Raw genomic sequence first — 57,671 nt, 5'->3', positions numbered from 1 at the left:
ACTATAAATTCCTGACGCGCTCAACAATTCAAACGAAAGATAGTGTCGAGTTTGAAGGGAAAACCTATCCGCTCGTTAAGATTGAAGTTAGTTCGCAGTCGCACCCTTTCTATACCGGAAAGAACGTGCTGCTCGATACGGCTGGTCGTGTGGACAAGTTCCGCAAACGGTACGGCACCAAGTAATTATAAACCAATCTGGTTTTAGTAAAAGCTCCTCTGTTGCGAACCTCGTAGCAGAGGAGCTTTTCATTTCGTTTTGCGTACGAAATTTCGATAGATTACTCTCGTTACACCATGAAAAATATCCTGATTATTGAAGATGACCGGCGCATTGCCCAGAATATTAGTCGGGGCCTTCAGGAAGAAGGTTATGCTACGCAGGTCGTCTATGAAGGACTAAACGGGAGGCAGATGGCTTTGCAACCGGGGATCGACCTGATCATTCTGGATATTAACCTGCCCGGTCTGAGTGGTTTTGAAGTATGCCGGAGTGTTCGGGCGGAAAAACCTCAGTTGCCCATTATCATACTGACGGCGCTGGGTGAAGTTGAAGATAAAGTAGAAGGGTTGGCATTGGGGGCCGATGATTATCTGGTGAAACCATTCGATTTCAGGGAGTTGCTTGCCCGCGTGTCTACCTGTTTTCGTCGGGCGGCACTTAGCGCCAACCCATCAACGCAGGAGATTTGGCAGGTCGCTAATTTGACGATTAATTTAACGACCAAAGATGTTCGACGAGGCACAACGCCCATTGAACTGACGGCCCGCGAATTTTCATTGCTTGACTATTTCGTACGAAATCGAGGCCGTGTACTGTCAAAAGCCGATATTGCAGAAGCTGTCTGGAGTCTTAATTTCGACCCGGGAACGAATGTCGTTGAAGTATACGTCAATTACCTTCGTAAGAAAATAGATCGCGATTTCGAGCCAAAATTGATTCATACCCGTCCGGGGCTCGGCTATGTGTTAAAAGAGGAATAAAGGGAAGAGGGGGAATAAAGGGGGGAGAGGGAGAAAAAAGGAGGAGAAGAGTTAACTCCCGTTCGTCCCTCTGCTCCCCTTCCTCCCTTTATTCCCTCCTCCCTTTATTCCCCCTCCTCCCTTTTGTATGACCATCCGCTATCGTATCGCCTTTCAGTTTTCGCTAATCGTAGCGTCGATTCTGGTTTTCTTTTCCATTCTGATCTATTGGGTATCGGCCACCTATCGGCAGGAGGAATTTTACGAGCGGCTGAAGAACAAAGCACGGACGACCGTTCGGTTTCTGATTGAGGTAAAAGAGGTTGATCGGGAGTTATTAAAAATTATTGACCGGAATACGCTAACAGCCCTTTTTGATGAGAAGGTTCTGATTTTCGATGGCCAAAACCACCTGATTTATTCCAGTGTCGACGATCAGGTTATCTATTACCGATCCACGTTTCTGGATGAGGTCCGGCAAAAAAAAGAAATTGAAACGCATAGCGGGCCTAACGAATTAGTAGGACTATTGTACCAGCAGAATGGGCGTGATCTGGTGGTGTTAGCCTCGGCCTACGATCAGTTTGGTAAGAGTAAACTCGAAAATCTTAAGCTCACGTTAGGCTGGGGCCTGCTGGTCGGGCTTAGTGTCACTGTGGGCCTGGGGATTTTCTTCGCCGGGCAGTCGCTTCAGCCCATCAGTCAGATTAATGAGCAGATTTCCACCATCACAGCCCGTAATCTTCAGCAACGGCTGGATGAAGGGAATCGTAAGGATGAAATTGCGCGGCTGGCTATGAATTTCAACGACGTGCTGTATCGGCTTGAGCAGGCTTTCGAGCAACAACGAAGTTTTGTATCGCACGCATCCCATGAGCTGCGAACCCCGTTGGCGGCTCTTAAATCAGAGATTCAGTTGGGGCTGCGTCGACCTCTGACCGTGGCCGAACATACGGATATTCTGACCAATCTGCTCTCGGATACGGATCGCCTGATTGGCTTAACCAACGGGCTGCTCTTTCTGGCTCGTGCTCTGGAAACCAGCAATCAGGTAACCCGGAAACCCATTCGAATCGACGAGGTGGTCTTTTTGGCGAAGGATGAACTGTTAGGTGCTAAGCCTCATTATCAGGTTGTTGTTGATTACGAGAATATACCAGAAAGCGAAACCGAAACCTTGATTGAAGGAAATGAAGATCTTCTGAAACTGGTTTTTGTAAACCTGTTTGACAACGCCTGTAAGTACTCCGCCAATCAAACGGCTCAAGTCCGTATTGGCACCGATACCCGTTTTTGTCGGGTAGTTGTTCGGGATACCGGAATCGGTATTTCGGAGGAGGAGATAACCCGGATCTTCGAGCCTTTTTATCGGGCCACCAATGCGTTTGATTATCAGGGGTTTGGTATTGGGTTGTCGATCTGCGCCAAATTAGTTGAACTGCACCAGGGTACGTTGGCAGTCGAGAGTAAAGTAGGTGAGGGGAGTACCTTTACCATTTCCCTTCCGCATTTGTAATCCGATCTGTATCGGGCCAGGCTATCGAGCCACAGGTAGCCTATTCTATGGATTAAGGTATTAAACAAACAGATTAAGTTAGTTAAAACTAATTTTAATGTTGCCCAGGCAAACGGGTGTGCCCATGTTTTAAATCTATATCTGTTTTAATAGTTTGATTTTCAGGTAATATTCTTAGGGAATAAGGCTCTATTCGTAAGTATAAATAACTATATACGGCTGGGTTCTAATGTTTTTCTAATCTCTTTTTAAAGCTGCTCTAATCTTTATTTAATCCTATATTAATCTGGATTAAAGACCTTTGTAGCCCAAGTTCAGGCAATGTATGCGGCTACTGACAGTTATTTCTTTTTTAGTATTTTTTTCTGCGGAATTTACTCAGGCACAAACGAGTGCAGCCGCTCAGCCCCGTCGGGATTCGCTGACGATAAGTCTTCGGCAGGCAGATAGCCTGTTTTTGAAAAACAATTTGCTATTGCTGGCCGAACGTTTTCGGATCGATGCCAGCCAGGCGCAGGTGTTACAGGCCAGTTTATACGATAATCCGAACGTAACCCTTGAGCTTAGTGCCTACAATAACGAAGCCCGTCGGGTATTGGATGTGGGGCGTCAGGGGGAGAAAATTATCTCGATTCAGCAATTGCTATATACGGCCGGAAAGCGTAACAAACGAATTGCGCTGGCATCGGAAGCCGCTCGATTGACGGAGTTTGAATTGCTTGATTTGCTGCGTGGGTTGCGTTTCGACCTCCGAAGCCGGTTCTTCTCGATTTACTTTCAGGAACAGACCCTGGCACGTTTTGATCAGCAGATGGCCACACTTCAGACGACGGTATCGGCCTATGAACAACAGTACCAACGGAACAATATATCGCTTCGTGAACTGCTGCGGCTGAAAGCCCTTCTTTTTCAACTCAACAATGACCGGACTGAAATCGTGTTTCAGTTGGCCGATGACCAGCGGGCGCTGAGAACCCTGTTATCCGTCGATCAGCCAATCCGGCCACGTGTGTTTAATGAGACATTGCCCCGTTATCACCTGCCCAATCAGTCGGAAGATACTCTTCAGCAAATGGCGCTCCGTAACCGCCCCGACCTGAAAGCTGCCGAATCATTGACCCGTCAGGCTGAATTGAATTATAACCTGCAACGTGCCCTGGCAACTCCCGACCTGCGGGTAGGGGGCACCTACGACCAGGCCGGAAGTTACATTCAGAATTACGTCGGGTTGTCGGTTTCGGCCGATGTGCCTGTTTTTAACCGCAATCAGGGGGCCATTCGGGCGGCCCGGAGCCAGATCAGCTATCAGAAACAACTGCATCAGCAGAAAGCCGTTCAGGTGAGTAACGATGTGGCTACTGCGTTGCAGAAAGTGCAGGAAGTAGAACGTCGCGTGCAGTCCGTTGAAGGGCAGTTTACCAATCAGTTTGATGAGTTGAACCGGGGTGTGATCACCAGTTTTCAAAAAGGTAACCTGTCGTTGATTGAATTCGTCGACCTGATTGAAGCCTATAACGATAGTATTCGCCAGCTTAACCGGCTGAAGGCCGACCGAATCAGCGCGTACGAAGAGTTGAATTATCTGGTCGGAACAGATTTGTTTCGATAATAAGGTTTCCGGTATTCCGTAAGCCTGGTACAACAAAACCACAAATTATCTATGAATCGCTTTGTTTGTCCTAGTCTCCTGCTGATTAGCGGGTTAGCAGCTTTGGTAGGTTGCGCTCCCAAGCCTGCGCAGGAAGAGCAGAAAGCCTTTATGCTGTCGGATACGATGATGCACCGGATTCGTCTGGATAGTACGGTGATGCAGCCTGTACGAAGCGAACTGACGCTGGTTGGGAAGGTGGTCGCCGATGAAAACCGGGTGATTAAAGTGTTTCCACTGGTGGGCGGCAATGTCGAGGATGTGAAGGTAGAGCTTGGAGATTATGTACATAAGGGACAGACCCTGGCATCGATCCGGTCAGGTGAAGTAGCCGATATTGAGCGGCAGAGCATTCAGGCCCAGTCGGATTTACTGCTGGCGGAGAAAAATCTGCGGGTAGCGCAGGATATGTTCGAAACCAAACTGGTCTCACAGCGTGAAGTGGTGGCAGCTCAGAAAGAGGTGGAGAAAGCACAGGCAGAGGCCAATCGGGTAAAAGAAGTGGCTCATATTTATGGGCTTGGCAAAACGTCGATCTATACCGTAAAAGCGCCCCTGGATGGCTATGTGATCGAAAAGAATGTGAACCGGGGCATGCAGCTTCGCTCCGATAATGCCGATAATCTGTTCACGATTGGGCAAATATCTGAAGTATGGGTGCTGGCCAACGTCAATGAAAGTGATATTGGTCGGGTACGGATTGGTATGGACGCTTCCATCCAGACCCTGAGCTACCCCGATCAATTGTTTAAAGGCCAGGTCGATAAAATTTACACCGTACTGGACCCAGGTACCAAAGCCATGACGGTTCGGATTCGGCTGAATAATACCGGGCTGAAACTTCGCCCCGAGATGCACGCAACGGTTACCTTACGCTACGAGGATGGCGGGCAGCTGGCTACTGTACCGGCAGGATCGGTCATTTTCGATCAGTCGAAACACTTTGTGATGGTGTTCAAGAGTCGCTCCGACATCGAAACCCGTGAAGTGAATGTGCTGAAGACCATTGGGGATATCGCCTATATCAAAACCGGCCTGAAACCCGGCGAACGGGTCATTTCTCAAAATCAGCTTCTGGTCTACGACGCGATAAATGATTAAAACGCATGGAGCAGAGGGTATGGGGCAAAGGGGCTGTTTCGCTGCTGCTTTTCCCCTTCGCCCTATGCCCTTTCCCCTTTGCTCATGAACAAATTCATCCGCAATATTGTCGGTTTTTCACTCAAGAACCGCTTCTTTATCTTTTTCATGACCTTTGGGCTGGTCGTGGCGGGTATCGCCAGCTATCTGAACACACCCATTGAGGCTTTCCCGGATGTTACGAATACCCAGATTATCGTCGTGACGGAGTGGAAAGGGCGCTCTGCGGAGGAAATCGAACGGTTTGTAACGGTGCCTATCGAAGTATCGATGAACTCGGTACAACGTAAAACCAATGTGCGCTCCATCACCATGTTTGGGCTGAGCATCATCAAGATCATTTTTGAGGATGATGTGGAAGACTTTTTTGCCCGGCAGCAGGTCAACAACCAACTCCGTACGGTATCGCTTCCCGATGGCGTCGAACCTGAAGTCCAGCCCCCTTACGGACCAACGGGCGAGATTTTCCGGTTTACCCTTAAATCGCCTACCCGCGACAGTCGTGAACTACTCACGCTCCACAACTGGGTCATTGACCGGCAGCTCCGTTCAGTATCGGGCGTGGCCGATGTAGTGGCTTTTGGCGGACGGGATAAGAGCTACGAAATCCGGGTCAACCCCACGCAGCTGGCTAAGTACGATATTACCCCACTGGAAGTGTATCAGGCCGTTACGCGCAGTAATATTAATGTGGGGGGGGATGTGATCGAGCGAAACGGACAGGCGTATGTGGTGCGGGGAATCGGTTTGCTGACGTCTATTCAGGATATCGAAAACCTGATCGTAGAAGATCTGGATGGTAATCCGGTACTGGTGAAAAACGTGGCCGAAGTGGCCGAATCGAATTTCCCGCGCGTAGGTCAGGTTGGATTGAATGACGATGATGATGTGGTCGAAGGCATTGTGGTGATGCGGAAAAACGAAAATCCGAGCGAGGTGCTGGCGCGGGTCAAGGCCAAAATCGACGAACTGAATACCCGCATCCTGCCGTCGGATGTGAAGATGGTTACGTTCTACGACCGCGATAACCTGATTAGTTTTTGTACGAAAACCGTTTTGCACAACCTTACGGAAGGGATTATTCTGGTTACGGTGATTGTGTTCCTGTTTATGGCCGACTGGCGAACTACGGTGATTGTGTCGATCATTATCCCGCTGGCCTTGCTCTTCGCGTTTATGTGTTTGCGAATGCGGGGTATGTCGGCCAATTTGCTATCGATGGGAGCGGTCGATTTTGGGATCATCATCGACGGAGCGGTGGTCATGGTCGAAGGCATTTTTGTGGCGCTCGATCACCTGGCTCATCAGACGGGTATGGCCCGGTTCAATCGGATGAGTAAACTAGGACTTATCAAGAAAACGGGGGGCGAGTTAGGGAAGGCTGTTTTCTTCTCCAAGCTCATCATTATCACCGCTTTGTTGCCCATTTTCTCGTTCCAGAAAGTAGAAGGCAAGATGTTTTCTCCGCTGGCCTGGACGCTTGGTTTCGCGTTGTTGGGCGCTCTGTTGTTTACCCTGACGCTGGTCCCGCTCCTTTGTTCCATCCTGCTGAAGAAAAACGTGCGGGAGAAAAACAACCCGCTGGTAAATTTCTTTAACCGGATTGTGATGGCGGGCTTCTCCAAATGCTACGCCAATCGTCGGTTAAGTCTGCTGGCGGCTATCGCGTTTATGATCGCTACCTTTTTCTCGGCCACCTTTCTCGGAACCGAATTCCTGCCGACACTAAACGAAGGGGCGTTGTGGGTTGAGGCCAAATTGCCCATGAGTAGTTCGCTCAACCAAACGGTAGGCATGGTGCGAATACTGCGGAAGAAACTGATGGAGTTTCCGGAAGTGAATGGGGTTTTGTCGCAGACGGGACGTTCCAACGATGGTACCGATCCTTCCGGCTTTTACTACGTGCAGATGCAGGTAAACCTGAAGCCGATAGACGAGTGGACGCGGAAAATTACGACCGATGAACTGATTGAGGAAATGGATGCGAAACTGAAACAGTTTCAGGGCATCAACTACAACTATTCGCAGCCGATCATCGACAACGTAGCCGAAGCTGTGGCCGGGATGAATGCCAGCAATGCCGTAAAAATCTTTGGCGATGATCTGAATGAACTGAACAAATTGGCGAACACCGTTCTGGCGGCTATCCACGACGTGCCCGGTGTAAAAGATGTCGGGATTCTGCGCAACATTGGTCAGCCCGAAATCAGCGTATTATTTCACGACCAGAAAATGGCTTTATACGGTGTTTCGACAGCCGATGCCCAGGCGGTGATCGAAATGGCGATTGGCGGTAAAACCGCGTCGATTTTGTATGAAGGAGAACGTAAATTCGATATTCGGGTGCGGTATGGCGAAAGCTATCGGAAAACCGAAGATGATATTATGCGGCTTATGGTGCCCACCTTGCGAGGCAACAAAATCCCATTACGCGAAATTGCAACCATCCGCGAAGTTACCGGCCCGGCTTTTGTGTATCGGGATAACAACAAACGATTTATTGGGGTCAAATTCTCGGTCCGTGAGCGCGATCTGGGCAGTACCATTGCCGATGCACAACGCCGGGTGAATGCGGCTCTAAAAAGTCTGCCTAAAGGGTATTCGATCAACTGGACGGGCGAGTTCGAGAATCAGGTTCGGGCTACCAAGCGACTGGGGCAGGTAGTGCCGTTGAGTCTGGCGGCTATTTTTGTCATTTTGTTTATTCTGTTTGGCAATGCGAAAGATGCCGGACTGGTGTTGCTCAACGTTCCCTTTGCCCTCATTGGTGGGATTCTGGCCCTGCACGTAACAGGCATGAACTTCGGCATATCGGCAGGGGTGGGCTTCATTGCCCTGTTTGGTATCTGTGTCCAGAATGGGGTTATCCTGATTTCGGTATTCAACAACAATCGGCTGCAGAAAATGCCACTCGATACAGCGATACGAGAAGGGGTACAGACGCGCATTCGCCCGGTGGTGATGACGGCTCTGATGGCGGCCATTGGCCTGCTCCCAGCGGCCATTTCGACCGGAATCGGTTCCGAAACGCAGAAACCTCTGGCTATTGTTGTGATCGGTGGGCTGATAACCGCAACTGTTCTGACGCTGTTGATCTTCCCAATTATCTACCGACTATTTTATCGCCAGAATACTACACACAAGCCCAGGGAGTTAGCGACGGCATAGCGGTTATTTGTATGAAAAAAGGTTCATAATCAGTGGTATACGGAATATTCTGAACTAGTTGTGTTCGCTTCTGAAAGGACTGACTATTTTTTTACTCACTAAAGCACAGGAGGTTTCCTATTTATTCACTTACTTTGGGTAAATAATTCACTAAACTTCTCTTTTTTTGACCAATCATGAAAAAGCTTTTTGCTCTACTTTGCTTAAGCGTAACGCTCCTTTGGGGATGTAAAAAAGATGATACACCGGCCGCGAAAACGAAAACGGATCTGATCGTACGTAACTGGCAGTTCCAGACAGCGTCGGTTACCCTCGGAACCATACCCGTAACAGCCTATACAAAAGGGGGCGGTGCTGGTAACCTGGTTGATTTTTCGTCGTCGTATATGAACTTCAAAGCTGATAAGTCATTTTCGCAGGTAATTCTGCCCGGTACGACAACGACGGGAACCTGGAAGTTCAATGCCGATGAAACGGCATTTATTATTACCAGTACTTCGGGATCGGTCGATACCTGGGCTATTGATAACCTGACCGAAACAAACCTGAACTTCAGCCGCCAAATTGCCGGTAACTCTACCGATCCAAGCGATCAGAGCTGGTTAGCCCTGATCAAATCGTATGGATTCTCAACGGCCAGTGGTGCCAAAATTGAAGTAAAAGCAATTCCAAATCCGTAAAATTGGGAGTTGAGTCATAAAAAAGGGCGTTGAGATCAATCTCAACGCCCTTTTTTATGACTCAACTCCTGCTCAGGCCTTTATTTCGATCAATGCCCCTGCTTTGATCTCTTCCACTACATTGGGGTCGAGTAAGGTGGAGGTATCGCCCAGATTCGAGACATCGCCTTCGGCAATTTTGCGCAGAATTCGACGCATGATCTTGCCCGAACGGGTTTTGGGTAAACCACTGACAAACTGAATTTTGTCGGGCTTGGCAATCGGGCCAATGATCCGGCTTACCGTGGCCAGAATATCCCGGCGCATCAGATCGGCGCTATGATCAGGGTCATTTTCAGTAATCACATAGGCATAAATGCCCTGCCCTTTGATGTCGTGCGGATAACCCACTACCGCACTTTCGACCACACCCGTGTGCATGTTGATGGCATTTTCGACTTCGGCAGTCCCAATCCGGTGGCCCGATACGTTCAACACATCATCGACCCGGCCCGTGATGCGGTAATAGCCCTCTTCGTCGCGCAGGCAGCCGTCGCCCGTAAAGTATAAACCCGGATAGGTAGCAAAATAGTTGGTGCGGCATCGCTCATGGTCGCCCCAGGTGGTGCGTAGAATACCCGGCCAGGGGAATTTCATGCAGAGATTGCCACTCACGCCATTGCCTTCGATTTCCTTGCCGTTCTCATCGACCAGGATCGGTTGCACACCGGGTAAGGGTAGCGTGGCATAGGTGGGTTTGGTTTTGGTGATACCGGCCAGTGGCGAGATCAGGATACCCCCTGTTTCGGTCTGCCACCAGGTATCAACGATGGGGCAGCGGCCTTTGCCGATGTGTTCGTCGTACCAATGCCAGGCTTCTTCGTTGATGGGCTCACCAACCGAGCCCAGTACCCGTAACGAACTCAAATCTTTGCCTTCCAGTGGTTCCAGGCCGAAACCCATCAGCGATCGGATAGCCGTTGGGGCTGTATACAGAATATTGACGCGGTGACGGTCGACAATATCCCAGAACCGTCCGGCATTAGGCCAGGTGGGTACGCCCTCAAACAGGAGCGAGGTAGCACCGTTGAGCAACGGCCCGTACACAATGTAGCTATGCCCCGTAATCCAGCCAATATCGGCAGTACAGAAATGAACATCGCCGGGTTCGTACTGAAATACATTCTGGAACGTATAGGCAGCGTACACCATATACCCTCCACAGGTATGCACCACGCCTTTCGGTTTTCCGGTCGATCCAGACGTGTAGAGAATAAACAGAGGGTCTTCGGCGTCCATCACTTCGGCGGGGCAGTCGGAGGTAACCTGTTTCATTTCCTGCTCCCACCACGCATCCCGGCCTTTCAGCATCGAAACAGCGGTACGGGTATGCGTGAGTACGATAACCCGTTTCACCGAAGGGCAGCCGATCAACGCATCATCGACCGTATCTTTCATCGGGATGGCTTTGTTGCCGCGTAGTGCCCCATCCGAAGTGATCACCACCGAACACTGCGCGTCGTTGATGCGGTCGGCAATAGACTGGGCCGAGAAGCCGCCAAACACCACCGAATGAATGGCTCCGATGCGAGCACAGGCCAATACCGCCACGGCCAGTTCGGGTACCATTGGCATATAGATACAGACCCGATCGCCTTTTTGTACGCCATTGCGCTTGAGTACGTTGGCAAAACGGCAGACGTACTCATGCAGCATTTTGTAGGTAAACGTAACACTCGGTTCGGCAGGGTCGTTCGGTTCCCAGATGATGGCCGGATAGTTCGGCTTTTCGTGGGCATGACGATCCAGGCAGTTTTCGGTAATGTTGAGTTTACCGCCTAAAAACCATTTTACGTCGGGCTGCTCGAAATTCCATTGCAGTACTTTTTTCCAGGGTTTACGCCATTGAAATTCCTGGGCGATTTCGGCCCAAAAACCTTCCGGGTCTTCCACACTGTGGTTGTATGCCGACTGATATTCGTCAAAGGTTCTGATACGCATGGGTACAAAAGGGTTTATGCTGGCTGAGCATCATCACTACGGATACCGTCCAGCCGACTAAATTAAGGACTGGTAAAAGTAGGAAGATACAGCCAAAGGGTTGGAGATTTTGAAGTCGAAAATTGCTAAATTGCTATAGATTTAAGCGCTTTGATAGAATACGTCATAAACTTGATAGAAAGCGTCCGTCAAAACGCCTTATCCAATGAACCTGTTTAAACATTTAGAAAATTGCTGCCCGATAGGTGTGTTTTTTTCATTCCTAGTTCCTCGGGATGACAAAAGCGTTAATGCGGCATACGTTTAAACAGGTTCAATGATTACAAACCCGCAAAGGCAAAGGCGTTGCCGATACCTCGCTCCAATAATCGGTTCCGGATTTCGTCCAGAATGGTCGGGTCGTCGATGGTCGAGGGTGTTGTGAACGCTTCGCCATCGGCAATCTGACGAATCGTTTTCCGAAGGATTTTACCGGATCGGGTTTTGGGTAATCGTTTTACGACGGCTGCCTGCCGGAAATAAGCCACGGCTCCAATGGTATCCCGAATCATCGTTACTAGCTCCGTCTCCAGTGTCGCTTCTTCGGTCGAAACGCCGTCTTTCAGCACAACCAGGCCAATCGGTCGCTGTCCACGCAGTTCGTCAGCAATACCTACTACAGCACATTCGGCAATGGCCGGGTGGCCGCCCACAATTTCCTCCATCTCGCCGGTCGATAGTCGGTGTCCGGCTACATTAATCACATCATCAACCCGGCCCATGATAAACACATACCCATCGGTATCGACGTAGCCGCCATCGCCCGTGAGGTAATAGCCCGGAAACCGACTCAGGTACGACTGCCGGAAGCGAGGAGTATCGTTCCAGAGGGTTGGCAGGCAACCGGGCGGTAAGGGAAGCTTCAGGCAAACGTACCCTTCTTCGTTGGGACCAAGTTGCTGACCGTTTTCGCCCAGAATCTGTAAGTCGAAACCCGCTACCGGGCGGGTCGATGAACCCGCTTTGACAGGAACCGGCTCTATACCCATTTGATTGGCAACCATCGGCCAGCCTGATTCCGTTTGCCACCAATGGTCGATGACCGGAACCCCTACCGTTTGCTCCAGCCAATGCAGTGTAGGCGGATCGCAGCGCTCACCCGCTACGAACAGGTATTTCAGCGATGATAAGTCGTATTGCTGTCGGAGTAAGCCTTCCGGGTCTTCCTTTTTAATTGCCCGAAACGCCGTTGGTGCTGTAAAAAAAGCCTTGACCCCATGTTGCTGAATCACTCGCCAGAACGTGCCCGCGTCGGGCGTGCGAACGGGCTTGCCTTCAAACAAAACGGTGGTACAGCCATGCAGCAAGGGGCCATACACGATATAACTGTGCCCAACGGCCCAGCCCAGATCGGATGCCGCCCAGAATGTATCGCCGGGTTGCACATCGTACACCACCCGCATGCTGTATTTCAACGCCACCGCATGCCCTCCATTGTCGCGGATAATCCCTTTCGGCTTGCCTGTTGTACCGGACGTATAGAGAATATACAGTGGGTCAGTTGCATTGACCGGAACTACACTGGCTTTGAGCGATTGCTGAACCGCCGTTGTCCAGTCCAGATCACGGCTGGGTGTCAATTCAGCTTCCAGCATGGGCCGTTGTAAGATTAGGCAGTGGTTCGGCGAAAAAGAGGCCAGTCTCAGGGCTTCATCCAGCAGCGGTTTGTAAGGTATAATCCGGTCGAACTCGATACCGCAGGAGGCCGACAGAACGACTTTCGGATGAGCATCGTCGATACGCAGCGCCAGTTCATGCGGAGCAAACCCACCAAACACCACCGAATGAATGGCCCCGATCCGGGCGCAGGCCAGCATGGCAAACACCGCTTCGGGCACCATTGGCATATAAATGACCACTGTATCGCCTTTCTGGACGCCCAATCGCTTTAGAGTCCCGGCCAGTTGAGCCACTTCGTCGCGGAGTTCGGTATAGGTATATCGACGGATGGTATTGGTAACGGGCGAGTCATAGATCAGCGCGGTTTGGTCGGCCCGGCCGTTTTCGACGTGGTAATCGACGGCGGCATAACAGGTGTTGAGCTTCCCCCCGGCAAACCAGCGGGTCAGACCAGCCGAGTCGGTCGATAAAATCCGGCCTGGCTTACGAAACCAGGGAATTTCACCGGCTTGTTCGGCCCAGAAGGCGGCTGGTTCATCCAGGCTTCGGCGGTACTCCTCGGTATAGGAAAGCGTTTGCGTTTCCATGGTGATTAGGGTTTAGTTCCTGAAAGCTACCCCATCTGACGCCACGAAAGCAGACGTACTTGGCCAGGGTCAGGCCGACAGGAGTTGATTTACTTTGACAACCAGGTCGCGGGTCGAAAAGGGCTTGGCCACGTAGAGGTCGGCTCCCGATTCGTATCCACGCTGTATATCGGCTTCTTTTCCTTTGGCACTCAGAATAATGATTTTACTATGCTGAAACCCGTCTGTGCTTTTAACGTATCGGCAAAGCTCAAGTCCGTTCATGCGGGGCATCATGATGTCCAGCATCAGCAGGTCGGGCTTATGATGCTGAAGTAGTTCATACGCTTCGCCACCATCGCGGGCAATGAATACCTTATGTCCTTCTTTTTTCATCAAAAACTCCAGCGACAGCAGAATATTCGGCTCGTCGTCGGCGATCAGTACATTAGCCATAACGCTCGATTTACGGTTGCCTTCGGTAGTCAGGAACAGGGCGGTAATCCGCTGGCTGATACCGAAAACCGTACAGGCTACCCTGTGGATAACGGCAATTGAAAGGTAAACACCGAACCGTGTCCGGGCTGGCTGTCTACATCGATACTACCGTTATGCAATTCTATGATTTTTTTCGTGATCGCCAATCCCAGTCCGCTGCCTTTTGGTTTTCGATGGTCGCCCTGCACCTGGTAAAACTTCTCGAAAATGAGTTCATGAAGGGCGGGGTCGATGCCCGCGCCATTGTCGCAGACACTGACGTTGCAGGTAGTTCCTTCCACCACCAACCGGACGATAATCCTACCTTTTTCAGGTTCACAGAATTTGATGGCGTTCGAGAGCAGATTGATCAGCACCTGCATGAGCCGGTCACGGTCGGCCACAACGGGCGTGGGCGGGCAATCGGCCAGGAACTGTACATCTACGTATTTCTCCGAAGCCAGTTGGCCAGTCGCTTCAACCGCATCTTTGATGACGTCGCGTAGGAGAAGTGGTTCCAGATGCAGCCGCATCCGGCCAGACTCAAACCGTTCGAGGTCCAGCACCTGGTTGATCAGCCGGGTCAGTCGTTCCGATTCTTTGATAACGGTTCCGAGAAATTGCTGCCGGGTGGCCGTATCTACATCATCGTTGTCGTGCAAAATTTCGGTCAAGGCCCGGATCGACGTGATCGGGGTACGAATCTCGTGTGTGATCGTCGATAGAAACTCGTCTTTCTGCTGGTCCATCTGTTTCAGCCGTTCGTTGGTTTCGCTGAGCTGCCGGGTTAGTTGCTGCAACTCGTTCGATTTGCGTTCCAGCTCTTTATTGACGGTCATCAGTTCCTGCGAGGTTTTCAGAATTCGGATGATTTCATCGACTGTAATCGGATCTTCTTTAGCGATAGACGATACCAGAATCCGGGCCGAAGCGGTACCAATGGCCCCGGCCAGCATTTTTTCGGTGAAGGTAACCAACCCCGGATCGGCGTAGGACTGACGGTCCATCAGCCGGTTGCGTCGGGCGAATCGTTCCAGCGTTTTCTGGCTTTGTTCGGGGCCAAAAAATGTAATCAGCAGTTTACGTAAGGCATCGACGGAAACTTTCCCTTTCCAGATGGCGGTGTTTTCGGACGGGCGGTTGAACTGAAACACATCGACAAACAGGATGGCCTGATTGTGGTCGAGTGCCGTTTGCGGGCGGTTGATGGAACCCCAGACGTAACAGCCCACATTAAAAAACAACGACCAGAATACCGAATGGGCAATGGGGGTTAGGCTAGTTAGCCCAAACAGGGCTTGTGGTTTCAGAAAACTCAGTCCAAACGGACCATCGTTCAGCAACGATTCGGGCAATAGCACTGGAACGAGCGTGGGCACAATCAACGTGTAAAACCAGATCGCTGTACCAACAATAAGGCCCAACCGTGCCCCGGCCTGAGCGCCATTTTTCCAGCAGATACCACCAATGATGGCCGGGCTGAACTGGGCTACGGCCGCAAAGGAAATCATACCCACCGAGACTAGTGAAAAACGGTCCGATACATCCCGATAGTAGCCGTATGAGATCAGCAACAGAACCAGAATGGCCAGCCGCCGGGTGTACATCACAAACCGACTCGACTGATTGCCCAGCTTCAGTTGCCAGGCCGGGCGGCTAACCAGCCAGGGCATCACGACATTGTTACTAATCATGACACTCAAGGCTGTCGTTTCAACGATGATCATGCTTGTTGCCGCTGATAATCCACCGATGTACGCGAGTAGCGCCAGTCCTTTCTGCCCCGTCAGGAGAGGGAGCGAAAGAACGTAGCCATCCGCATCGAGTCCTGTATTGCCAAACCACAATTTACCGCCAAAGGCTACAGGCAATACAAACAGGGTGATCAGAAACAGATAGAGCGGGAACAGCCACATGGCTTTATTGAGATGGCGTTCCTCCACATTTTCGACAACCGCCACCTGAAACTGCCGGGGCAAAAACAGAATGGCCGGGATGGAGAGTAGCGTGTACCAGAACCAGTCGGCCGACGAGTGCCCCGGACCAAAGGTCAGGCTGGCCTGTAAAGCTGGCTGTTGACTGGCTCGCCCGAAAATATCGCCCGGCCCGTTGAACAGCCCAAACGTGACATATAAGCCTACGGCCAGAAAAGCGATTAGTTTGACCAGCGACTCGAAGGCAATGGCCGTTACCAGTCCTTCGTGCCGTTCGGTGGCTTCCAGTTTGCGCGTACCAAACAAAATGGTGAATGCCCCGAGCAATAACGTCATGTAAAACGCCTGATCGGTGAGAAATGATGGCTTGTGCGTAGCCGACGATTGGCCCGACAGGAGGGCGAAACTGACGGCTGTGGCTTTTAACTGAATGGAGATATAGGGGATAATTCCGGCCACACAGATAACGGTCACCAGAATGCCGAGCCCTCGGTTTTTACCATAGCGAGCTGAAATGAAGTCGGCAATGCTGGTAATGCGATGGACTTTACAGATACGAATGATTTTCCGAAGAACGATCCACCAGAGCGGAGCCGCCAGCGTTGGGCCAATGTAGACCGACAAAAAGTTGATGCCCTGCGTGGCCGCCTGCCCCACACTCCCATAGAACGTCCAGGCTGTACAGTACACGGCCAACGACAGGGCGTAGATGTAGGGATTGTTGAGTAAGCTCTGTTTCTGCCGGGCAACCAGTGTCCGCTCCCGACGTTCGGCCCAGAAGGCAATACCGAACAGCAGCCCCAGATACAGCAGCGAGCAGACGATAATCGTAAGGCTATTCATCGGAGTTGGACGGGTCGTCGGTCGAACGCGAGCGGTGCAATACCAGAGCAATCAAGCCGATCATAACTGCCCAAACGCCCAGTACGTATGCATACAGCATGGGTAGTCCGGCTACCAGAACGGGACGGTTGACAATGGAAATCAGCGGCTCGTTGAACAGCAGTACAAACAGCAGGCTCAGAAAAATAAGGCGGGCACGTTTCACGGTGGGAAGATGAAAAAAGTGGACTCTGTAACGGCTAGTGTTGAAATATCAGAGACCCGTTTTTGAAACCCCTCTCCTGTTTTAGGAGAGGGGCAGGGGTGAGGTTACGCTTCGTCGGCGTACTCGTTTTGCAAGGCATAAAAACCGAAAACGGCTAATCCTCCGACAATAATCGGCATGAGGACAAACAGGATGATGATACCAAAGACAAGGTCTTCCTGCTTGCCGGTAGCCAGCTTGGGAATACCAAACTGAAAGATGCCAAAATAACCCGCCAGCGCAGCGATCGCCAGCCATACAATACCCAGAATTCGTTTTATCGCGTTCATGATGTTAATCGTTATCAGGACTTAAAAATGACTTTGTATAAGTTAAATAGCTGGATCTGTTTTTTTACCGCGAGGGCGCAAAGACGCGAGGAGTAAAACGCATTGATAGTCATTGTCATCAGCGTCCTTACGCTGGGCTAAATAAAAGTGTCCAGCCACTAGGTTGAAAGTCTCCCTCCCCTGAAAGCAGGGGAGGGTTGGGGAGGGGTAAATTTTAATCCGTTACTCGCTTGTCTTTGATATAGAAAACGCCAATCACCAGGCAAACAGCCGTTACGATGATCGGGTACCAAAGTCCTTCCAGGTAGGGAGCGGCATTGGGGATGAGTTCGCCCGCTTTTTCGGCGGCTGTGTTGGCATCTTTGGCTTTGGTGGCCAGATAGGTAGCCACGGCTGGAAGCAATCCGCCAAACACGCCATTGCCAATATGATACGGAAGCGACATCGACGTGTACCGGATTTTGGTCGGGAACATTTCGACCAGGAAGGCCGCGATTGGGCCGTACACCATCGTCACAAAAATAACCTGAACGAATACCAGCCAGATCAGGGTCCAGCGGTCGCTATCGTTGATGGTGATGGTTTTCTTGACCTCTGGTTTGGCGGGTTCGGCAGCAGGTTCGGCCAGGATTTTGGTTTTGGTAACCTCCGTCAGTTTAGTCCCGTCGGTGTATTCTTTCTTGACGGTGAGGGTGCTGATCGATACACCAGCAGCTTTTGGGTCAGGCGCTAAGGTTGTTTCGGAGGTCGTTTTTTCGGTAATCTCCTGCTTGTTTTTGAGGTTGGTGGTCTGGTAAATGTTTTCGTACAGGGTCCGATACGAAAGAATGGCAATCAGCATCCCCGCCAGCATAATGGGTTTACGACCAATCCGGTCCGACAGCCAGCCAAAGACAACAAAGAACGGAGTTCCCATCAGTAGGGCAATCGACATCAGCCCGTCCGACTGCATGGCGTCGACGCTACAAACCGTTTTGATAAAGCTCATGGCATAAAACTGCCCCGTATACCAAACCACGCCCTGGCCCATCGTTGCCCCGAACAGTGCCAGCAACACAAATTTGAAGTTGTATTTATTCCCAAAACTTTCTTTCAGAGGATTAGCCGACGTTTTTCCTTCGGCTTTGGCCTTGGCAAACAGGGGCGACTCGTGCATGTTCTGGCGGATGATGTACGAAACCGCTACCATAATAATCGACACCCAGAACGGGACGCGCCATCCCCAATCATCGAACGCTTCTTTCGACAGCGAAACGCGGGTAGCCATAATGACCAGTAGCGAAATGAACAACCCAGCCGTGGCCGTTGTCTGAATCCAGGAGGTCCAGTACCCCCGTTTTTCAACGGGCGAATGTTCGGCTACGTAGGTGGCGGCTCCACCGTATTCACCGCCCAGGGCCAGCCCCTGCAACAGCCGCAGAATCAGCACCAGGGTCGGCGCCAGAAACCCGATGGTCTCATAGCTGGGTATCAGGCCGATGGCAAAGGTGGCACCACCCATCAGCAGTAGCGTGACCATGAACGTGTACTTACGCCCGATCAGATCGCCCAGACGACCGAAGAACAAGGCACCAAAGGGCCGCACCACGAAACCGGCAGCAAACGTAGCCAGCGTGGATAGGAAAGCGGCCGTTGGGTTGCCTTCGGGAAAGAATTTGGTAGCCAGCACGGTAGCCAGCGAACCGAAGATATAAAAGTCGTACCACTCGATGAGGGTACCAACCGACGACGCGCCAATAATGCTAACCAGCGAGCGGGTACTGGTGGTCGAGGGCTTTCGGGATGCAGGAGATGCAACCATATGAGATTTAGCGTGTTAAGGGGTTAAGGAACGATTCGAATTGGATTTGAAAATGAGGCTGGCTATTGATCAGGCAGTTTCCGTATGCGAATTAGCAAAGCCTTGGGAAAGAGTCAACAATTGCCGGAAATTGTTCTATTTTCATCTATAGATTAGAACGCGAACGTGGTAGTTAGCAGCAGACGCGAGTTGGAAATGGTTTCGACGCTGGTCACGCGAGCGTCGGAGGTAGACGTACCATAACCGGCGGCCGTGTATTCGTACTCGGTGCCCAGTTTGAATTTGCCCGCAATAAACTCAATACGGGGTGCAATCCGCATCAGGTTGTCGATACCCCCACGGCCCGTTATCCCGATTCCCCGGCCGTAGGCGGCAATGGCGTTGGGGTCGTTGCCTGCATTTTTGCAGTAGCCGACGAACAGGCCCGGTACTACTTTTTTGCCGTTGCCGTGGATTTCGGCCCACATCGAGGTTATTTTGACAGGCTTGTACGACGATTCAATACCATTGGTGCCGTAGGCCAGAAACCCACCCAGCATCACATGGTCGGTCAGGTTAGAGCCCGATACAATCTCCGCTTTAAACGTTGTCCGGCTGCTTATCACTTTTAGATAACCCATGATGGCCGTACTGCCGACAGTAGCGTTCAATTCCTGAAGGGTAGTGCCGCTACCTACCGATAGTCGTGGACGAATGACTTTATAATCGAAGGCAATCCCGGCCAGCACTTTTTCGCGTTTCAACTGAAGTTGGGCATGCAGATTCGGTACGGAGGTGTTGCGGAGGTATTCAGACGAACTACCGTTGATACCCGAGTTGGTAAAATCGCGCTGAGCAATGGCTGCTACGATCAGGTGCCAGTCGGCGTTCAGGTGTTTGGTCAGACGAACCTGCGGGCTGCGGTTAAACGGCTGGAAGGGAATACCCGTATTGAAATTCACAACACCAGGGAAACAGTCCGTAACGAACAGCGGATGCCAGAACTGGCCAAACGCTAGTTGGGTCTTGGCCCAGTCCAGCTTAGCCCAGGCGTGGCGCAACCGTACTCCCCCAACGGCTGCGTCCGACGGCCCGAACCATTCCATTTCCAGTAAACCGGATGTTTTAGCGCCCCAGGCATCGGGGCCGTTGAACGTAACGCCCAAGCGGCTGTTGATGCCCAGCATGTTTAAATTGGGTACGGCATTGATGTCGTTGCCGTTCATGTCGAGTTGTTTGTCTTTCGCCCAGAGATCGACAGAGGCTTCGCGCAGGTTTACGGTCTGGCGCGAATCCCAGGATACATCGTTCCGCACAAAGCCAGTAAACTTAACCGAGAAGACGGGTGTTTCGGCAGGTTTGGCTGATGTCGGTGTGCTGGTCGGTGAGGTCGTTGCCGGTACGGTGGCAGAAGGGGTACTGGCTACCGATGATGTCATGGGGATCATCGTCGTGTTGCCAGTGGCTTGTGGCCCTGTATTCGTCTGGGCCTGTGCTGGTTGCATAAGGCTGGCACTTGCTAGTGTAATAGCGCCAGCCCACAGCAAACGGTTAGAAAATGCATTCATTTGGTCAGGAAGAAGTTTAGGTTAAGCGATTCAAAACTGCTTCTGTTTGACCGATGTACGCAAATGAATGGTGTTGATATGCTAAAATTCTATAGAAATGCCTGTAGTTCGTTGAAATCGAAGAAACGATGGTGGATGACCACCATGAGTCGACTTAATCCCGAAAACGTTCCCATTTAATCAGCATGAACTTATCGCCCAATTCGGTAATGATCATACCCGCTCCCTCTACGTTTTCCTTGTTCGTGATGAACTCAGCTAGTTCTTTGTGATTGAGGATTTTATAGGTAGGATGATAGGTGTTTTTTTCGGGTACTTTGATCTGGTATTTCTTGACCCAGTTCATCACCGACACGTGGCTGATACCCAATAATCGCTCAATTTCGCGGAAACTGACGCCTTCGATGTAGAGCTGAAGCGCTTTTATAACATAGTAGGTGCTGATGCCTTTCCCGACTTTATCGACCGTAAAGTTGTAGTTGCACTGCCGACAGCGAAAGCGCTGGCGTTGGTTAATAATGCCGTTGCGAACGGCTTCAGTCGAATTACATTTGGGGCATTTTGGAGCGGCCATACAGGGTATCTATCTCAATTTAGCAAATATATAGTAACTTAGCAGAATAGGATAAGTTTTTCGGAAAATAGTTATAGTTGTGGCCCGTTTATACTGTTGTACCTTTGCAGCATGGCTTTTATCCAAACTGATACCTTTACCCTGCATGGGTATGAGTGCGATGCCTTTGGGCGTATAAGTATCCCGGCGCTGATGAACCAGATGCAGGAGTCGGCGAACCGAAATGCGCTGGATTATGGCATCGGCATTGCCGATCTGGCAAGTCAGGGCCTGGGCTGGATGTTAATGCGGTTCCGGCTAAGGGTTCATCACTATCCACGGTATGGGCAGACCATTCGGCTGATGACCTACCCGACGGCAGTTGAGAAATACTTTATTTACCGTGATTTCCAGGTTCGGGCTGAGGATGATACGCTACTGGCTGATGCCAGCAGTACCTGGCTTGTCTTTAGTACCGAAAAACGGACGATGGTGCCTATGCCCGATTTCATCCGTAGTCTAAATCCGCCTTCAGGGCCTGAACCCCTGCCTAAACTTTTGTCAAAACCAGACTTTCAGACAGCGACATTTACGTCGGACCTGGAAAAACAGGTTGAAGTTGGTTGGTTAAGCATTGATCAGAATCAACATGTGAATAATGTGGCGTATGTAGGCTGGTTGCTCGAATCCGTTACAGATTCCTGGCTTCAGACGCGGGAATTAGCCGAAATTGATTTAGTTTACCGTACCGAAAGCCATTGGCGGGATCAGCTTCGGATCGAACTGGCAACCGAAACTTCCGATACGCTGTTACACCGGATAAGCCAGTATGAATCAGGCAAAGAAGTGTTGCTGGCAAGAAGTCGATGGCGGGATAGTGAATAGATAACCCTGGTACCAGAAAACGTTGGTATCGCTGCACCGAATGGAAAAGAAACGAACAGTTGCTGAACCCGAAACCCATAAGGCGAAATTTATCGCTCTTAGCGAAAGCATCATTGACAAAATAAAACGGGGAGAACTGCAACCGGGCGACCAGATTCCGTCGGAGAACGAACTGATCAAAACGTTCCATATCAGCAATACCACGGCCCGTAAAACCCTGCTCGAAATTGAATCGAAAGGCTGGGCCCGGCGCATTAAAGGCAAGGGAACCTACGTCCTCAATCGCACCGAAGACCATCACCTGCTCCGTACCTTGGGATCGATATACGCTACCCGGCGGGGGTTTCACGATAGCCTGATCGCGGAAGGGTTTACGCCTAAGAATATTGTGCTGGAAAAGACGATTCTACAGGATGGGATTTCGTCGGAAATCAACGGGCGTCATTTTATTATCGATGGGCCCGTTATGAAACTGCACCAACTGCGCTATGCCGACGATCTGTTGATCAAGGATGAGGTAAAATATATTTCGCTGACGTTGTGCCCCAAAATCAATCGGTTACCTACAGAGATTTCGTATTTCAAAGTCTACGAAGATAATTACCGACTCAAAATAGCGGAGGTGCAGCAAACGCTGGGGGTGAAAATTCTGGAACCGAATACCACCAATTTTGACCTGAGCAAGCCGACTCCCGTTTTTGTGCTGGATAGTGCGGTGATCTGTACGGGCGATCAAATCGTCGAGATCGAGCAGTCATATTACCACGGTGATAAGTACAAATTTGCGGTGATCGCCAATCCTGAGCAGCTTCAGCGGCCGTCCAATCCAATCACTTCCTGAACCATTTCAGCAACTCACCCACGATAACCTCATGCCCGGCTTTATTCGGGTGGTTTACGTGCGACATGTAATTTGTTAACTCACCCCGTTTGGCAATCTGCTTAAATGACGTGTACGGATCTGCCAGACCGGTATGGTACTGACCCGCCAATTGGTGGATCAACTGCACATAGGGTTCCAGTAGGTTTTTATCATCGAGTATGTTCAACCGCTGGTCGGGAGAGGGCGTAAGCAGAATAACGGGTATGTGTTGAGCCTGAGTTGATTGAATCATTTTCTCCCAGGCTTCCCGAACCTTACCGATATCGGAAAAGCGGTCGTTGAGGGCGTAGTCGATAAACAGCACATCGGGTTTGTGAACGAGCACATCCGATTCAAATCGGGTTTGGCCTTTAATGGCGTTTTCGCCCCCGATGGCCGTAACAATCACATTGACAACGGCGTATGGATATTGGGCCTTTAGTTTCGCCAGTAATAAATTCGGATACGATTCCAGGGTATGCACTTCGTGGTCGTGCCAGTAGCCAGCGGGTACCGAATGCCCATGAAAGACCAGGTTGATAGTCCGGTTTTTCGGCCAAACCGCGTTTAATTCGGTTTTGACATGGGCTAAATAGGTCGCTGAATCAGCCGGTTGCGCTAAACTGACAATGGATAAACAGAATAAGCTGAGGATGAGAAGGAGTGTTTTCATTGCCTAACAGATTTATAGGAAGCTGATGTAACACGGATGAAAACCCACGATTGGCTGCTACTTATCATGGGTTCCCACCCGTGTTACATCAGTCTCCTATTTCGTATATTTTTCAAACCAGTCGGCCAGTATGTTCAGGTCCGATTCCCAGGTTTCATCCCAGCCGTGTGCCCCGCCCTGATGAATGATCAATTGAGCAGGTACGCCCGTCGCTTTCAATTTGGCGATAAACCGTTCAGATTGTTCGAGCGGCACCAGTGGATCGACGGTCCCGTGCAATATGAGCGTTGGGGCATCGTCGGGACTGATAGCCTTGTATGGCGATAAATCTTCCATGACTTTCAACTTCTCTGCTCTGGATTTACCTTCTACCCCAAACTGCGGCCAGAAACGACGAACTGTATCACATTCGACAAACAGTCGTCCGGTATTGCCATAATTGACCAGATCGGCTGGTGGAAAGAAACAGGCTACGGCTTGTACTCGGCTCGATACTCGGTCAATAGGGTCGTCGGTTCTGACCGTATCTGCTACCTCCTTACGCGCAACACCCGTACCAATTGATACAGATAAATGTCCCCCCGAACTCATACCCGATATGCCCAATCGATTGGGATCGACGCTATACTCTGCCGCATGGTACCGAATAAAGCGTATGGCCCGATGAATATCCTGCACTGCTTCAGCAACCTGAAAGCGGGGCGCCGAACCATGCAGAATCAGAAAGACGGTTTGTCCTCGTTCGGTGAAATAATGAAAGTGCTTAAGCCGCTTCTCAATCATACTGTAGTCGGAATGCCAGCCACCGCTCATTAAAAACACGACGCCAATACCATTCGGTTTGGCCGGTTTCAGCACATCCATCGTAAGGGCCGTACCGAATTTGCGCCCGTATACCACATCGTGAACACGAGTGGGGGTATTTGAGGAAGAAGTCGCGACAGACTGACCACCAGCCGAAAATGCGAGATTACTCAACACAATTAGTATCAGCAGAAGATGCCAGATAGGTTTTGTCATAATTATTCAGTTACGTTCTCAAGAAACTCAAACAGGTAGGCTTCTTTGTAGTCCACTTCAAATTTTTGCAGCATGAGTCGGTATTCGTCGCCAAGCGATCTCCGTCGGTGATGATCCTCCTGTCGATCAATGTAACGAATGACATCGGCGCGTTGTGAACGGCCGTAGGAGAAAGCACCGTACCCTGCTTGCCAGCTAAATGGGAAGCGGGATAGCCGGTTGGTATTGATATGTTTGTTCGAGGAGGTCTTTATTTCTTCCACTAATTTAGGAAGCAGTTGAGCGGGATTATAGCCGATGAAAATGTGAATGTGATCGGGCATGCCATTGATAGCCAGTAGTTTATGATTATGGTTTTGCACGATACTGGTAATGTATCGGTATAATTCTTCCTTCCAGCTTTTCTCAATTAGACTATCGCGCCCTTTTACAGCGAATACTAATTGAATGTCAAGTTGTGTATACGTGTTGGCCATGCTTAAAGGGGTTAAAGTTGTTTATGGCTACTAGTATTGCGCCCCTATGGGGCTTTTAGGTTGGGGCGTACTATCGATAGCTACCGACATTGTGCCCCTCCGGGGCTTAACTTTGTCGTTTAGACTTACAGTTTGTATCAATGACTCGTGAAGAATACAATGTCGACGAAAATAATTGGTATGTTAATTTGCTAAGCGTCAGAGGAGTTTAATGCTGATAGCTGCCATGTTCATCTCTATGTACATGCCCCAGTGGGGCATAATGTCAGTAGCTTTCATGACCATACGCGCCTAACAAGCCCCAGCGGGGCGTAATGTAGGTAGCTTTCATGCACATCCTAATCTAATAAGCCCCAGAGGGGCGCAACAACTTTATGGCACCATCAACACCTTCACTGGCCCTAATAACCCCGACTCAATCAGCGGTAATTCACCCCACGAAACCAGATTTTTGTTGGCTTTCGTAATATTGGTTTTGGTGAATTTCTCACCCGTAATGCCATCACCCGTTAGTCGATTCGACCAGGTATTGCCCACCTCTACTTTCAGTACGTTGGAGCCGGGTTTGATGGCATCTGTAATATCGACACGGTAGGGGGGCGTCCAGGCGATGCCGAGCGGCTTGTTGTTCAGCCAGACTTCCCCAACTTTAGCAATCCGGCCCAGGTCCAGATAAAGTCGCTTTGGTTTACTAGCCAGAGGATTATACTGAAACGTTTGCTGATAGGTCGCTATACCCGAAAAATACCTGATCCCGTTCTGGTCTGACTGGGTCCAGGAAATCAGTTTCGGAAAGGTGGCCGATGCCGGAGCGCCCCATCCTTTTGGGAACGTAAGTTGCCAGGGACCGTCCAGCGCCATGACCGGAACGGCTTTTGACGGGTCTTCCAACCCTGTTGCCACCACTTTCGAATTGGTAGCCGTTGGGTTAAAGACTACGAAATAAGTACCGTATGGGGGCAACGTGATTGGAATTTTGATGCGATGGGTCTCCCGCTGATACGAAGCAATCGCGCTCACTTCACCCGATACGGGGTTCCAAAGTTCGGGAGTTTTGGCCGTTTGCCGGAAATAGCAATCTTTCGAAACCCAGCGGTTCGTTGTATTCCGAATCAGATAAAAATCCAGACCATTGTGCTGGTAATGTATGTGGTCGATGGGTGTATGACGTTGATCGGCTTTCTGCCCGGTATAGCTGAAGTCGGGGCCAATGTTCATAGATTGCAGCGCTTCGAGCGGAGAATTGGTCGCTTCCACCAGTTTGGCCCCTTTGGCCGCCAACTGCTTCAGTTTTGCCCGGACTTCCGGTGGTGTCTTCCCTTCGCTGCCCATATGCATAACCGAATACTGGCCAACGCCCGGCAATACCCATTTTCCATTTTCAACGGTCAGATCGTTCAGCAAAACGTCCGTGTTAATGACCTCGTAATCGTAGCCCGGCCCAACGGCAAAGCGGGTGTTTTTGGGCGGTATCAGATTCGGAATGTTGTCGCCATAATAATGAAGCACGTCGGCTACAAAATGCGTCTTTTGCAGGATGTACGAAATGCGAGCCAGGTAGTCGTTGAACGGTTTGGCTTTGGGCCACCAGCCGTTGCGGTCGTTATAATGCGTACCTGCAAAATACGCAATGCCCGGATAGCCCATGCCCGTTGGATTATGGGTAAACCCGTGAATAACCAGTCGATTCATCCCTTCGCAGAACGCCCGGTCGGCCAGAGGTTTGAGATCGGAGGGACCTTCCTGCCAGTCCCAGTAGCTGGTGAACGACTCTTCTTCGACGATCCCGCGTTTGTAAATGTGCGACGCGGCTGCAATCTCCTTCACCAGGTAAATCATATCGACCAGACTATCCTTATCGGCTTCCATGAAGAACTCCCGGTTGTACCAGTATTCGCCACGCGGTACGTCCAGTGTGCCCAAGGCTTTCAGGGTTTCTACCGGAATGTGATGCAAATGCCCTGGCCCGCCCGATTCCGAAATGATCTGTAAACCAAAGCTATTACAAATCTCTTTCGACTTGCGGTAGTGGTTGTTAATCATCAGTTCCGACAGGGTTTTGTCGAAGTCGAACTGGAATGATTTTACTTGTTCGGGTCGATACGCGTCTTTGTTGAAAATGGCGGGTAGAAACTTGTATAGGTCGTAGCCGTGTAGCTTTCGAAACGCTGCGGGTAGAGTAGGCGTCCAGGTAAATTCTTTGGCTTCGTAGCTGGCAAGGTACAGGTTTTTGAGCGGACTCTTGCTAAAGTCGCCGATGTATGGTTTCAGCTTATTAATAAAATACATGACGTGCATTCGGGTCGCCGTCGAATCGAAATGGTCAATGATTGGTCCAACCGAATGCGGTGTGGGTCGGATCAGTTGCTCGCCCGAGTTGGAGCAGATGTACCGATAGATGTCCCAGTTCCCTGCGGGGGCTTTCCAGCTTAACTGTTCGGTTTTAGGGTCGAAAAAGGCCGATACATTGATGATGTTGGTCGTATCTAACTGGGCATTCTGACCAGCGGGTAGCGCGACTACGGCAATTTCCTCGTAGTAGGCTGGTTTGCCATCGGGCCGATACGCAATAGGCCGTTTCGCCCCCTGTCGATCGGGTGTAATGGTGGGGAAAGGCAGTTTGATAGACACCCCGTCACTTCCTTTGGCTGTCAGTTTGGAGAAGTAGATGGTTTTGGCTGCGTACTGCGGTTTCACCCAACTACCTCCTGCATTCCAGCTACTAGCCAGATTCAGGCCAACCTCCAGCCCCAGCTTGCCCGCTTCGCGGATGGCCATTGCAATGGTTTTAACCGAGGTGTCGCCCATGAAAGCAGGTCCTGCCGGAATCATCCGGTTGGCATCGCTGGCAGGAGGGAGGCCGATCTCAAAAATATCGACACCGCCCATGCCCGCCTTTTTAATGGCCTGGAGTTCTTCTTTCAGCCGAACCGTATCGACATACCCATTGAGCCACCACCAGTATACCTTTGGCCGGGCGTGGATGGGTGGATTTTTGAACCCTTCTTTCAGGGATGCATAGGTAATTGTATCGGCTTTCGGAATGGGCTTCTGAAACAAACCCATAACCGCAAACAACCCTATGACAGGGAGTGTAAAAATGAATTTCATGAAGGTATAAGGATTGTCAGATAGAACACAGGTTCTTATGGGACCTGTTTAGGGATTTTGAAAAAGGGATAAGAGTTGAGTGGTTTTTTTCATCCCGACGCAGGAGGGATCTTCTGTGGCTGGCCATTTTCAGCCTTTCCCAAAGATCCCTCCTGCGTCGGGATGAAAAAAAATCTCTCGAACTGAAAGCCTAAACAGCTTTATGGTTTACGCAGATCATAATAATCTGTCGGTCCGCCGATGCGGTTCTATTGTTATCACCAGAACACCACTAAATCGCCAGTTGCGTTTTCGACGACGTAGTGATTGCCGTACTTCATATCGCCGGGTTTGAGCGGTGCTTGTGGCTTTTTGCCCCACGGATAGCCCGTATTCGCATACACATGAAGGCCTTGCGCGCTCACACCTTCGTCGGGATAAATGCGTACCGTAGCGTTTTTGAGGCCCGACAGTCGTACACAGCGTTTCATGTGCTGAACCCCGGAGGTCATTTCCTGGCAAGAGACGATACCGTCTGGCTGCTCGACGAAAAAGCGGCTTTCCTTATGCCAGGCTTTCGGCAGGTTATAGACCGAGTAGCCGTTTGTCAGTTCAGTTTCATAGCCTGTCAGGAGTGGGGCCCCCTGCGGCATTTTGAAGCGATGCGTGACAGTCGTGTTGGGGCAATAGCCGGAGAAGAAAAAGCCGTTGCTGCTGCGGGAGATGGCCAGAACCGGGCTTTTAACGGATGGATTCTTCTTGTCGATGCGGTAGTCCAGCCCAAACTCGTTCAGAACGTAGCGCATGAGTAGAGGGCCCGTAAACAGTTGTTCGGGATCGTCGGGCGTCAGGAGCTTTCCTCCGGTAAATTTGCTCGAATTGGTGCCCCGTACATACGCCACTTTGCCCCCTTTCCAATCGGATTTTTCGCGTACCCACACCACATCGCGGCTGTTGCTGCCCTGGGTCATTTTTGCCAGGACTTTTGTACCAGCATCAGCTTTGTTCTTCACCTGCGTAGCAATACCACCGCCCGAAAACAAGGCCCGGTGCGTAATCTTGTCAGGAAACGGCTGACTCAGTTTGTCGAAAGTAATAGTTGAACTCACCTGAAAATCACCCTCCAGCGCCGACGTATTTTGCAGATTCAGCAGATTCATAAAAGCGGTACCCGCATGATCGGCGGGGCCATAGACCAGCAGTTTACCCCCATTCTGTACGAAATCGATCAATGACTTTTCGAGCGGAGAATTCGCTTCCGGTACAATCGACACCAATACCGATTCCTTAAAATAAGTCGGTTTTGCCGCCACTACGTTCTGAAACGAGTTGGTCGACAGGACGGTGTTGAGCGGGAAACCGTTGTTGATCGCCTGACGAATCAGCCAGTCGCCGTAATAGATTTCGGGCAGGCGTTTGCCATCTTTATAAGCCCAGGTGTGGTACTCTTCGAACGGATACACCCAGACGAGCGGTCCCGGAGCCGTTGGCGAATCGTAACGGGCCTTCAGAATGTGTGGGGTCACCTCGTCGGGCACCTGAGCAGGCATTTCGCCGTAGGTATTGTCGGCCGTCAGGAAATTCAGGTGCGTCGGTAGCTTAATTTCGCCTTTCGCGTTGATGCGTGCTACGGCCATCGGCAGGTAAATGTCGTGCGGTTCCTGCCCGTAGCGATCCAGCCAGGGGCTGTTGACCCACCAGGGGTCGTGCGTGTAGTAACGAAACAGGTAGCGCTCATCCGGCAACTCAGCCATACGTGACATATAGCCTACCATTTCGAGGCCAAAATCACCGTCGAGCGCGGCCCAGGGTGAATTGGGCGGAGGCAGCATATTGTAATGGCCGCTGTAGATCTGTTTCAGATCAACCCCATCGCGGGCCAGATCGGCTCCCGTAGAGAGGTTGGTACCGCGCGTCTGAATTTGAAAAGCAGGACATTCGTTCCGAAACAGGTTCCAGAAGCCCGCAATCAACGCGCGGGTGTTGGCCAGTTTTTCAGCCGCAAAGGCTTTCCCGTCGAAAATAGCGCCCGTCGATGACCAGCCTTCTACGCCAAAGCCAAATCCGTTGCTGAGCCAGAGATAATCATACCCCAGGTCGGTCAGAAAGTGCTGGCTCTGGCGACCCAGAAACGTACCGAATGGCGTATTGGCCGGAATGCCTTTCGAAAAACCCGCATAGGCCTGCTTGTCGGCGTTCAGGGTAGAGTAGCAACTCACCATCGTTTTATGACCCATCGCGTTGCCGCCCAGAATTTCGGGGTGTTTTTTGTACTTAAACTCCGAATGGGCAAACTCCGGTCCCGGATCGAAGGTAGCGCCAACACGAATAGGTTTGCCCGTAATGCGTTTGCCCGCATCTTTCAGCGACTGGATAATGTATTTCAGATCGCCGTAGGTAAAAGCGGGTGGGTTGTCCATGTACAGGAGTGCCCGCTGGTGGAGCGACAGGTCGGCTGGTCCCGAGCCTACTTCATGCTCTGTGTTCGGGTTGCCCATGTACTTCGCCCATTCCAGCGGCTGATCCAGCTTCCCCGTATAATCCAGAATCTCGGACCCATCGGATGTCCAGAGCATCACTGCTACCGTATCGGTATGCCGCAGCAGCGACGACCATTGCGTAAACAGTTCCGTTGCCACCTGCCCGATGTAGGCTTTGTCATTCTTCTTAAACGGCTTCAGCGATAGTTCCAGCGTGATGGTATTGAACGGCTTACCCTTTAGTGTCGAATTATCCAGATTGGGCGTATCGTAAGTAAAGCCCAGCAGACCGATACAAAGTATAATGACTAGTTGAGTACGCATAAGTTGAAAAGTCTATAGAACACAGATTAGTATGATGCCTATGATTTGCGCAGATCTTTATAAATCATAGGCATCATACTAATCTGTGTTCTATGTGTTTAATACCCCGGATTTTGCTTCAAGGCCGGATTCAGATCTATTTCAGCTTGCGGTATCGGGAACAGCAGCTCAAAATCCTGTACGGAGAAGTTCAGCTTCTGGTTGGCATAATGAGCGTTCAGAACGGTTTGGGCGCGGCCAGTACGGACCAGATCGAACCAGCGGTGGCCTTCAAACAGGAATTCGGTGCGTCGCTCGCGTTCCAGCGCCAGTCGGGTATCGGCCTGTGATAAGCCCGACAGCGCAGGCAATTTAGCCCGTTGGCGCACCTGATTCAGATAAGGCAGCGCATCGGCTGGTTTACCTTGTTCGTTCAGCACTTCGGCATACATCAGCAGCACATCGGCATAGCGGAGAATGGTAAACGAAACCGCTCCGTCTGATAGATCGACCGCTTTGAAGTCAACGAATTTGAGTCCGTAACGACTATACGATTTCTTGCCGCCAATCAGTGTGACGGAATCGTTGACCGAGATCGCTTTGCGTGCATCGCCAGTTTCATAAGCTTTGATGACATCGAGCGTTGGAACGATGCGGCCCGAACCCTGCAAATTATTCGGGAAGATCGCCATGCTGGTGATGGCGGGTGTGAACAACGCCGAGTAGTTGTTGCCCAGCGACTGCCCCGACAGGTAATCTACTTCCAGGATCGTTTCGGCCAGATTAGTATTGCCATTGGTCGACAGGGTTTTATAATCGGCTACCAGCGAGTACTGTTTTGAGTCGATGACTTCCTTCAGTTTCGTACCGGCCAGATCATAGTTCTGCTGGGTCAGGTAAACCTTACCAAGCAACGCTTTCACCGTCATCTGCGAAGCGCGGGTTTTATCGGCGTTGAGCGTGGCGGGTAACAAACTTTCGGCACTGGTCAGGTCGGAAAGAATCTGCTTGTAGACGTCCTCTTTCGGTTTCAGCGTCAGATCGGCCGAGGCTACCTGTGCCGGACTTGTGAAAGTAGTATTCGTAATGGGCACATTGCCAAACAAACGGACCATGTAGAAGTAGCTAAACGCCCGCAGAAACTGCGCTTCGCCTTTGATCCGGTTCTTGGCCGTCTGGTCAAAATTTACGGCGTCGATTCGGTTCAGGATGTTTGAACTCTGCGAGATCGTATACAGGCAGGTACTCCAGACGCCCCGAACAAAGGCGTTGGTCGGAGTAACGGCGTTCTGATCCATCTGCATCTCATCGGCCGAGGGCGACGACCACTGAATTTCGGTGTTGTCGGTTGTTAGCTCGGTCATGTATAGAATGTTACTGGTGCTGTAGAGCCCCCGGAAAGTGCTGTATACACCAACCAGTGCCGTTTCGAAGTCGTTCTGGTTCTGATAAAAGCTCTGATCGCTGATCTGATAGGCGGGCTTAAGATTCAGAAAATCATGGCAGGAAGTTAAGGTGGCCGTCAGGAAGAGTATGGCCAGTAATTTCGTTTTCATGAGATGTAAAGAGTGAAAGAGCGAAAGAGTGAATGAGTGAAAACGGACGGCACGGGCCGCCCTGCACCGAAGCGGAGTGACTAGCGATTTTTCGCTCTTTCACTCATTCACTCTTTCGCTCATTTAAAAGGTCACACGTAGTCCAACAGTATACGTCCGGGGGTTCGGATACGAGAAAAAGTCGACACCGCTTTTCGCCAGATTATCACCACCTGTGCTGCCTTCGGGGTCGTAGCCCGGATATTTGGTGAAAGTGTACAGGTTGGTTACGTCGGCATAAACTGAAAGGGCCTGAAGCTTCAACTTGCCAATCACCGCTGCCGGGAAGGTATACGACAGATTGACATCCCGGATGCGCGTATACGAGCCGTCGAACAGGTATTTGGTCGTTCCGGCGCTGAAACCAAAGGCGTAGTCGTTCCGAATGGCTCTGGTATACAGGCCATCGCCCGGATTTTCTGGTGAACGCCAGCGATTGGCAATGGCTGCCAACTGGTTCTGCACACCCGCATCGTTGAGCGAGACTTCGCCCCCCTGGAAATAAATCTGGTTGCCGTACGAGCCATTCAGGCTGACGCTCAGGTTGAAGTTTTTGAAGCTGAATCGGTTGCCAAAACCCCAGGTAAACTTAGGCCAGGGCGTTCCAACGATGGTTTTGTCCGACGTATTGATTGTGCCATTGCCATCGACATCCTGGTATTTATAGTCGCCGGGTTGAACGCGTGGGTTCTGGATTGGGCTTTTGCTGATTTCTTCCTGCGTCTGGAAAATACCCAGAATATTCAGGAGCCGGAAGCTGGAAATGGCGTAACCCACCTGCGCTACCTGATAGTCGGACGTAACGATTCGGGCGGCATCCGAATTGAGGGCCGTGACTTTATTGCGGTTCCAGCTAATGTTGAAATCGGTGCTCCACTGGAACGGGCCTTTCACAATGTTCTGCGAATTGACGGTCAGTTCCAACCCTTTATTTTCGACCTCGCCAATGTTCTGTACCGAACTGCCAAAGCCCGAAGCCGCTGGCAGCGTGACGTTCAAAAGCAGGTTTTTCTTATAAGCCCGATACGCATCAATGGTAAACGACAGGCGATTCTGGAACAACGAGAGATCCATGCCGAGGTTGGTTTGCACTGACTGCTCCCAGGTCAGTTGATCGTTGGCCAGACTCGTTGGTACAATACCCGACACAATCTGCCCGTTCGAGACGGTTCGCGATACGCCTAACAAACCCTGCGTGGCATAGTTGGGAATCAGGTTGTTACCCGCAATGCCATAACTCGCCCGAAGTTTCAGATCGCTGATGACCGAAATGGGTTTCATAAAGGCCTCGTCCGAAAGCCGGTACGCCAGTGAGAGGGAAGGAAACGTTCCCCAACGGTTTTTGGAACCGAACCGGGAACTGCCGTCGGTTCGAATGGTGGCCGTGAGCAGGTATTTATTAGCAAAGGAATAGTTGACCCGCGCCAGCCACGACATAATGGCCCATTCGCTAACGTAGTTGGTGCCGTTCGATACCGTTCCGGCCGATAGGAAAGGAACATAGTCGGTCGAAAAACCCGTAGCACCCGCCTGTAAAATCTCGTCGGAGCTTTTCTGAATGGTATACCCCGCCAGCGCGTCGATATCATGCTGGCCGAACTTATGGCGGTAGTTGATGGTATTTTCGTTCAGCCAGTTCAGACTTTTGATCTCAGTGGCCCCGGCGGTGGCTGCTCCCGTCCGGCTTGTCGCCAACCCTACCTTCGAGGATTTCCACAGACGGGTCACGTTGTTGGAGTAATTGACCCCAACCGATGTTTTCAGCACCAGACCGGGCATCAGCTCGTATTGCAAATAGTTGTTGGTGAATACGTTGGAGTTGTTTCGTTTGTCGGAGAATTCGGCCGCGATCACCACGGGGTTCTCCACCGGAATACCCGTCGGGCTGGAAAATTCGGAGTAGGGCGTACCGTCGGCATTGTATACGGGAATGGTTGGGTCGCTGGCGAGAGCGGCCGAAATCAATCCCCGGTATTGCAGGTGCCCTTCGGCACGGGCGAAATTCCCATACGAGTGAGCCCCCGAAAACGAAGCGCCGATTTTGAGCTTTTCAGTTAGGTGGGCGTCGATGTTCGTACGTAGGGTAAACTTGTTGAAGTCGGAGCCGATGATGATGCCTTTGTTTGTAAAATAGCCACCTGATACGTAATAGCTCACATCCTTGCCCGTTCCGCTGGCCGAAAGCTGGTAATTCTGAACCATGCCTTTCTGAAAAATAACGTCCTGCCAGTCGGTGCCGTAGCCCTGATCGGCAAATTGGCTGGGGTTGCGGAATTCGGGTTTTACCTGCGTAGCCGTGCTCCGAACGCTGTTGGGGTCCGACGCTTTTCCTCCGGCAAATACCCAGGCATTGTCGCGCCCTTCGGCTACGTATTCCGCGTACTGGCGAGGAGTGAGTAGTTTCAGTTTCTTCGCCAACTCCTGCATCCCCGTCGATTGCTCGAAACTGATGGTTGGTTTGCCGAGCTTCCCCCGTTTGGTGGTAATGATGATGACCCCGTTGGAACCGCGCGAGCCGTAAATTGCCGTTGCCGATGCATCTTTCAGCACCTGAATCGACTCAATATCAGCGGGATTGATAATGCTCAGCGGATTGATCCGGTTAACCGAGCTACTGCTGGCAATCCCGCTGGCCGAGTAGGAATTGGATGCGTAGTTGCTCAAATCCGAACCACCGCCACCCGTACCAATCGCATAGCCATCGACCACATACAAGGGCGAATTACCGCCCGTAATGGAGCTAATGCCCCGGACAATCACGTTAACGTTGCCGCCCGGTGCGCCCGAGGTCTGGGTAATCTGCACACCCGCTACTTTCCCCTGCATCATCTGATCGACGCTGGTGGCAGATGGCACTGGCACCAGATCTTTGCTGGTCAGGTTGACAATAGAACCCGTCAAGTCTTTTTTTCGCTGAGTTCCGTACCCAACCACTACTACGTCCTGCAATTGCTGCTGGTCGGTTTTTAGGGCTACATTGAGCTGCGAACGATTGCCAACAGCGAGTTCCTGAGGAGCATAGCCGATAAAACTGACAACCAGGGTGGCATTGGGAGCAACGTTGATTCGAAAGTTCCCGCTGGCATCGGACGTACTGCCATTGGTGGTTCCTTTTTCGGTTACGGTGGCGCCTACCAGAACGTCGCCATCTTCCAATGCGGTGATTTTACCACTGATTGTCACTTTGGCCGATTGGGCAAACCCAACCGTAACAGCAGCCAATAGACTTAGCATACTGCCAATCACTAAGAGTCGCAGTCGATGGAATAAAAAGTGGTCCATGAGTTAAAAATTAAGGTTTAAGAAGTTTGTAAGGTGGTTTGTGGGAAACCGTCACGCATGGGTCGGCACAATGACCGATTCGACTTTGAGGTAGTCGGCAATTTTCTGGATGGTTTTGGCGTGGTGCCCGACGCCCAGGGCGAAGTGGTGCGTTGGGCCTTCGCTAATCCAGCGTTTCAGGAAAGTGCGCACATCGGGTTTGAAAAAGCCGCGCGTGTTGGTATTGCCCGTTGGAGGAATCGGCCCGGCAATCGACTCGCCTTCGGCAATCACGAATTTCATCTTGCCTTCGTAGGTCGAACTGATGCTGAGCATGGTAATCGGCCCTTCCTTGATCTTGAACTCTACACCCGCTCCAAAACCGGGTTTGCCGTGGTATTTTTTCAGGCTGCGCAACACGGGCTGGCCTTCGGCAATGGCGATGTTATGCGGGCCATCGTGCCCGACGAGAACGAAGTCTTCCTTGAAATCGACCGGGTGAAACTCCGCGAAACTGCCGCCAATACCCAGCCGTTCCATGATGAGCATGGCAATACAGGTTTTCAGATCCGATTCGCCACACATCGGAAAGCCAGCTCCTTGTAACAGCGAGTTGCCGACAATCAGGTTTGACATCACGACGCGGGTGTCGCTTCCCTCCGGGCCATCGTAGTAATAGGCCAGCCCATCCAGTTTTTTGGCTTTGATGAATTTTTCCAGGGCTACGGCCGCCTGGGCGGCAATGTGCAGATCAGAGTCGCGTAGTTTTTCGGAAATGGGGTCTGAAACAGGGTCGGGCGTGTCGAAATACGCCAGAATTCGCTCTTTAATGGCGTCAATTTCGGGCTCTGTGGCTTTCTGGTACTGCGAAACAATTTCATGCGCTTCACATTGTACGATGTGTGCTCCAAAATGAGCCGTGAGCATGGTCGAATCGGAGTGCATATCGAGCATGGCCTCAATTGGGTGACCGATATGACCGATTCGGGCTGTTTTCAGGTCATGCAATACAGCAGCAATGCGGCAGTATTCTTCAATGTCGGCATCGGCAGCCGGATCGTCGTGGAGCGTGCCGATGATCATCTGGGGTACTTTCTTGCCCATTCGAACCGCCACACCGGCAAACTCCGGCAGTGAACAGATGTCGTCGTTGTACAACTGCATGTATGTTGACGCCCGGCTGTAGTCCATCGCCTTATCAGGCTGCAGGGCGACCAGAACAATCGGAACGTCGATACTTTTGATGATGACGCCAAACGTACTCGACGTAGCGTAGGTAAGCATGTCGCAGAAGATAAGGTCCAGATTGGCCGCCTGAAGTTTCGGTACCATCTCATACGCTTTCGCTGCATCATCGACAAGCCCCAGATCAATGACTTCAGCCGTATCAAGTGCTTCAATCTTGCTGATGAACACGGCCTGTTTTTGTAGCATGTCGTCCAGCAAGCCGTCAAATTGGCCCCAGTATTTGAAATAGCCTACGCCGAAAACGCCAATGCGTGGGCGCGTCTTTTTTCGTTTTACCCATTCCGTTTGTTGTACCGCCAAACCATTTGGAGATGAATTTTTCATACTGTTTAGTTTATGTCTTTGTCTAGTTAACTTAGTGCACTAAGTTGATTTTTCGTGTAATAACCCCTGTCCAAACCTACGTGCTCACACTTTAAACCAGTCGCGTTTTTCTGTCATCCCGACGCAGGAGGGATCTTCGGGAAATGTGAAAAAAGAATCATCTCCGAAGATCCCTCCTGCGTCGGGATGACAGAAAAACTGACTTATTTCGATAAAACAGCGCGTTACCTGGACAAATTACCAACCATCCTTGCCCAGGTATATCACGCCGATCACTGAAGAGAAAGAGTTTTATAACGTTTAAAATCAGTGCCTTATCGTTCTATTTCGCTTAGCCTCTTGTTAGAATCCACTCGTGTTGTATTGAGCGACAGGGCTTCAATTTTAGGAATGAGTACCAATAACAGTACAAACGCAAACGGGTATAACAAGCCTGACGCAATCCAAAGCGGTCGATACGAGTACTGCTGGATAACAACCCCCATCAGCGGATTGAGCAGTAACCCCGACACGGCCCCGGCTGTTCCTGACAACCCAACAACCGTAGAGGTTGCCTTCTGGCCGAACATGTCTGAAATGGCCGTGATGTAATTGGTAATCCAGAAGCCATGCGCAAACATGAACACGGCCATCAAGGCAACCGCTATATGGACCGACGATACCCACTCAATAGCCGGTGCTGCCAGCGTCAGAATTGCCGCAATACCCATAACCGTTTTCCGGGCTTTATCGACTGAAAAGTTAAAGGCAATTAGCTGTCCCGAAAACCAGCCTCCGGCTATATTGGCAATACCGAGTGCCAGAAACGGTATCCAGAACAGGCTTCCAATTTGCTCGAAAGGCACATTCCGAACGGAGCTTAGGTATTTCGGAATCCAGAACATCATAAAATAGAAGACCGGATCGAGCAGAAAACGAATCACGATAAACACCCAGGTAGCCTTTTGCCGGAGCAAGGTCAAAAAGGGAATTGTTTCTGTTGTAATTATTTCAGACGGTTCATCGGCAACTAAATTTTCTTTTTTCCAGGGAATAAACAGCCAGATAATCACCCAGGCTATACCGATTAGGCCGGGTATTAAAAATCCGCCCCGCCAGCCGTAATTAGTAGATAGCCAGATGGTTAATGGTGGGGCTACGACGGCTCCGATGGCTGATCCACCAATGGCGATACCGTTGGCTAACGCCCGTTCTTTTTTGTCGAACCAACGATAGACCGTCCAGGCTGCACCCGGAAAACAGCCGCCCTCGCCCATGCCCAGAAAGAACCGGAAGGTCAATAGCTGGGTGAAGGAATTCATTACCGCATGAAGGCTATTCGCCACCGACCAAATGCCAACCGAAAGGGCTAACCCGAGTTTTCCACCTACCCGGTCGATCAGCCAGCCGCCCAGGGTGAACATGATGGCATAGCTAATCAGGAAACTGGTGTTGATCAGACCATATTGTACATCCGTAATCCTGAATTCTTCCTGAATTTTCAGAATGGCAATGGACAACACCTGACGGTCCAGAAAGCTGAGTCCTGTGGCAATGAAAAGCAGGAAAACAATCAACCAGCGCAGGTGCTTTTGCATTTTACTTAACGCACTAAGTTAGTGTATGCAAAGATATAAGTCTGAAAAAGAAAAAATCAACTGTTATGGTATTTTTTTTTAATCAAATAGAAATAATTTCATGGCTATAAAGGGTTGGCACACCGATCTGGTTTTCAGAAGCTGATCGGTTTAATAAACGAGTATATTGAGCCATAAAACCTGAAAAGACGATTCATTGCCCATGCTAACCAATCAACAAACGACTACGCAGACCCTCGATGCCGTATTGGGCGGTCTGATGCGACGATATAGCGAACGCGTTCCCGATGTGCAGAAAGTCATTGATGCCATGATCGATGAAGGCATTATCGGCGCGGCCAGCGAGATTGAGAATGACCACATCGCTTTTCGGACGATGGGCGTCCCCAACCTGGGCATTGCGTCGTTCGAGAAGATTTTCCTGCATTACGGGTATGAAAAGCGGGATGAGTTCAATTTTACCGGAAAGAAACTAACGGCGTATTGGTTTAGCCCACCCGAGCCGCATTATCCGCGCATTTTCGTCAGTGAGCTGCGCGTGCACGAGCTTTCCGACGAAGCGCGGCAGATTATTCATCGCTACACGGATACCGTGACGAGCGACCCTGTCGATTCATTGGATCTGGACGATGCGGCTGCAGTCGATCAGTTCCTGCACCAGCCCCTTTGGACAACACCTACATTAGCCGATTATCAGCGTCTGCTGGACGAGAGCGAGTATGCCGCCTGGGTTATTTTTAATCGCTACTACCTGAATCACTTTACCATCAGTGTGCATAACCTTAAGCCTGGATACAACACCATCGATGAATACGTAGCGTTTCTGGAACGGCGGGGTTTCCGGCTCAATACGGCCGGAGGAACCATTAAAGTTAGCCCCGACGGTGATCTGCGTCAGGCGTCGACAGTTGCCCAGATGATCGATGCTGAATTTGCCGGTGGGGATGTCCATCGCATTGCCGGATCGTATGTCGAGTTTGCTGAACGGCGCGTGCTTCCTCCGTTTCGCGATTTACCTGCCGATCAGATATCTCGTCAGCATCGGCGTGAAGGGTTCGAAACCGGAAATGCCGACAAGATTTTTGAAAGTACATTCACCACCCAAACCGGTAAGTAGTTCACAGCTTACAACTCCTAAACCCTCATGAAACTTCCTTTTATACTCGCTGGGCTGCTGATGAGTAGTCTGGTTTCGCTGGCCCAGAAGCCCGCGCCCGTTGGTATTCAGCTTTATAGTTTTCGGAACCAGTTTGCGAAAGATGTACCAGGTACGATGGCGAAAGTAAAGCAAATGGGGTTTCATGAAGCCGAGATTGCCGGAACCTACGGGATGAGTCTAACCGATTTTCGTAAACTGCTGGATCAGAACGGGATAAAAGCGATCAGTACAGGAGCCAGTTTTGAGGACCTGGACTCGAACGTTCCGAAAGTGTTGGCCGAAGCGAAGGCGTTGGGAGCAAAATATGTGGTTTGTACCTGGATACCTCACGCGGGTGATCAGTTCATGATACACGATGCCGACCGGGCCATCGATGTGTTCAATACGGCCGGGAAACTTTTAGCCGAAAATGGCATTTCGCTCTGTTACCATAATCACGGCTACGAGTTTCAAACGTATCAGAATGGCACCTTTTTCGATTACCTGGCTGAGAACCTGGATCGTAAAGTAGTGAATTTCGAGATGGATGTGTTCTGGGTGAAATCGCCGGGCTATGATCCGGTTGCCCTGCTGCAGAAATACCCTAAACGCTTTGTGCTGATGCACCTGAAAGACCGGAAGCCCGGCACGCCCGATAGCCAGACGGGGCATTCGGATATTGAGTCGAACGTGACGCTGGGGCAGGGCGATGTAGGCATTACGGCTCTGATGAAACAGGCGAAGAAATCGGGCGTAAAGCACTTCTTTATTGAAGATGAATCATCTCGTTCGATGGAGCAGGTCCCGCAAAGTGTGGCTTTTCTGGAAGGATTGAAGTAAAAGATAGAACGCAGATTGTTATGATTTACACAGATCATAATCATCTGTGTTCTATTGATTAAAATCCTGAACCTGACGGGCTAGTGTTTCAATATCCTCCGGTCTATGAAAAGCACTGATGACAATTCGGGTATTGGCGCGGTCGGTGGCTGTTGGATACGCAAACGAGTAGATTAACGTCTGATGGTCGAGCAAATACGGGTAAAGAGTATCCTGTTGGGTAAAAAAGACGGGATAGCCCTCGGCATGGTGAAAAAGGCCGGTTGGCAGGAGCAGTTCTTCGGCTAATGCGATGTTTTGACATAGACGGTCATAGCTCTCTGAATAAAGCGTATCGGCTCGGAGATAGGCATCCAGACTGGCAGGGGCCATCGGTGAACAGGCTCCGAAAAAAGCCGTTTGCCGTATAGCCTGAATCGTATCAGGGCTACCCAGAATAACGCCCCCCGGCAGACCCATAGCTTTTGCCAATGAAGCCGTAACCAGCAGATTTACATTGGGTTTGTCGAAGAGTTGCGGCCAGATACCCCGGCCCTTGTTTAACACGCCCAGCCCATGCGAATCGTCGACGATCAGGGTGATTGGATGGTCGCTCGGTAGGTGGTCGATCCAGTCAAACGAGTAGTATTCCGAACGAACAGCATCCAGAGAGTTGGTCAAAATGGCAATTGGCCCCGGTGGAGTTGCATGGACCTGATCGGGTAATTGGGCGGCCCAATCATTGAAGGAAACGCTTGGCAAGGCAACAGCCGGTTCATGCCAGATGGCGGGGTGAGCATTGGGCGCATAAATGAACGTAACCCCCTGTCGGCGGAGCCAGTTCATGATTACTTGTCCGGCCATCATACCCGACGAGAGCGTGAGGGCCGAAGGGGCTTGCCCTAACCCTGCTGATACCACTGAGGCCAGCCTGGCTTCTGCCTGTTCATAAATACCCAGCCGTAGATTTCCATTCCGCGAACTGCCAAAAACGGTTCCATAACGCCGAATAGATTCCAGCATTAATTGCTGAAATGCAGGGTGTTGAGGTAAGCCAAGGTAGGCCGTCCCGCTAAAAAATAGGTATTCCTGGTCGTTGTGGGTGATCGTCCGGTTGGGTAGATGATCGATGTCAAAAAATGGGTTCATTCTTTTACAAGCCATCAGTGGCCTGTGATTAAACGTACTCCGGTGCCATTCTCGGTGGCGTAAACAACCTGGCCATAATCGAACGTGACACCTGTAGCGGGATCGTTGGCAATAAGCATAGCACCATCCAGATCGGCATAATCCAGCAACGGAAGCAACTGCGCAATAGCCGAAATCCCCACGCTCGATTCGGTCATGCAGCCAACCATCACCTGTAAGCCCAGCTCACGAGCGCGGGCAATCATGCGTCGGGCGGGCGTAATGCCGCCACATTTGGTGAGTTTAATGTTGACCCCATGAAAATAGCCCGCGCATCGGTCCACGTCGCTTTCGATAATACAGCTTTCATCGGCAATAACGGGCAGGGCGCTTTGTTCATAAACCCGTTTGGCCCCGTCCCAATCGGCAGCCGGAAGGGGTTGCTCGATAAACTCAACGTTCAGGTCTTTAAGGATTCGGGATTTGGCAATGGCTTCGTCGGGTTTCCAGCCACAGTTCGCATCGACCCGAAACAACGCATCGGTATGTTGCCGTAAGGTCTGCACCAGATTTATATCCTCATCGGGGCGGCCCAGCTTTATTTTGTAGAGCGGCCAGGGACGTTCCTGCATTTTTTCGACCATCCGCTGGGGGGTGTCGAGACCAATGGTATAATCGGTGATGGGGCTCCTGGCAGGATCGAGTTGCCAGAGCTTGTAGAGCGGTTGGCCCTGCCGTTTTCCCCATAAGTCCCAGGCGGCCTGGTCGAGCGCACACAGGGCAAATGGATTCTGTGCCAGATAAGGGTACATATCGGCCCAGAACTGTTCGGGCGTTACCAGTTCATGGGCTTCGATAGGCTCACGGATGGCTTCCAGAGCAGCCATCATACCCTCGATGGTAATGCCATAGTACTTCGTTGCCGTAGCTTCGCCAAAGCCCCGATGCGCACCATCCTGAAGCTCTACGATCAGGGAAGGTTGTACATCGCGGCTGTCGTGAGCAATGGTGAATGTATGGTTCAGTCGCAGATCGACCGGATGGAAGCGCAATTGCATGCGTATGAATGAATTTTTATAAACCTAGTACAGGCCCGACAGCCCTTTAACGCTGGTTTGGGACCAATCCCGAAGCTTTAAATCTTTACTAATCTGTGCTTTATGGCCACCAATACCATGCCAACCCGGGTTTTGACATTCAGTTTCTGAAAAACGCTGTCGCGGTAGCCTTCTACAGTTCGCGGACTGACAAACATCCGATCGGCTATCTCATTATAGGTCAACTCACTACAGGCCAGTGTCAGAAACTCCTGTTCCCGATCGTTCAGGTTGAAGGATTGTGGCGGAGTGGAGACAGGATGCGTAGAAGGAGCCACCAGATTATTGACAAGATGATTGGCCAGAAAATCGGAGTAATAAAACCCTTTCGACATCACATCATCAAATGCCTGGCGAAGTTCGGCCGGACGGCAATCTTTAAGCAGGTAGCCTCGGGCTCCATTTCGGATCATACGGATGATCTGGTCTTCCCGATCCTCCATCGACAAAACCAGTACCCGTACAGCGGGATAACGCAGTCGGAGTTGTTCGGTTGTTTCGAAACCGTCCATTTCGGGCATGTTCACATCGACCAGTGCTATATCGGGCAACTGACTGCTTTGTTCCAGCTGGCTGAGTAAATCCAGGCCGTTTTCGGCCATCAACTGGACGTCGTAGTTCTCAAATTTCCGAATTAAATCGGCTATACCGGCCGCTACAAGGCGGTGATCATCAATAATGGCTATCTGAAAAGGCATCAAAGTAAGGGGAGTGGAGCAGGGATTCTTACCGAAAAGTAGACTGCTGTGAATACAAACGTACGCTACGAACTGACCAGAGCTGGTGAACTGATTAGAGGTTGTTTTGCTGGTAAACGAATTTCGATTTGAGTGCCCTGGCCGGGTTGGCTGGTAATGGTACACGTACCTTTCAGCAGTGCCGACCGATGGTAAAGATTATATAGCCCCGACCCCGTTTGTTTAAGATCGCGGGCTTTGGCTTCCTCTACATCGAATCCGCGCCCATCATCTGCAATGGTTAGGATAAAGGCATCGGGTCTATAGTCGGTAATGAGTGTCAGATGGCGGGGTCTTGCATGTTTGAGCGCATTATTCAGCGATTCCTGAGCCATACGCAGCAACACGATTTCGGTTTTTTCGCCCAGCGAATAAGGTTCGCCCTGGGTAAGTAAGGTTGTTTTTATTTTTCCGCTCCGCTCGATGCGCTCCAGTTCATGGGTTAAACTGGGCAGCAGCCCAAATCGGCCTACCACATCCTGATTGAGGCTTTTGGAAAGCATACGCACTTCCTGGATAATTGTTTTGACCAGGTCGCGCGTTTGCTGAACGGCTTGCTGGGTATCAGGTTCCTGAACATCGTCTTCAAGTGTGTTCAGGCGCATGGTCACCACCGTTAATAGTTGCCCGATATTGTCGTGCAGATCCTGAGCGATTTGTTGAAGTGTCTGATTCTGAATCTCAATTTGTGATTGTAGAAGCTCCCGCTGGTAGGCTTCCTGAAGGCGGGTCATTTCCTGTTGCTGAGCTTTATGTCGCTGCTTATACAGAAAAATGATCGAGGTAATAAAACCTGCGAGAATGAGCAATAGTAATGTCCCCACCAAAATAACCAGAACAACATCGGGTGGGGGAGAGGAAGGCATACGTTAAGATCGTTGGGTATGTGGCAAATATCGTAGATATATATATATAGCCAACAAAAAAAACACAAACAATATAAAATCCATTAATTCATGAATCCAGTAAACCATAATGGCGTAATTAGCAGTATTGACTAACAGATAATTCATCAATCCCTGGGCAAAGAAGCTGCCCAGGGAAGAAAACAACAACCCTGTCGAAATCCAGAAAGAGGCTTCCTGCTCCAGCGCTTCAACTTTTATATCGACAAACATCCGCCATAAGTAATAGCTGGACCAAATGGCAATTAAGGCATTGAAGAGCGTAGTCGCGTAGGAGTTATACTGGTTCCAGGGTTGGATGGTAAGGGATAGCGAAAGAGATATAAGAGCAAACAGAACGAGGGAAGCCCGGATAATGCGTTTGACGAGCGGCTGATCGATCAGTTTTTCGAACATCAGGCCATATAGCGCATACTGGATAATGATAAGAATGTGATAAACATGGATATTGGGTTTGTGATGAACCGCCCCTATATAAATGCTGTATCCAGTACCAAGCCAGGTAATGGCAATGGTACTACCTAAAATTCGGAGTGGGGGCGTAAGTATCCGGTAGTTGAATAAATACAAACCAGTACCTACGCCCAATAACGTCATATAGAGATACGTATCCCACATAGTCTCAATTTACATACTTGTATACCGATCATCCTCCTCTTTGGGGCATGGCGGAATCTGACAGCAGCAGGGGGCTACGGTTGTATCGACATCTTCACGGGCCCGACCATCAGCCTGTGTAGGAGCCATGAATAGAAAGTGGCGGCCTGTTTCATCAATGCCGTAATAGATTTTTGCATGTTCAGACTGGCAAAGATCCAGAATCGCCCTGATTTCGGCAACGTCAAAGAAATCGACACGATAAAATCCCTGCAAATCTTTTTCGGCCAGAAGTTGATCATAACGTTCGCAGGCTTCTTTAAGCCTGATAGGATCGGTAGGATAAGGCACTGTATTGGCTGGCGTATTCATGGTGTATATGGGTTAGATGGTTCGCTCAAACCTAAGAGCTTACCCAGTCATAAGCAACGGTATCCGTAAAGCTGGAAAAATATATTTACAGGTAAGTTATTGATAATTAATATATTATATAAGTACTCTTTGGCGGGTACGTTGTTTTTGGTAAAAAAAACGGGAAAAAACCCGTTTAAAAAAACCGTCGTTTCCACAGTTGTTTTCGCGTGTTTTTATATGAAGAAATGTTAAGTCTATTGTCCATATTTGTACAGCTTTCTTCCTCTATCACGTCACATCTTCCCTCGTAATCAGATTGTACGCCGGACAGCCGTCCGGCGTTTTTTTATGCGCCAAGCGACTGGTTAGCCCTGTTGGAAGCTGTTGTTGTTCAGGGTCTTGTAAATATTTTCTGTTTTGCCCAATCCAACTTAGCCTCTGTTTGCGTAAGTCTGCCTGTTGTCGACACACAGTAAATTTTTCAAAACACATCAACCAAGTCAAACAACAATGAAGACGCTTAAAATCGCATTTGCTATACTCAGCTTAGTAGCTATCAGTCAGGTTTCGTTTGCCCAGGAAAAAACGGTAACCGTTGGTGGGGCGCCTATGTACCCTTCCAAAAATATCATTGAGAATGCCGTTAACTCGAAAGATCACACCACGCTGGTGGCTGCCGTTAAAGCGGCTGGTCTGGTCGAAACCTTGTCGGGGCCTGGTCCATTCACCGTGTTTGCACCAACCAACAAAGCCTTCGACAAATTGCCAAAAGGTACGGTTGAAACACTGGTGAAACCCGAAAACAAACAAACGCTGACAGGTATTCTGACCTACCACGTTGTGCCGGGCCGTATGAGTGCCCAGGATCTTATGGACGCCATCAAAGCCGGGGGGGGAAAAGCTACCCTGAAAACCGTAGCGGGTGGCACGCTGACGGCCATGCAGAAAGGTAAGAAAATCGAACTGACCGATGCGAAAGGCGGTATGGCAACGGTAACCATTCCTGATGTTTTCCAGTCGAACGGGGTCATTCACGTGATCGATACGGTGTTGATGCCGTAAGTAAATTAGCCTGGTCAGGTTCCGGTTTGATGGTCGTTGTCTAAGCAGCGATTCGGCCGAAGCCTGGCCAGTATTATTTTTTCAGATTCTGTACCAGTTCGGCCAAATGGGTCTTGACCATATGAATGCGAGTCAGATACAGATGATCGTCGGCAGAGAGGAGTCGGGTACGGCGCAAGTTGGGCGAACGCAGGGCATCGGTAGCGTACCGATGCATGAGGGCATCAACCTGATTCAGAGACTTCGTCAGATCGAAGTGGAGCGACGAATTAATACTTACTGCCTTTTGGGCGGCCGCGTTGCCTTCGCCGATAGGGATACGCTCGTAATCGACCGTAAGGGTATTGGTAAATAGATCCTGATCGCCATAGATTACCCGGCCATTGACAATCGTACACCGAACCGAACGGTCGTCCTGAGTATGCAGTGCTGCAAGAGCCGACTGTTGAGATGATTGTTTCTGGAGAATAAAGAAGTCAGCGTTGTAGCCGGTTTGGATAGCCCCGGCCGGTACATGCCCCAACGCTTTCGCCGGATTTTGCGTAACCATAGCGAGTAGCTGAGCATCGGAAACCGAAAGTCCGACCATATCGCAGAAGTGACGGGCAAACTTCAGCTCATCCCAAACATGCTTGCTGCCACTGGGAGCCCAGTCCGATCCCAAACACACATTGACCCCCTGGTCGAGCAGCGTTTTTACCGGAATGGTATCGCGATACAGGATCAGGTTCGAAACGGGCGACCAGACGATACTGATGTGATTGTCGCGGAGGAAATCAATCGTCGATGGGTCCGAATAATCCAGCCCGCAGGCATGCGTGAGCGTCAGATGCGCCGTTTTCAAGGCATCTTTGTTAGATAGGCTGGCAAGTGCCTGTCGAAATTCAGAAAACTCCCGTCGGCTAAATCCATCGGGTTTTCCGGGTTGAAGATAACCTGCCCGTCCTTCGGCAATATGGGCAATGGACGCATAATACCGATTATTTCCCTGTTGTACTGACGTCAGGAAATCATCGAAACTTGGATGCCGCATCATCGGCCAGGCCGACGTATCTTCCTGAGCGCGTATAGGGCTACCCGGTGGGTCGAAATCAGGGCCCGGCCTCACGAAATCAACCACCGAAAACACTTTTTGGGTAAGTGGCAGACCCAGTTCGGCTGGTGCCCCTGTGTTGCGGATAATAAAGTTGGGTAGGCTCGCATTCGTTTCCAGCCGGATGGTTTGCTGGGCCAGTGTAGTACCACCCGCTACAGCCTGTAACTCGGTAACAACCCCATACATTTTCTGGACTTCGGTAATGGCCGACGCCAGCATGGTAGGTGTTGGTAACGTGTTTTTTTCGGCCGTCAGAGCCTGAATGATCGGCTGCGTAAAACCCAGATAATCCTTTACCCAACGGGCATCCACATAGTCTTTGAAGCTTTTGATTTCACGCAGATACTGCTCATTATTCCGCCATTGAAAGCGGTTGCTCCACACAGCTGGACTCTGCCAGAGTGGGAAAATATTGTATTCCGAATGAACGTGCAAGTTGATGAGTCCCGGAAAGATAGCCTCATGGTCAGCCAGTTCGAGGCTAATCAGATCGGGTAATGAGAACGGTACTTTCCCCGGTTGAATCGCTGTAATTCGCCCATTCTGAATCAGGATCGTTTGAAGGGATTCGTGCCCTTGTGCATCCACAACCTTACCGATAAGACATAGCGGGCGTCCTGATGAAGCAATCATAACCGTAGAGAAAGAGGTATATTATTGCGAAGTTCAGGAATTATCTGATGGTTTATATGGTATAAAGATGTATTTGTGCTTCATTATTGGTATTGATCGTCAAGTTGCCGTACATTCGTTTGTATACAGATTGATACAGCCTCTCCCGATGACTACCCAACAAACACGCGCATTTACGAAAAAATATCAACGACACCCACTGGCTGCTGTGCCGTTTTTATCAACTGCCTGCTGGGTTATGTTGAGCCTGGTACCACTTGGCTTATCGGCTCAAAAGATGACAGCTGCAAAGATGGACGCACTGGTCGAAAAAAAGATGTGGTCGGCCATCGACGAACTCAGTGATTATGTCTCGCTCCCCAATGATGCCATCAATCCGGCCGACATTACGAAAAATATAGCCTGGACCGAAAAAGCATTCGCGAAGCGGGGGTTTCAGACCAGCGTGCTGCAAACGCCCAGTCTGCCCGTGGTCTTAGCCGAAAAAATGTATCCCAAAGCCACGAAAACCGTTCTGTTTTATTTCCATCTGGATGGGCAACCTGTGCGGGCAAATGAATGGAATCAGAAAGATCCGTTCGGTACGGTATTAAAAGAAAAGACGGGTAGCGGTCCGTATAAAGAATTGGCTGGCGATTTGCCCAAAACGACTGTCAACGACGAATGGCGATTGTTTGGCCGATCCACTTCCGACGATAAAGGGCCAATTATCATGCTGTTGAACGCCCTCGATATTGTTCAGGCTGAGGGCAAAACGCCCCCTTTTCATGTGAAGGTGATCATCGATACGGAAGAAGAAAAGGGTTCAGCCGGGCTAAAAGGCGCATTGACTGCTCATAAAGACAAACTGCGGGCCGATTATATGATCGTGATGGATGGCCCCATGCACTCGTCGAATATTCCAACGCTTACCTTCGGCTGTCGGGGCAATGCCGGGTTTACCATAACCACCTATGGGCCCATTACCCAGCAGCACAGTGGACATTTTGGCAATTATGCACCCAATCCGGGGTTCCGGCTCGCCCGGTTGATTACGTCGATGAAAGATGAGCAGGGACGAGTATTGATTCCGGGCTTTTACGAGGGCATTTCGTTCGACGAAGCGACCCAGAAGATCATGGCGGCTGTGCCCGATAACAAGGCCGAAATCAATAAAACCCTGTTGATTGCCGACGAGGAAAAAGTGGGTCACAATTATCAGGAATCGTTACAATATCCATCGCTCAATATTCGGGGGATGAAGGCCGCTGTAGTTGGCAAAGGGTCCGGCACGATTATTCCGGAAGAAGCCGTTGCCAGTTTCGATATTCGGCTAGTACCCGAAACGGATGGCCAACGAATGATCGATCTGGTTCGAAAACATATTGAGAAGCAGGGGTTCACCGTACTGGATCATGCGCCAACACCCGAAGAACGGTTGAAATACAGCCAGATCGTTTTTTTTGAAGGCAGCGCCGGTACACCTGCTTTCCGCACGAACATTAATGCACCCATGGGTGTTTGGTTGCGTAAAGCGATTACGGAAAGCTTTGGTAAAGACCCGGTAATTATTCGGATGATGGGTGGAACCGTACCCGTAGTGCCGTTTATCCAGGAATTGAACGTACCTGCCGTGCTGGTTCCGCTGGTGAATATGGACAACAACCAGCACAGCCCGAATGAAAACCTGCGACTCGGTAATCTGCGGACGGGCCTGAAAACCTGTCTGGCTATTTTGAATACACCGCTGTAATGATGGACTATTTGTATAGGCTGGCCATGATAAAAGGTTTCGTGTTAATGAGTCTGTTAACGACGGTTGCGCTGGCGCAAACGCCTTTTGCCGAACAGATAGCCAAACACCGCGAAGCCTACAAAAAGGACTTACTGACCACATCGGGCGGGCCGCTGAAACCCGACGATCTGGCGTTTGTCCAGTTTTACGCGCCCGATTCAACCTACCGGGTTACGGCCACCGTCGAACGGATTACGAAAGCCGAGCCCTTCGATATGCCGACCTACAGCGGCAAAACCAAAGAGCATGTAGCCTATGCGCGGCTGTCGTTTGTACTGCATGGAAAACCTCAACAGTTGACCCTGTACCGAAGCCTGAATCTGATGCGCGTACCCGAATACCGGGATTATCTGTTTTTGCCGTTCAAAGATGCCACGTCGAGCAAAGAGACCTACGGCGGAGGCCGCTATATGGACCTGCGTACTGGTGACATAAAAGAGGGGAAACTGATGCTGGATTTCAACAAAGCCTACAATCCCTATTGCGCGTTTCAGGATGGCTATTCCTGCCCCATTCCGCCCAAAGAGAACGAATTACTTATCCCCATCGAAGCGGGCGAGAAATCGTATGGGAAGGCGCACTGAGGCTTGTAATTGGCCATGACCGCACCCAGGTTATTGCCTGCAATGAAGTCTAATGGCTCAATGCTTACCCCGGAGTTACGGTTCCTGCCCAATTCCATACCGTATGGCTGCTTTTAGTATTTCCGTATGTATGTCTTTTAACGTTTTGAATTTAATGCAATAGCCGGTTATACTTGCCCTGCCTATTTTGTCTCCATACGTTTGGGCTAAGTAGGTCTTATCCTCGACACCGAGGATATAGACAGAGATGCCCGTTTTGTTGGCACTGATACCAATTTGATAAAACGGTCTGGTTTTTCCGTCTGCATAGTGTATCGTGCGCAGCCCGTAGCCAATGCTAGGATTACTAACGGATTTGTTTTCAGCGTCTTTTCCGTCGAGGAACCATAATTGACAGGCTGGCATTACCTCCAGAATAATTCGGTGCAGCGTTTGAATATCACTGCGTTTGGGTTCTGGCAGGTTTGTAATATACGCCTTGATTTGCCCTTGAACGTCCATATAAAACGATGCCTTGTTTGGCCAGTGATTGACAAAAAATAGAATGGTGAAATCGTCGATTGCCTTGCCTTTAGGCACTATACGAGAGTTGGTAGCCAACGAAGCCTGTTGCCAACTTTGGGGCTAACCCCAAACGAACTCAGGAGCGTATCGATCCAACGGGCCGATAGGTGTTGATGAGCACACCTGTGGGGCTAACCTTCGTGCTGACGTAAGCAAGCTGACATGGGTCCACACTATCCGAAAAAAAGCGTTTGCCCCGGCCCAGCAAGACCGGATAGACCAAAAGGACAACCTCGTCGGCCAATCCCTGATCGAGCAATATGGATGTCAGCGTTGAGCTACCCCAGACAATCAGGTCGGGCCCCTCTGTTGACTTGACAGCGCGTATGCCCTCAATGATGTCTGCACCTAAATCTTCAACCGGCCCCCATTCGAGACTCTCCGGCCTGTGCGTCGCCACATATTTCGTCGCGCCATTTATACCGTTGGCTATTGGCGTGTCGCCAGCATTAGGCCAGTAGCCGACCCAGAGATCGTAGGTATGGCGACCAAGCAGCAGATCGAAACGGTTGCCATGGGCTTCCATGACGGCCGCTAAACCAGCCGGGCTTTGATAGGGTGTCGACCAGTTGCCATACGAAAAGTTTTCGGTGTTCTCGTGCTGTATTATGCCGTCCAGCGTGACATGGGCCATGATTCGGATCGTTCTCATTATGGGGCTATTTGTTTACTGTTTCCACAAAGTTAGAGCAGATGAGGTAGGGCATGAAGGGCAATCGCGACAATGTAAGGGGGTTTTGTGCCCATTTACCATTGCTTAGACCGATGCTGTTGACACATACCTGATTCGTGCGGCTTTTGGGAGCCAGCTCCCTTAATTAACCGATCGGAAGGGTTTTTACAGCGTAAGTTTTTCTGGCTTGTGTGTGTGCTGTTTGGAAGGAGATTGAACCGCAACCAGCGTAATAATGGCGGAGAGCAGAAGGGAGCCTGCCATAAAAATATAGGAAGCGCCAAAGCCACCCGTTTCTCCGTTTAGATACCCCACTACATAAGCGCCAATAAATGACCCCAGGGCACCAAAGCTATTGATGAGGGCCATAGCGCCCCCCGCCACATTTTTGGGCAACAGGTCCGGAATGATGGCGAAGAACGGGCCGTAGGGCGCATACATGGCTCCGCCCGCAATAATCAGCAACACAAAAGACAACCAGAAATGATCCACACCGATCAGGTACGATGCATAAAACGCAATGGCTCCCAGCAACAGAAACGGCCAGACAAAGGCTTTCCGGTTCAGGGTTTTGTCGGAATAGTAAGAGGCACTTAGCATACCGATAATGGCCAGCACATAGGGCACCGACGATAACCAGCCCGTTTCGACAATGGTCATATTGGGCGCAGCTTTTATGATGGAGGGAAGCCACATCACGAAGCCGTACACGCCAATGCTCCACAACGCATACTGAAGGCTCAGCAGAATGACAGTGCGGGATTTGAACGCTTCGCCGTAATTTTTGACGGGCTTGATACCCTGTTGTTCCTGTTGTAGCTGGTCGGCAACGGCTTCTTTTTCGGCTTCGGTGAGCCAGTCGGCATCATTCGGATTATCATCGACGAGTTTCCACCAGAAAAACGCCCAGATAATGGCCGGAAGCCCTTCTACAATAAACATCCAGCGCCAGCCAACGGCTTTGATCAGATAGCCCGACAAAATCGACATCCAGAGAATGGTAGCCGGGTTGCCAAGGATCAGAAACGTATTGGCCTGGGATCGCTCCGTTTTAGTAAACCACCGACTCAGGAAAAGCAGCATCGAGGGCATCACCGCGCTTTCGACCACGCCCAGCATAAACCGGATCAAGATCAGCAGATTAACATTGCTTACAACCCCCGTAGCTACGGCCAGACCTCCCCACAGAATCAATGACCAGAAAATGAGCTTTTTCGCGCTCTTTTTCTCGGCATACACCGCCCCTGGCACCTGAAAGAAAAAGTAACCCAGAAAGAAAAGCGAGCCCAGCAACGACGACATGGCCGGGGTAATGTGCAGATCGGCAGCCATACCGCTTGCGGTCCCAAATCCGAAATTGGCTCGGTCCAGATAAGCCAGGCTATACGTAATAAACGCGATGGGCAGCAGTCGATACCAACGGGATTTAGCAAGGGGCTGGCTCATTTTTTAGTCGGGAAGTTCGATGATTCGCTAGTTGGGAAAGCTGAATAGGCCAGAAACTTTACTGTCTGAGGGGTAAAAATAGAGTGGATAAGACAGGTTGAAAGGCCAACAGTGGTCGGAACTTACTTCTTCGCCCAGATCAGCCCATAGTCCATTTGGGTAGGAATGTTGTCGGGTGTGGGTTGTAATCCGGCCTCCATCAACCAGCTTCGGTATTCGGCCCGGCTGTAGCAGCGCCCTTTGGTATTCCAGAATAATTGTGCGGAGTAGTCGGTAACCGCCAGCGGGCCATCCAGTGTATCGTTCAGAAACGCATCGTGAACCCACAATTCGCCCCCCGGCCGCAGGGCTTCGGCAAAACGGTGGGCCAGCCACTGACAGGTGGGCGTTGGCCAGTCATGAAAGAGGCTGGCAGCCAGTAAGATATCCGTTTGCGGCAATGCATCCGTAAGCATATCGCCCGGTAAGAAACTTACCCGTTCTTTAACCGTAGTTGCGCCCGGTCGTCCGCTCTGAGAAAATTCATCCAGCAATTCAGAAGCCACAGTTAGTACAGCGGGTCGGTCCAGAATCGTGGCGGTTGAGGTCGGGTTGGCCAGTAACCATTCGTAGGTGTAAAAGCCCGTACCACCGGCCACATCGAGCAGATGCCCTTCGCGTTGGTTCATCCTGGCGGCTACAATAGGCGACAGATGCCGGGCGCGGCCTGCCAGACCAAGCGTCAGAAACCGGGCCAGTTCGGGATCATCCATGGGTGACGGACTTTCATCATCTTTGACAAACGAAATCCCATCTTCGGCATGAAGCGGCCCGTCGTTCCGAAGCCGGGCGACCATTTCCACTACACCCGCATCGTCTTTTTCGAGTCCCAGGTACCCCGTCAGGTTGGGCGTATTGGCCTGAGTGACGTACTTCCCCAACTCGGTTATATACAGACGTCCCTGCTGATCGAAGGCAAGCAGGTCCATGGCACATAGTGCCGGCAACAGCACCATGGCCGGACGTTCGGCCAGTCCAAGCCGGGTACGAAGGGCTGAGATGGACAGAGGGGCGGTTGTCAGTTCGTCAAAAACAGGCAGGTAATGAACGGCCGCAATCAATAATCGGGAGCCAAACATGGCGCGTAACTGACGGGTAATTGGGGCTAAATCGAGTGGAGAGGAATCTGGCATGAGAAAAGTTTTTAACGAACGATCAGGCTGCAAAACTAAAACCTATTGGTTGAGGAAGCCTGTTCTGGGCTCGTTTTACTACTCAGGCAGCCCGGTACAATTCTTTTTCGATAAACCGCAGGAACGCGATGGACGCAACGGTGTACAGGTCAGGATCTTATTCCTTGCGTCTTTGCGCCCTCGCGGTTTAAGAAATGTAGCTTTAACCTTTATTCTGCTTTGATAAATAGCCTGAAGTGAGTAGCCATCGTACTATTATGGGTTTAGAGTGAAAGTTGAATGCTTTACCGTTCTGATGACCGCTACCGATATCCAGACAATCTTTGAAAAGCTCTCCACCCTGAAGGTGGGCGTGATTGGCGACTTTGCCATCGATTTATATTTCAACTTCCAACCCAATACCGGCGAGCAGTCCATTGAGACGGGCCTGGATGTCTTTTGGGGGAGCCAGCCCAAGGCTTCGCTGGGAGCAGCCGGGAATGTGATCCAGAATCTGACCGCTCTAGGGGTAGGGCAGCGGTATGTGGTTGGCTGTGTTGGTAATGACCTGTACGGCCGCGAAATGCAGCATTTATTTCGCTCTCAGGGGGTCGATGTACAGCAGCTACAGATTATTGACCAAGGGTGGGATACCTGCCTCTATACCAAGCCTATGATCGCTACCCAGGAGGCTAACCGGATCGATTTTGGTACGGCAAATGAACTGGAACCGCGCCTGTTCGATCAGGTACTGGCTGGTTTGGAAAATCTGCTGCCAACGCTGGACGTACTGATTATCAATCAACAGTTTGCCCGGCCATTGCTTACCGACCAGCGGATGAACCAACTGAACGAGTTGATAACCCGTTTCCCGGCGGTTCGGTTTGTAGCCGATATGCGCACCGTAGGCAAAGCGGTACGGGGGGTAACGCTGAAAGTAAATACGGCCGAACTGGCTTATTTTTTAGGAATTGAGCTGCCCGACCAGGCCGATATACAGTGGTGTGTTGTGCACGGAACAACCTTGCGAAACGAACTGGGCGGACCGTTGCTTATTACGCGTGGACAGGCCGGAATTTTGTATCTGGATGAGTCGGGAGCGCAGTCGGTGGAAGGATTGCCCTTACAGGGCGAACTTGATACCGTAGGGGCCGGCGATACGGTGGTAGCGGCCTGGGCCGCCTGTATGGGGGCAGGCGCTACACCCAGACAGGCACTCGATATAGCCAACCTGGCCGCAGCTGTTACCGTACAGAAACTGGGGCAGACGGGTACGGCCAGCCTACCTGAAATTCTTGATTTGTTTCATACATACCATTCCAATGACTAACGAAGTCGTACAGCAGTGCCGTCAGGAACTGCACCATCACCTGACCAACGAACTATTACCCTTTTGGATCGACCGCGCCGTCGATGCTGAGCATGGAGGATTTATCACCCATTTTGACCAGTTGGGCAACGATTCGGGCGAGGACGAAAAATCTCTCATTGCCCAGACCCGTTCGATCTATACCTATTCATCGGCGCATCGGGCCGGGTATGGTGAGGGCAAACTGGCCGAGATGGCCCGCCACGGTGTCGATTACCTCCTGACCCGCATGTGGGATACAGAACACGGCGGGTTTTACTGGATGACCAATCGCAAAGGCGACGTACTGAACGACCAGAAAATCGTGTACGGTCAGAGCTTTGCTATCTATTGCCTGAGTGAATACACGCTGGCTACAGGCGACCCGCGCGGTGTCGAGTACGCCCAAAAGGTATTCGATCGGTTACAGAAGCATGCCGTTGACACCTGTTATGGCGGATATTTTGAAATGTTTGAGCGCGACTGGACCCTCAAAGGCCCCGGAGCGGCTGGTGGAGACCGTAAAACGCTGGATGCCCACATGCACCTGATGGAAGCATTTACTACTCTGTATGAGTGCACCCGTTTGCCGCTTCATCGCCGGAAGTTGCTGGAAGTCATTACTTTGCTGGTGGATAAGATTATGCATCCGGTCTATGGTACGGGGATTCCGCAGTTCTGGGCCGACTGGCGGGTGGCTCCGCAGATCAAATTCGACATTATCTGGGGATGGGATCGGTTTACCGAAGATGGCATCAAACGGGAAGCGGAAGATAACACGAGCTATGGCCATAATGCCGAGTTTGCCTGGTTGCTGATTCATGCATTGGATGTATTGGAAATCCCATATGAAACCTACCGGGAGCAGTTGCACAAATCATTCGCCCATGCGGTCGATAACGGGGTAGACTGGGAGCATGGGGGTGTTTTTGTGGAAGGGTCGCACAGTGGGCAGGTGTATGACCGCGAAAAGGAGTTCTGGCAGCAGGCCGAAGTGCTGATCGGTTTTCTGGATGCCTATCGGATTTTAGGCGACGAGAAATACTGGAAAGCTTACGAGAATGTTCATCGGTTTGTGATGGACAAAATGGTCAACCATCCGGTAGGGGAGTGGTGGCCCCTGATGACCCGGCAGGGCACTCCGATCTGGACACACATGAGCCATTCCTGGAAGATCAATTACCATACCGTTCGGGCAGTGGTACAGTCGATCCAGCGACTGGATAAGCTACGGTAATTAGCTGAAACGCAGAACGGTTGGCCCTGGCCAACCGTTCTGCGTTTCAGCTAATTAGGTATTAATTCATGGTCACCTTGACCATCACGGGCTGGTGATCGGACGGATAACGCTGCTCTTTGGCATCGGTCAGAACCCCGTATTTCCATACTTTGAAGGATTTGCTCACAAAAATGTAGTCGATGCGGTTGTTCATCGGTGCATCAAATTTGAAGCTATTGAACGTGCCTTCGGGGCCGTAGGCTGGCATAGCCGTTACATCATGGGCATCGCTCAGCAACGTTTTGATGGTCTGAATCTGCTCGGTATCGGGAGTAGAATTGAAATCACCCGTCAGAATGACCGGCTCCGCCTTAGCAATTTCCTTGATTTTGGTCACCATCAGTTTGCCCGACTGCCGACGCGCTTCAACGCCCTGGTGATCGAAGTGAACATTGAAAAAGTAGAAGTTCTTTTTGGTTTTCAGATCGGTAAACTGGGCCCATGAACTGATGCGGTTGCAACAGGTAGCGTCCCAGCCTTTGCC

Annotated in this window: 46 protein-coding genes (2 of these 46 cut by a window edge); 16 read left to right on the top strand and 30 right to left on the bottom strand. The window is 50.7% G+C overall.

Going from position 1 to position 57,671, the window contains the following annotated elements; all coding sequences use genetic code 11:
• From B153_RS0128705 to B153_RS0128675, 7 genes are all read left to right on the top strand, one after another.
• On the top strand, positions 1-185 hold the 3' portion of the coding sequence (locus B153_RS0128705) for a type B 50S ribosomal protein L31 (RefSeq protein ID WP_026262528.1). 58 nt of this gene lie to the left of the window's left edge; 185 of the gene's 243 nt are visible here — the last part of the coding sequence; its start codon lies off the left edge, out of view; its stop codon occupies positions 183-185.
• 111 nt (positions 186-296) lie between these two features.
• On the top strand, positions 297-983 hold the full coding sequence (locus B153_RS0128700; RefSeq protein WP_020600206.1) for a response regulator transcription factor: 687 nt from the start codon (positions 297-299) through the stop codon (positions 981-983).
• Between the two features lie 127 nt (positions 984-1,110).
• On the top strand, positions 1,111-2,478 hold the full coding sequence (locus B153_RS0128695; RefSeq protein ID WP_020600205.1) for a sensor histidine kinase: 1,368 nt from the start codon (positions 1,111-1,113) through the stop codon (positions 2,476-2,478).
• Positions 2,479-2,803: 325 nt separating this feature from the next.
• Positions 2,804-4,087: a TolC family protein gene (locus tag B153_RS0128690; protein ID WP_020600204.1), complete on the top strand. Its 1,284-nt coding sequence runs from the start codon at positions 2,804-2,806 to the stop codon at positions 4,085-4,087.
• Between the two features lie 51 nt (positions 4,088-4,138).
• Positions 4,139-5,227, top strand: coding sequence for an efflux RND transporter periplasmic adaptor subunit (locus tag B153_RS0128685; protein ID WP_020600203.1), 1,089 nt, complete (start codon positions 4,139-4,141; stop codon positions 5,225-5,227).
• An 84-nt stretch (positions 5,228-5,311) separates the two neighbouring features.
• Positions 5,312-8,434, top strand: coding sequence for an efflux RND transporter permease subunit (locus B153_RS0128680; RefSeq protein WP_020600202.1), 3,123 nt, complete (start codon positions 5,312-5,314; stop codon positions 8,432-8,434).
• Between the two features lie 176 nt (positions 8,435-8,610).
• On the top strand, positions 8,611-9,114 hold the full coding sequence (locus tag B153_RS0128675) for a hypothetical protein (protein WP_020600201.1): 504 nt from the start codon (positions 8,611-8,613) through the stop codon (positions 9,112-9,114).
• Positions 9,115-9,186: 72 nt separating this feature from the next.
• On the opposite strand, the gene acs is transcribed toward B153_RS0128675, so the two are convergent.
• From acs to B153_RS0128630, 9 genes are all read right to left on the bottom strand, one after another.
• A complete protein-coding gene (acs, locus tag B153_RS0128670) occupies positions 9,187-11,094 on the bottom strand; it encodes an acetate--CoA ligase (RefSeq protein ID WP_020600200.1) in 1,908 nt (635 codons plus the stop codon).
• A 320-nt stretch (positions 11,095-11,414) separates the two neighbouring features.
• Positions 11,415-13,340, bottom strand: a complete 1,926-nt coding sequence (locus B153_RS0128665; protein WP_020600199.1) for a propionyl-CoA synthetase — start codon at positions 13,338-13,340, stop codon at positions 11,415-11,417.
• Between the two features lie 69 nt (positions 13,341-13,409).
• Entirely contained in the window at positions 13,410-13,775 is a 366-nt protein-coding gene (locus B153_RS0128660) for a response regulator transcription factor (RefSeq protein ID WP_020600198.1), read from the bottom strand.
• A gap of 77 nt (positions 13,776-13,852) precedes the next feature.
• The gene (locus tag B153_RS0128655; protein ID WP_020600197.1) at positions 13,853-16,573 is read right to left on the bottom strand and encodes an ATP-binding protein; all 2,721 of its coding nucleotides are present in this window, start codon (positions 16,571-16,573) and stop codon (positions 13,853-13,855) included.
• Positions 16,566-16,778 carry a hypothetical protein gene (locus B153_RS0128650; RefSeq protein ID WP_020600196.1) on the bottom strand — a complete coding sequence of 71 codons (213 nt, stop codon included), beginning with the start codon at positions 16,776-16,778 and terminating at the stop codon, positions 16,566-16,568. The genes B153_RS0128655 and B153_RS0128650 overlap by 8 nt, the downstream gene beginning before the upstream one ends.
• A 104-nt stretch (positions 16,779-16,882) precedes the next feature.
• Positions 16,883-17,107, bottom strand: coding sequence for a DUF6814 family protein (locus B153_RS0128645; protein WP_020600195.1), 225 nt, complete (start codon positions 17,105-17,107; stop codon positions 16,883-16,885).
• Positions 17,108-17,321: 214 nt separating this feature from the next.
• Entirely contained in the window at positions 17,322-18,908 is a 1,587-nt protein-coding gene (locus B153_RS0128640; RefSeq protein WP_020600194.1) for an MFS transporter, read from the bottom strand.
• A gap of 152 nt (positions 18,909-19,060) precedes the next feature.
• Complete coding sequence (locus B153_RS0128635; RefSeq protein WP_020600193.1) at positions 19,061-20,455, bottom strand: DcaP family trimeric outer membrane transporter; 1,395 nt, start codon at positions 20,453-20,455, stop codon at positions 19,061-19,063.
• 154 nt (positions 20,456-20,609) lie between these two features.
• On the bottom strand, positions 20,610-21,029 hold the full coding sequence (locus B153_RS0128630) for an IS1/IS1595 family N-terminal zinc-binding domain-containing protein (RefSeq protein ID WP_020600192.1): 420 nt from the start codon (positions 21,027-21,029) through the stop codon (positions 20,610-20,612).
• Between the two features lie 111 nt (positions 21,030-21,140).
• Here B153_RS0128630 and B153_RS0128625 point away from each other — a divergent pair, with 111 nt between their 5' ends.
• On the top strand, positions 21,141-21,893 hold the full coding sequence (locus B153_RS0128625; protein ID WP_020600191.1) for an acyl-[acyl-carrier-protein] thioesterase: 753 nt from the start codon (positions 21,141-21,143) through the stop codon (positions 21,891-21,893).
• Between the two features lie 40 nt (positions 21,894-21,933).
• Positions 21,934-22,734, top strand: a complete 801-nt coding sequence (locus tag B153_RS0128620; protein ID WP_020600190.1) for a GntR family transcriptional regulator — start codon at positions 21,934-21,936, stop codon at positions 22,732-22,734.
• Here the strand turns inward: B153_RS0128620 and B153_RS0128615 are convergent.
• The 9 genes from B153_RS0128615 to B153_RS0128570 form a co-directional block, all read right to left on the bottom strand.
• The gene (locus B153_RS0128615; RefSeq protein ID WP_020600189.1) at positions 22,724-23,428 is read right to left on the bottom strand and encodes an SGNH/GDSL hydrolase family protein; all 705 of its coding nucleotides are present in this window, start codon (positions 23,426-23,428) and stop codon (positions 22,724-22,726) included. The two genes, B153_RS0128620 and B153_RS0128615, sit on opposite strands and share 11 nt — an antisense overlap.
• A 96-nt stretch (positions 23,429-23,524) precedes the next feature.
• Positions 23,525-24,448 carry an alpha/beta hydrolase gene (locus B153_RS0128610; protein WP_020600188.1) on the bottom strand — a complete coding sequence of 308 codons (924 nt, stop codon included), beginning with the start codon at positions 24,446-24,448 and terminating at the stop codon, positions 23,525-23,527.
• A 2-nt stretch (positions 24,449-24,450) separates the two neighbouring features.
• Positions 24,451-24,924, bottom strand: coding sequence for an IS200/IS605 family transposase (gene tnpA / locus B153_RS0128605; protein ID WP_020600187.1), 474 nt, complete (start codon positions 24,922-24,924; stop codon positions 24,451-24,453).
• A 372-nt stretch (positions 24,925-25,296) separates the two neighbouring features.
• Positions 25,297-28,035, bottom strand: a complete 2,739-nt coding sequence (locus B153_RS0128600; RefSeq protein WP_020600186.1) for a glycosyl hydrolase — start codon at positions 28,033-28,035, stop codon at positions 25,297-25,299.
• A gap of 257 nt (positions 28,036-28,292) precedes the next feature.
• The gene (locus B153_RS0128595; protein WP_020600185.1) at positions 28,293-30,818 is read right to left on the bottom strand and encodes a hypothetical protein; all 2,526 of its coding nucleotides are present in this window, start codon (positions 30,816-30,818) and stop codon (positions 28,293-28,295) included.
• Positions 30,819-30,916: 98 nt separating this feature from the next.
• On the bottom strand, positions 30,917-32,353 hold the full coding sequence (locus B153_RS0128590) for a RagB/SusD family nutrient uptake outer membrane protein (protein ID WP_020600184.1): 1,437 nt from the start codon (positions 32,351-32,353) through the stop codon (positions 30,917-30,919).
• A 123-nt stretch (positions 32,354-32,476) separates the two neighbouring features.
• Positions 32,477-35,674, bottom strand: coding sequence for a SusC/RagA family TonB-linked outer membrane protein (locus B153_RS0128585; protein ID WP_020600183.1), 3,198 nt, complete (start codon positions 35,672-35,674; stop codon positions 32,477-32,479).
• Between the two features lie 51 nt (positions 35,675-35,725).
• Positions 35,726-37,225, bottom strand: coding sequence for an L-fucose/L-arabinose isomerase family protein (locus tag B153_RS0128580; protein ID WP_020600182.1), 1,500 nt, complete (start codon positions 37,223-37,225; stop codon positions 35,726-35,728).
• Between the two features lie 314 nt (positions 37,226-37,539).
• Positions 37,540-38,802 carry an MFS transporter gene (locus B153_RS0128570; protein WP_020600180.1) on the bottom strand — a complete coding sequence of 421 codons (1,263 nt, stop codon included), beginning with the start codon at positions 38,800-38,802 and terminating at the stop codon, positions 37,540-37,542.
• A gap of 202 nt (positions 38,803-39,004) precedes the next feature.
• Between B153_RS0128570 and B153_RS0128565 the strand changes: the two genes are divergently transcribed.
• Both B153_RS0128565 and B153_RS0128560 read left to right on the top strand, forming a co-directional pair.
• Positions 39,005-39,919, top strand: coding sequence for a DUF1338 domain-containing protein (locus B153_RS0128565; RefSeq protein WP_020600179.1), 915 nt, complete (start codon positions 39,005-39,007; stop codon positions 39,917-39,919).
• Positions 39,920-39,946: 27 nt separating this feature from the next.
• Positions 39,947-40,780, top strand: coding sequence for a sugar phosphate isomerase/epimerase family protein (locus B153_RS0128560; RefSeq protein WP_020600178.1), 834 nt, complete (start codon positions 39,947-39,949; stop codon positions 40,778-40,780).
• Between the two features lie 51 nt (positions 40,781-40,831).
• On the opposite strand, the gene B153_RS0128555 is transcribed toward B153_RS0128560, so the two are convergent.
• The 6 genes from B153_RS0128555 to B153_RS0128530 form a co-directional block, all read right to left on the bottom strand.
• Complete coding sequence (locus tag B153_RS0128555; protein WP_020600177.1) at positions 40,832-41,908, bottom strand: aminotransferase class I/II-fold pyridoxal phosphate-dependent enzyme; 1,077 nt, start codon at positions 41,906-41,908, stop codon at positions 40,832-40,834.
• A 14-nt stretch (positions 41,909-41,922) separates the two neighbouring features.
• Positions 41,923-42,945: a dipeptide epimerase gene (locus tag B153_RS0128550; protein ID WP_020600176.1), complete on the bottom strand. Its 1,023-nt coding sequence runs from the start codon at positions 42,943-42,945 to the stop codon at positions 41,923-41,925.
• Between the two features lie 77 nt (positions 42,946-43,022).
• Positions 43,023-43,682: a response regulator transcription factor gene (locus B153_RS0128545; protein WP_020600175.1), complete on the bottom strand. Its 660-nt coding sequence runs from the start codon at positions 43,680-43,682 to the stop codon at positions 43,023-43,025.
• A gap of 65 nt (positions 43,683-43,747) precedes the next feature.
• On the bottom strand, positions 43,748-44,587 hold the full coding sequence (locus tag B153_RS0128540) for a sensor histidine kinase (protein WP_020600174.1): 840 nt from the start codon (positions 44,585-44,587) through the stop codon (positions 43,748-43,750).
• A gap of 3 nt (positions 44,588-44,590) precedes the next feature.
• A complete protein-coding gene (locus tag B153_RS0128535) occupies positions 44,591-45,244 on the bottom strand; it encodes a hypothetical protein (RefSeq protein ID WP_020600173.1) in 654 nt (217 codons plus the stop codon).
• 9 nt (positions 45,245-45,253) lie between these two features.
• Positions 45,254-45,595 (bottom strand): hypothetical protein, encoded by a 342-nt coding sequence (locus B153_RS0128530; RefSeq protein ID WP_020600172.1) that lies wholly within the window; start codon positions 45,593-45,595, stop codon positions 45,254-45,256.
• A 492-nt stretch (positions 45,596-46,087) separates the two neighbouring features.
• Here B153_RS0128530 and B153_RS0128525 point away from each other — a divergent pair, with 492 nt between their 5' ends.
• A complete protein-coding gene (locus B153_RS0128525) occupies positions 46,088-46,639 on the top strand; it encodes a fasciclin domain-containing protein (RefSeq protein ID WP_020600171.1) in 552 nt (183 codons plus the stop codon).
• 73 nt (positions 46,640-46,712) lie between these two features.
• Here the strand turns inward: B153_RS0128525 and B153_RS0128520 are convergent, their stop codons facing one another.
• Positions 46,713-48,368 (bottom strand): amidohydrolase family protein, encoded by a 1,656-nt coding sequence (locus tag B153_RS0128520; protein WP_020600170.1) that lies wholly within the window; start codon positions 48,366-48,368, stop codon positions 46,713-46,715.
• Between the two features lie 277 nt (positions 48,369-48,645).
• Between B153_RS0128520 and B153_RS0128515 the strand changes: the two genes are divergently transcribed.
• Positions 48,646-50,100: a M20/M25/M40 family metallo-hydrolase gene (locus B153_RS0128515; RefSeq protein WP_245564963.1), complete on the top strand. Its 1,455-nt coding sequence runs from the start codon at positions 48,646-48,648 to the stop codon at positions 50,098-50,100.
• A 26-nt stretch (positions 50,101-50,126) separates the two neighbouring features.
• On the top strand, positions 50,127-50,726 hold the full coding sequence (locus tag B153_RS0128510; protein ID WP_026262526.1) for a DUF1684 domain-containing protein: 600 nt from the start codon (positions 50,127-50,129) through the stop codon (positions 50,724-50,726).
• 75 nt (positions 50,727-50,801) lie between these two features.
• On the opposite strand, the gene B153_RS0128505 is transcribed toward B153_RS0128510, so the two are convergent.
• From B153_RS0128505 to B153_RS0128490, 4 genes are all read right to left on the bottom strand, one after another.
• On the bottom strand, positions 50,802-51,326 hold the full coding sequence (locus B153_RS0128505) for a DUF1801 domain-containing protein (protein ID WP_245564962.1): 525 nt from the start codon (positions 51,324-51,326) through the stop codon (positions 50,802-50,804).
• Between the two features lie 40 nt (positions 51,327-51,366).
• On the bottom strand, positions 51,367-51,942 hold the full coding sequence (locus B153_RS0128500) for a dihydrofolate reductase family protein (RefSeq protein WP_026262524.1): 576 nt from the start codon (positions 51,940-51,942) through the stop codon (positions 51,367-51,369).
• Positions 51,943-52,128: 186 nt separating this feature from the next.
• Positions 52,129-53,409 (bottom strand): MFS transporter, encoded by a 1,281-nt coding sequence (locus B153_RS0128495; RefSeq protein ID WP_020600165.1) that lies wholly within the window; start codon positions 53,407-53,409, stop codon positions 52,129-52,131.
• Between the two features lie 122 nt (positions 53,410-53,531).
• Entirely contained in the window at positions 53,532-54,581 is a 1,050-nt protein-coding gene (locus tag B153_RS0128490; protein ID WP_020600164.1) for a methyltransferase, read from the bottom strand.
• Between the two features lie 295 nt (positions 54,582-54,876).
• Between B153_RS0128490 and B153_RS0128485 the strand changes: the two genes are divergently transcribed.
• Positions 54,877-55,890 (top strand): bifunctional heptose 7-phosphate kinase/heptose 1-phosphate adenyltransferase, encoded by a 1,014-nt coding sequence (locus B153_RS0128485; protein WP_020600163.1) that lies wholly within the window; start codon positions 54,877-54,879, stop codon positions 55,888-55,890.
• Complete coding sequence (locus B153_RS0128480) at positions 55,883-57,145, top strand: AGE family epimerase/isomerase (protein WP_020600162.1); 1,263 nt, start codon at positions 55,883-55,885, stop codon at positions 57,143-57,145. The genes B153_RS0128485 and B153_RS0128480 overlap by 8 nt, the downstream gene beginning before the upstream one ends.
• A gap of 61 nt (positions 57,146-57,206) precedes the next feature.
• Here B153_RS0128480 and B153_RS0128475 read toward each other — a convergent pair whose 3' ends face one another.
• Positions 57,207-57,671, bottom strand: the 3' portion of a protein-coding gene (locus B153_RS0128475; RefSeq protein WP_020600161.1) for an endonuclease/exonuclease/phosphatase family protein. The gene runs 378 nt beyond the window's last position; 465 of the gene's 843 nt are visible here — the last part of the coding sequence; its start codon lies beyond the right edge, outside the window; the stop codon is at positions 57,207-57,209.

It is taken from the genome of Spirosoma panaciterrae DSM 21099 (assembly GCF_000374025.1).
GTDB classification, from domain to species: domain Bacteria; phylum Bacteroidota; class Bacteroidia; order Cytophagales; family Spirosomataceae; genus Spirosoma; species Spirosoma panaciterrae.
This window is presented reverse-complemented; position numbering and strand designations above follow the sequence as displayed.

Bases quoted from the DNA above. Each gene is read 5' to 3' on its own strand.
- B153_RS0128700 (WP_020600206.1), top strand. From the start codon at position 297: ATGAAAAATATCCTGATTATTGAAGATGACCGGCGCATTGCCCAGAAT.
- B153_RS0128695 (WP_020600205.1), top strand. From the start codon at position 1,111: ATGACCATCCGCTATCGTATCGCCTTTCAGTTTTCGCTAATCGTAGCG.
- B153_RS0128690 (WP_020600204.1), top strand. From the start codon at position 2,804: ATGCGGCTACTGACAGTTATTTCTTTTTTAGTATTTTTTTCTGCGGAA.
- B153_RS0128685 (WP_020600203.1), top strand. From the start codon at position 4,139: ATGAATCGCTTTGTTTGTCCTAGTCTCCTGCTGATTAGCGGGTTAGCA.
- B153_RS0128680 (WP_020600202.1), top strand. From the start codon at position 5,312: ATGAACAAATTCATCCGCAATATTGTCGGTTTTTCACTCAAGAACCGC.
- B153_RS0128675 (WP_020600201.1), top strand. From the start codon at position 8,611: ATGAAAAAGCTTTTTGCTCTACTTTGCTTAAGCGTAACGCTCCTTTGG.
- acs (WP_020600200.1), bottom strand. From the start codon at position 11,094: ATGCGTATCAGAACCTTTGACGAATATCAGTCGGCATACAACCACAGT.
- B153_RS0128665 (WP_020600199.1), bottom strand. From the start codon at position 13,340: ATGGAAACGCAAACGCTTTCCTATACCGAGGAGTACCGCCGAAGCCTG.
- B153_RS0128660 (WP_020600198.1), bottom strand. From the start codon at position 13,775: ATGGCTAATGTACTGATCGCCGACGACGAGCCGAATATTCTGCTGTCG.
- B153_RS0128655 (WP_020600197.1), bottom strand. From the start codon at position 16,573: ATGAATAGCCTTACGATTATCGTCTGCTCGCTGCTGTATCTGGGGCTG.
- B153_RS0128645 (WP_020600195.1), bottom strand. From the start codon at position 17,107: ATGAACGCGATAAAACGAATTCTGGGTATTGTATGGCTGGCGATCGCT.
- B153_RS0128640 (WP_020600194.1), bottom strand. From the start codon at position 18,908: ATGGTTGCATCTCCTGCATCCCGAAAGCCCTCGACCACCAGTACCCGC.
- B153_RS0128635 (WP_020600193.1), bottom strand. From the start codon at position 20,455: ATGAATGCATTTTCTAACCGTTTGCTGTGGGCTGGCGCTATTACACTA.
- B153_RS0128630 (WP_020600192.1), bottom strand. From the start codon at position 21,029: ATGGCCGCTCCAAAATGCCCCAAATGTAATTCGACTGAAGCCGTTCGC.
- B153_RS0128625 (WP_020600191.1), top strand. From the start codon at position 21,141: ATGGCTTTTATCCAAACTGATACCTTTACCCTGCATGGGTATGAGTGC.
- B153_RS0128620 (WP_020600190.1), top strand. From the start codon at position 21,934: ATGGAAAAGAAACGAACAGTTGCTGAACCCGAAACCCATAAGGCGAAA.
- B153_RS0128615 (WP_020600189.1), bottom strand. From the start codon at position 23,428: ATGAAAACACTCCTTCTCATCCTCAGCTTATTCTGTTTATCCATTGTC.
- B153_RS0128610 (WP_020600188.1), bottom strand. From the start codon at position 24,448: ATGACAAAACCTATCTGGCATCTTCTGCTGATACTAATTGTGTTGAGT.
- tnpA (WP_020600187.1), bottom strand. From the start codon at position 24,924: ATGGCCAACACGTATACACAACTTGACATTCAATTAGTATTCGCTGTA.
- B153_RS0128600 (WP_020600186.1), bottom strand. From the start codon at position 28,035: ATGAAATTCATTTTTACACTCCCTGTCATAGGGTTGTTTGCGGTTATG.
- B153_RS0128595 (WP_020600185.1), bottom strand. From the start codon at position 30,818: ATGCGTACTCAACTAGTCATTATACTTTGTATCGGTCTGCTGGGCTTT.
- B153_RS0128590 (WP_020600184.1), bottom strand. From the start codon at position 32,353: ATGAAAACGAAATTACTGGCCATACTCTTCCTGACGGCCACCTTAACT.
- B153_RS0128585 (WP_020600183.1), bottom strand. From the start codon at position 35,674: ATGGACCACTTTTTATTCCATCGACTGCGACTCTTAGTGATTGGCAGT.
- B153_RS0128580 (WP_020600182.1), bottom strand. From the start codon at position 37,225: ATGAAAAATTCATCTCCAAATGGTTTGGCGGTACAACAAACGGAATGG.
- B153_RS0128570 (WP_020600180.1), bottom strand. From the start codon at position 38,802: ATGCAAAAGCACCTGCGCTGGTTGATTGTTTTCCTGCTTTTCATTGCC.
- B153_RS0128565 (WP_020600179.1), top strand. From the start codon at position 39,005: ATGCTAACCAATCAACAAACGACTACGCAGACCCTCGATGCCGTATTG.
- B153_RS0128560 (WP_020600178.1), top strand. From the start codon at position 39,947: ATGAAACTTCCTTTTATACTCGCTGGGCTGCTGATGAGTAGTCTGGTT.
- B153_RS0128555 (WP_020600177.1), bottom strand. From the start codon at position 41,908: ATGAACCCATTTTTTGACATCGATCATCTACCCAACCGGACGATCACC.
- B153_RS0128550 (WP_020600176.1), bottom strand. From the start codon at position 42,945: ATGCAATTGCGCTTCCATCCGGTCGATCTGCGACTGAACCATACATTC.
- B153_RS0128545 (WP_020600175.1), bottom strand. From the start codon at position 43,682: ATGCCTTTTCAGATAGCCATTATTGATGATCACCGCCTTGTAGCGGCC.
- B153_RS0128540 (WP_020600174.1), bottom strand. From the start codon at position 44,587: ATGCCTTCCTCTCCCCCACCCGATGTTGTTCTGGTTATTTTGGTGGGG.
- B153_RS0128535 (WP_020600173.1), bottom strand. From the start codon at position 45,244: ATGTGGGATACGTATCTCTATATGACGTTATTGGGCGTAGGTACTGGT.
- B153_RS0128530 (WP_020600172.1), bottom strand. From the start codon at position 45,595: ATGAATACGCCAGCCAATACAGTGCCTTATCCTACCGATCCTATCAGG.
- B153_RS0128525 (WP_020600171.1), top strand. From the start codon at position 46,088: ATGAAGACGCTTAAAATCGCATTTGCTATACTCAGCTTAGTAGCTATC.
- B153_RS0128520 (WP_020600170.1), bottom strand. From the start codon at position 48,368: ATGATTGCTTCATCAGGACGCCCGCTATGTCTTATCGGTAAGGTTGTG.
- B153_RS0128515 (WP_245564963.1), top strand. From the start codon at position 48,646: ATGACAGCTGCAAAGATGGACGCACTGGTCGAAAAAAAGATGTGGTCG.
- B153_RS0128510 (WP_026262526.1), top strand. From the start codon at position 50,127: ATGATAAAAGGTTTCGTGTTAATGAGTCTGTTAACGACGGTTGCGCTG.
- B153_RS0128500 (WP_026262524.1), bottom strand. From the start codon at position 51,942: ATGAGAACGATCCGAATCATGGCCCATGTCACGCTGGACGGCATAATA.
- B153_RS0128495 (WP_020600165.1), bottom strand. From the start codon at position 53,409: ATGAGCCAGCCCCTTGCTAAATCCCGTTGGTATCGACTGCTGCCCATC.
- B153_RS0128490 (WP_020600164.1), bottom strand. From the start codon at position 54,581: ATGCCAGATTCCTCTCCACTCGATTTAGCCCCAATTACCCGTCAGTTA.
- B153_RS0128485 (WP_020600163.1), top strand. From the start codon at position 54,877: ATGACCGCTACCGATATCCAGACAATCTTTGAAAAGCTCTCCACCCTG.
- B153_RS0128480 (WP_020600162.1), top strand. From the start codon at position 55,883: ATGACTAACGAAGTCGTACAGCAGTGCCGTCAGGAACTGCACCATCAC.